The sequence below is a fragment of the Larsenimonas suaedae genome (genome assembly GCF_023712105.1).
Lineage (GTDB): Bacteria > Pseudomonadota > Gammaproteobacteria > Pseudomonadales > Halomonadaceae > Larsenimonas > Larsenimonas suaedae.
The window spans coordinates 457918-515588 of the sequence record NZ_JAMLJI010000002.1 but is presented as its reverse complement, the minus strand read 5'-3'; the positions used below and the strand labels follow the sequence as shown (position 1 = coordinate 515588).

50 protein-coding genes (2 of these 50 only partly in view) are annotated in these 57671 nt (G+C 60.8%); 30 read left to right on the top strand and 20 right to left on the bottom strand.

The window, feature by feature from the left end:
- Window positions 1-789: the 3' portion of a polyamine aminopropyltransferase gene (gene speE, locus NAT49_RS08275; protein WP_251593121.1), read on the top strand. It extends 72 nt beyond the left edge of the window; 789 of the gene's 861 nt are visible here — the last part of the coding sequence; its start codon lies beyond the left edge, outside the window; the stop codon is at window positions 787-789.
- Between the two features lie 67 nt (window positions 790-856).
- Here the strand turns inward: speE and NAT49_RS08270 are convergent, their stop codons facing one another.
- The gene (locus NAT49_RS08270) at window positions 857-3088 is read right to left on the bottom strand and encodes a mechanosensitive ion channel family protein (protein WP_251593120.1); all 2232 of its coding nucleotides are present in this window, start codon (window positions 3086-3088) and stop codon (window positions 857-859) included.
- 196 nt (window positions 3089-3284) lie between these two features.
- On the opposite strand from NAT49_RS08270, the gene NAT49_RS08265 reads away from it, so the two are divergent.
- A complete protein-coding gene (locus NAT49_RS08265) occupies window positions 3285-5267 on the top strand; it encodes an acetoacetate--CoA ligase (RefSeq protein WP_251593119.1) in 1983 nt (660 codons plus the stop codon).
- A 115-nt stretch (window positions 5268-5382) separates the two neighbouring features.
- On the opposite strand, the gene NAT49_RS08260 is transcribed toward NAT49_RS08265, so the two are convergent.
- Window positions 5383-5757 carry a hypothetical protein gene (locus NAT49_RS08260; protein ID WP_251593118.1) on the bottom strand — a complete coding sequence of 125 codons (375 nt, stop codon included), beginning with the start codon at window positions 5755-5757 and terminating at the stop codon, window positions 5383-5385.
- A gap of 382 nt (window positions 5758-6139) precedes the next feature.
- Between NAT49_RS08260 and NAT49_RS08255 the strand changes: the two genes are divergently transcribed.
- The 3 genes from NAT49_RS08255 (at window position 6140) to NAT49_RS08245 (ending at window position 12770) form a co-directional block, all read left to right on the top strand.
- Window positions 6140-8302, top strand: a complete 2163-nt coding sequence (locus tag NAT49_RS08255) for a methyl-accepting chemotaxis protein (protein WP_251593117.1) — start codon at window positions 6140-6142, stop codon at window positions 8300-8302.
- A 150-nt stretch (window positions 8303-8452) separates the two neighbouring features.
- On the top strand, window positions 8453-10351 hold the full coding sequence (locus NAT49_RS08250; protein WP_251593115.1) for a methyl-accepting chemotaxis protein: 1899 nt from the start codon (window positions 8453-8455) through the stop codon (window positions 10349-10351).
- A gap of 268 nt (window positions 10352-10619) precedes the next feature.
- Complete coding sequence (locus NAT49_RS08245) at window positions 10620-12770, top strand: methyl-accepting chemotaxis protein (protein WP_251593113.1); 2151 nt, start codon at window positions 10620-10622, stop codon at window positions 12768-12770.
- Between the two features lie 249 nt (window positions 12771-13019).
- On the opposite strand, the gene NAT49_RS08240 is transcribed toward NAT49_RS08245, so the two are convergent.
- Window positions 13020-13949, bottom strand: a complete 930-nt coding sequence (locus NAT49_RS08240) for a LysR family transcriptional regulator (protein ID WP_251593110.1) — start codon at window positions 13947-13949, stop codon at window positions 13020-13022.
- Window positions 13950-14081: 132 nt separating this feature from the next.
- Between NAT49_RS08240 and NAT49_RS08235 the strand changes: the two genes are divergently transcribed.
- From NAT49_RS08235 to NAT49_RS08225, 3 genes are all read left to right on the top strand, one after another.
- Window positions 14082-14861, top strand: a complete 780-nt coding sequence (locus tag NAT49_RS08235) for a ferredoxin--NADP reductase (RefSeq protein ID WP_251593108.1) — start codon at window positions 14082-14084, stop codon at window positions 14859-14861.
- Window positions 14862-15052: 191 nt separating this feature from the next.
- The gene (locus NAT49_RS08230) at window positions 15053-15655 is read left to right on the top strand and encodes an FMN-dependent NADH-azoreductase (RefSeq protein WP_251593106.1); all 603 of its coding nucleotides are present in this window, start codon (window positions 15053-15055) and stop codon (window positions 15653-15655) included.
- Window positions 15656-15805: 150 nt separating this feature from the next.
- Complete coding sequence (locus NAT49_RS08225; protein ID WP_251593105.1) at window positions 15806-16417, top strand: glutathione S-transferase family protein; 612 nt, start codon at window positions 15806-15808, stop codon at window positions 16415-16417.
- Between the two features lie 55 nt (window positions 16418-16472).
- On the opposite strand, the gene NAT49_RS08220 is transcribed toward NAT49_RS08225, so the two are convergent.
- The 3 genes from NAT49_RS08220 to typA form a co-directional block, all read right to left on the bottom strand.
- Window positions 16473-17684: a dicarboxylate/amino acid:cation symporter gene (locus NAT49_RS08220; RefSeq protein ID WP_251593575.1), complete on the bottom strand. Its 1212-nt coding sequence runs from the start codon at window positions 17682-17684 to the stop codon at window positions 16473-16475.
- Between the two features lie 193 nt (window positions 17685-17877).
- Entirely contained in the window at window positions 17878-19161 is a 1284-nt protein-coding gene (locus NAT49_RS08215) for a diguanylate cyclase domain-containing protein (protein ID WP_251593104.1), read from the bottom strand.
- Between the two features lie 118 nt (window positions 19162-19279).
- Entirely contained in the window at window positions 19280-21094 is a 1815-nt protein-coding gene (gene typA / locus NAT49_RS08210) for a translational GTPase TypA (protein ID WP_251593102.1), read from the bottom strand.
- Between the two features lie 565 nt (window positions 21095-21659).
- Here typA and glnA point away from each other — a divergent pair.
- From glnA to ntrC, 4 genes are all read left to right on the top strand, one after another.
- Window positions 21660-23069: a glutamate--ammonia ligase gene (glnA, locus tag NAT49_RS08205; protein WP_251593100.1), complete on the top strand. Its 1410-nt coding sequence runs from the start codon at window positions 21660-21662 to the stop codon at window positions 23067-23069.
- 108 nt (window positions 23070-23177) lie between these two features.
- Window positions 23178-23753, top strand: a complete 576-nt coding sequence (locus NAT49_RS08200) for a DUF4124 domain-containing protein (RefSeq protein WP_251593099.1) — start codon at window positions 23178-23180, stop codon at window positions 23751-23753.
- 193 nt (window positions 23754-23946) lie between these two features.
- The gene (gene glnL / locus NAT49_RS08195; RefSeq protein ID WP_251593098.1) at window positions 23947-25014 is read left to right on the top strand and encodes a nitrogen regulation protein NR(II); all 1068 of its coding nucleotides are present in this window, start codon (window positions 23947-23949) and stop codon (window positions 25012-25014) included.
- Window positions 25007-26419: a nitrogen regulation protein NR(I) gene (gene ntrC, locus NAT49_RS08190; protein WP_251593097.1), complete on the top strand. Its 1413-nt coding sequence runs from the start codon at window positions 25007-25009 to the stop codon at window positions 26417-26419. The genes glnL and ntrC overlap by 8 nt, the downstream gene beginning before the upstream one ends.
- On the opposite strand, the gene NAT49_RS08185 is transcribed toward ntrC, so the two are convergent.
- A complete protein-coding gene (locus NAT49_RS08185) occupies window positions 26420-27082 on the bottom strand; it encodes an IclR family transcriptional regulator (RefSeq protein WP_251593095.1) in 663 nt (220 codons plus the stop codon).
- 183 nt (window positions 27083-27265) lie between these two features.
- Here NAT49_RS08185 and NAT49_RS08180 point away from each other — a divergent pair, with 183 nt between their 5' ends.
- Window positions 27266-28603, top strand: a complete 1338-nt coding sequence (locus tag NAT49_RS08180) for a deoxyguanosinetriphosphate triphosphohydrolase (RefSeq protein WP_251593094.1) — start codon at window positions 27266-27268, stop codon at window positions 28601-28603.
- A gap of 245 nt (window positions 28604-28848) precedes the next feature.
- On the top strand, window positions 28849-29643 hold the full coding sequence (locus NAT49_RS08175) for an aspartate dehydrogenase (protein ID WP_251593093.1): 795 nt from the start codon (window positions 28849-28851) through the stop codon (window positions 29641-29643).
- A gap of 81 nt (window positions 29644-29724) precedes the next feature.
- Here NAT49_RS08175 and glsB read toward each other — a convergent pair whose 3' ends face one another.
- From glsB to NAT49_RS08150, 5 genes are all read right to left on the bottom strand, one after another.
- The gene (gene glsB, locus NAT49_RS08170; protein ID WP_251593092.1) at window positions 29725-30651 is read right to left on the bottom strand and encodes a glutaminase B; all 927 of its coding nucleotides are present in this window, start codon (window positions 30649-30651) and stop codon (window positions 29725-29727) included.
- 125 nt (window positions 30652-30776) lie between these two features.
- Window positions 30777-31418: a peroxiredoxin gene (locus NAT49_RS08165; protein WP_251593091.1), complete on the bottom strand. Its 642-nt coding sequence runs from the start codon at window positions 31416-31418 to the stop codon at window positions 30777-30779.
- Between the two features lie 192 nt (window positions 31419-31610).
- Window positions 31611-31949 (bottom strand): P-II family nitrogen regulator, encoded by a 339-nt coding sequence (locus tag NAT49_RS08160; protein ID WP_251593090.1) that lies wholly within the window; start codon window positions 31947-31949, stop codon window positions 31611-31613.
- Window positions 31950-32106: 157 nt separating this feature from the next.
- A complete protein-coding gene (locus NAT49_RS08155) occupies window positions 32107-33354 on the bottom strand; it encodes an ammonium transporter (protein WP_251593089.1) in 1248 nt (415 codons plus the stop codon).
- 33 nt (window positions 33355-33387) lie between these two features.
- Window positions 33388-33726 (bottom strand): P-II family nitrogen regulator, encoded by a 339-nt coding sequence (locus NAT49_RS08150; protein ID WP_251593088.1) that lies wholly within the window; start codon window positions 33724-33726, stop codon window positions 33388-33390.
- A gap of 404 nt (window positions 33727-34130) precedes the next feature.
- Here NAT49_RS08150 and NAT49_RS08145 point away from each other — a divergent pair, with 404 nt between their 5' ends.
- From NAT49_RS08145 to NAT49_RS08125, 5 genes are all read left to right on the top strand, one after another.
- Window positions 34131-34484 (top strand): accessory factor UbiK family protein, encoded by a 354-nt coding sequence (locus NAT49_RS08145; RefSeq protein WP_251593086.1) that lies wholly within the window; start codon window positions 34131-34133, stop codon window positions 34482-34484.
- Between the two features lie 159 nt (window positions 34485-34643).
- Window positions 34644-36200, top strand: coding sequence for an alkaline phosphatase D family protein (locus tag NAT49_RS08140; RefSeq protein ID WP_251593085.1), 1557 nt, complete (start codon window positions 34644-34646; stop codon window positions 36198-36200).
- A gap of 88 nt (window positions 36201-36288) precedes the next feature.
- Window positions 36289-36885: a phosphatase PAP2 family protein gene (locus tag NAT49_RS08135; protein WP_251593084.1), complete on the top strand. Its 597-nt coding sequence runs from the start codon at window positions 36289-36291 to the stop codon at window positions 36883-36885.
- 131 nt (window positions 36886-37016) lie between these two features.
- On the top strand, window positions 37017-37778 hold the full coding sequence (locus NAT49_RS08130; protein WP_251593082.1) for a M15 family metallopeptidase: 762 nt from the start codon (window positions 37017-37019) through the stop codon (window positions 37776-37778).
- A 331-nt stretch (window positions 37779-38109) separates the two neighbouring features.
- On the top strand, window positions 38110-39933 hold the full coding sequence (locus tag NAT49_RS08125; RefSeq protein WP_251593081.1) for an EAL domain-containing protein: 1824 nt from the start codon (window positions 38110-38112) through the stop codon (window positions 39931-39933).
- On the opposite strand, the gene NAT49_RS08120 is transcribed toward NAT49_RS08125, so the two are convergent.
- Window positions 39930-40835, bottom strand: a complete 906-nt coding sequence (locus NAT49_RS08120) for a LysR family transcriptional regulator (protein ID WP_251593080.1) — start codon at window positions 40833-40835, stop codon at window positions 39930-39932. The genes NAT49_RS08125 and NAT49_RS08120 overlap by 4 nt on opposite strands.
- 110 nt (window positions 40836-40945) lie before the next feature.
- Here NAT49_RS08120 and NAT49_RS08115 point away from each other — a divergent pair, with 110 nt between their 5' ends.
- The 6 genes from NAT49_RS08115 to treF all read left to right on the top strand — a co-directional run bounded on the left by NAT49_RS08115 (window position 40946) and on the right by treF (window position 48894).
- Entirely contained in the window at window positions 40946-41386 is a 441-nt protein-coding gene (locus NAT49_RS08115; RefSeq protein WP_251593079.1) for a PACE efflux transporter, read from the top strand.
- 65 nt (window positions 41387-41451) lie between these two features.
- Window positions 41452-42957 carry a YifB family Mg chelatase-like AAA ATPase gene (locus NAT49_RS08110; protein WP_251593077.1) on the top strand — a complete coding sequence of 502 codons (1506 nt, stop codon included), beginning with the start codon at window positions 41452-41454 and terminating at the stop codon, window positions 42955-42957.
- A 154-nt stretch (window positions 42958-43111) separates the two neighbouring features.
- A complete protein-coding gene (locus NAT49_RS08105; RefSeq protein ID WP_251593076.1) occupies window positions 43112-44035 on the top strand; it encodes a LysR family transcriptional regulator in 924 nt (307 codons plus the stop codon).
- Window positions 44036-44182: 147 nt separating this feature from the next.
- Window positions 44183-45556, top strand: coding sequence for a sodium-dependent transporter (locus tag NAT49_RS08100; RefSeq protein ID WP_251593075.1), 1374 nt, complete (start codon window positions 44183-44185; stop codon window positions 45554-45556).
- A gap of 27 nt (window positions 45557-45583) precedes the next feature.
- The gene (locus NAT49_RS08095; protein WP_251593073.1) at window positions 45584-46939 is read left to right on the top strand and encodes a pyridoxal phosphate-dependent decarboxylase family protein; all 1356 of its coding nucleotides are present in this window, start codon (window positions 45584-45586) and stop codon (window positions 46937-46939) included.
- 245 nt (window positions 46940-47184) lie between these two features.
- On the top strand, window positions 47185-48894 hold the full coding sequence (treF, locus tag NAT49_RS08090; protein ID WP_251593069.1) for an alpha,alpha-trehalase TreF: 1710 nt from the start codon (window positions 47185-47187) through the stop codon (window positions 48892-48894).
- 29 nt (window positions 48895-48923) lie between these two features.
- On the opposite strand, the gene NAT49_RS08085 is transcribed toward treF, so the two are convergent.
- Window positions 48924-49817 carry a polysaccharide deacetylase family protein gene (locus NAT49_RS08085; RefSeq protein WP_251593068.1) on the bottom strand — a complete coding sequence of 298 codons (894 nt, stop codon included), beginning with the start codon at window positions 49815-49817 and terminating at the stop codon, window positions 48924-48926.
- A 98-nt stretch (window positions 49818-49915) separates the two neighbouring features.
- On the opposite strand from NAT49_RS08085, the gene NAT49_RS08080 reads away from it, so the two are divergent.
- A complete protein-coding gene (locus tag NAT49_RS08080) occupies window positions 49916-50623 on the top strand; it encodes a GNAT family N-acetyltransferase (protein ID WP_251593066.1) in 708 nt (235 codons plus the stop codon).
- Between the two features lie 31 nt (window positions 50624-50654).
- On the opposite strand, the gene NAT49_RS08075 is transcribed toward NAT49_RS08080, so the two are convergent.
- From NAT49_RS08075 to hglS, 5 genes are all read right to left on the bottom strand, one after another.
- Window positions 50655-50987, bottom strand: a complete 333-nt coding sequence (locus tag NAT49_RS08075) for an EthD family reductase (protein WP_251593064.1) — start codon at window positions 50985-50987, stop codon at window positions 50655-50657.
- Window positions 50988-51086: 99 nt separating this feature from the next.
- Window positions 51087-52127 carry an SPFH domain-containing protein gene (locus NAT49_RS08070; protein WP_251593062.1) on the bottom strand — a complete coding sequence of 347 codons (1041 nt, stop codon included), beginning with the start codon at window positions 52125-52127 and terminating at the stop codon, window positions 51087-51089.
- 12 nt (window positions 52128-52139) lie between these two features.
- A complete protein-coding gene (locus NAT49_RS08065; protein WP_251593059.1) occupies window positions 52140-52622 on the bottom strand; it encodes a nodulation efficiency, NfeD-like protein in 483 nt (160 codons plus the stop codon).
- 88 nt (window positions 52623-52710) lie between these two features.
- A complete protein-coding gene (locus NAT49_RS08060) occupies window positions 52711-53640 on the bottom strand; it encodes a DNA/RNA non-specific endonuclease (RefSeq protein WP_251593057.1) in 930 nt (309 codons plus the stop codon).
- Window positions 53641-53847: 207 nt separating this feature from the next.
- Complete coding sequence (gene hglS / locus NAT49_RS08055) at window positions 53848-55212, bottom strand: 2-oxoadipate dioxygenase/decarboxylase HglS (protein WP_285836063.1); 1365 nt, start codon at window positions 55210-55212, stop codon at window positions 53848-53850.
- Between the two features lie 178 nt (window positions 55213-55390).
- Here hglS and NAT49_RS08050 point away from each other — a divergent pair, with 178 nt between their 5' ends.
- The 3 genes from NAT49_RS08050 (at window position 55391) to NAT49_RS08040 (ending at window position 56667) form a co-directional block, all read left to right on the top strand.
- Window positions 55391-55708 carry a hypothetical protein gene (locus tag NAT49_RS08050; RefSeq protein ID WP_251593054.1) on the top strand — a complete coding sequence of 106 codons (318 nt, stop codon included), beginning with the start codon at window positions 55391-55393 and terminating at the stop codon, window positions 55706-55708.
- Between the two features lie 91 nt (window positions 55709-55799).
- A complete protein-coding gene (locus NAT49_RS08045) occupies window positions 55800-56117 on the top strand; it encodes a hypothetical protein (RefSeq protein WP_251593053.1) in 318 nt (105 codons plus the stop codon).
- Window positions 56118-56280: 163 nt separating this feature from the next.
- Window positions 56281-56667 (top strand): hypothetical protein, encoded by a 387-nt coding sequence (locus NAT49_RS08040; RefSeq protein ID WP_251593052.1) that lies wholly within the window; start codon window positions 56281-56283, stop codon window positions 56665-56667.
- Between the two features lie 36 nt (window positions 56668-56703).
- Here the strand turns inward: NAT49_RS08040 and nikR are convergent, their stop codons facing one another.
- Window positions 56704-57177 (bottom strand): nickel-responsive transcriptional regulator NikR, encoded by a 474-nt coding sequence (gene nikR, locus NAT49_RS08035; RefSeq protein ID WP_251593051.1) that lies wholly within the window; start codon window positions 57175-57177, stop codon window positions 56704-56706.
- Window positions 57178-57289: 112 nt separating this feature from the next.
- Here nikR and nikA point away from each other — a divergent pair, with 112 nt between their 5' ends.
- Window positions 57290-57671 carry the 5' portion of a nickel ABC transporter substrate-binding protein gene (nikA, locus tag NAT49_RS08030; RefSeq protein WP_251593050.1) on the top strand. Its footprint extends 1229 nt past the window's final position, so the window shows 382 of its 1611 coding nt (coding positions 1-382); the start codon lies at window positions 57290-57292; its stop codon lies off the right edge, out of view.

Below are 57671 nucleotides of genomic sequence, written 5' to 3'. Positions count from 1 at the left end.
GTGCAGGAAAAGCTTCTGGACATCACGTCGGAGTATCAGCACTTGGAGGTCTATCAGACCGAGACCTATGGTCGTCTGATGGTGCTCGACGGCTGTGTGATGCTGACCGACCGTGACAATTTTCTTTACCACGAGATGATGACGCATCCGGCGCTTCTGACCCACGGCGCGCCGCGCCGCGTCGTGATCATCGGTGGCGGCGACTGCGGCACCCTCAAGGAAGTGCTCAAGCACGAGCGCGTCGAGCACGTGACCCAGATCGACATCGACGAAGAAGTGACCAATGCGGCCAGGCAATTCTTCCCGGCGCTGGTCGAGCGCAACGATGACCCGCGGGCCGAGCTGCTGTTCGAGGATGGCGTCAAGTGGGTCGATGCCTGCGACGAAGAGAGCGTGGATGTGTTGATCATCGATTCCACCGACCCGGTCGGGCCTGCAGAAGGGCTCTTCAAGACCGACTTCCTGAAGCGCTGCCACCGCATTCTGAAGCCGGGTGGCGTAATGGTGCAGCAAAGCGAATCACCGCTTTATCACACCGAGACCATCATCAAGTCGCTGCGCGAGGACATGGGGTCAGCCGGGTTTGAAAGCGTTGCGACGCTGCCGTTTCCGCAGCCGACGTATCCCTCTGGCTGGTGGAGCTGCACGATGGCCGGCAAGGGCTGCGATGTGACGGCGTTCGACCCTACAACAGCGCGCACCGAGCATCTTGAACTTGAGTATTACACGCCAGAGCTTCACAAGGCGGCGCTGACGCTGCCGCCGTTCATGAAACGCCACCTCGGGTGAGCGTTACCGGCGCTCGTCTTGAGCGCCGGACCGCCTCTTTCAAAGGCCTTTGGTTTTTAAGGGGGGCTCAGTTGGGGCCGTCGCCGGGCGACGGCTCCTCCGGTAGCGGCGTTGCGTACTGCATCGCCGAAGCGCCCTTGTTCGGCCCACCGCTTTCCATCTGAACACTCATCCGCGACATCGCCATGTCGACGCCGTCGGCCTCCATCCGGCGTTTCAAGCGCAGGTTGAATTCGCGGGCCACGTTCCACTGCATGACCGGAGACGTTCGAAACTGCGCGCGCAGGATGGCCGCGCCGTTATCGAAGCTTTCGATGCCCTGAAACTCCAGCGGCGACCAGATGTAGAACCGACCGAATGTGTCCTGTCGCAGTTCGTCGGCGACTTCCTGAATCATCTTGATGGCGTCGTCGATCTTGAGCTGATGTGGGATACGAATGCGGAAGAGGGCGATGCCGAACTCGCGGGAAAAGTTCTGGATCGATTTGATCTGACTGAACGGAATCGAGTGAACGATGCCGTCGAGGTCACGAAGGCGCACGGTGCGAATGCTGAGTTTCTCCACCGTTCCCATATGGCCGCCAACGTCGACGAAGTCATCGATGGCAAGCGTATCCTCGATCAGAATGAAGACGCCGGTAATCAAATCCTGCACCAGCGTTTGCGCCCCGAACCCGACCGCCAGACCGATCACACCGGCACCGGCCAGAAGCGGCGTCACGTTCACACCCAGGTTGGCCAGAATCACGATCAGCGTGATCACCGCGATGGTGACGAACACCACGTTTCGGATCAGTGGGGCAATGGTTTGCGCGCGGGTGCTCTGGTGGCGGCCGCGATGGGTTTTCATCGTCGACTTGAGCGCCTGTTGAATCGCGGTATCAAGAATGATCCACACGAACCACGCCAATAGAAGCGTGCTGCCAAGGCTCAGAATCGTGTTGAGCACGTACTGCCAGAGCACGGTGGGGGAGCGGGTTTCGGTCAGGCTGTGCCCCCAGAAGCGCAGCGCGATCTCGAGAAACAGCACCCAACTCAAGAGCTGCGCGAGGATATAGCCAAAGCGCACCAGACGCCGCCAGTACAGCGAATGGCGGCGGCGCTTGAAATCGGGGCGACGGCGCTGCTCATCGCGGCGAAGAAGCCCGTTGCTGATCAGCACCACCACCAGCACCACCGCCGTCAATACCGCCTTGGTGAACGCGTTGCGGGCATCGCCGCTTAGCGTGATGTTCGACACGAACAGGGCGGTTACGAACAGCGTTGCCGGGATGTGCCAGATGCGTCCGAGCGCATACAGAAATTCGACCAGGTGGCTTCGTTTCTTGCGAAGCGGGTAGTCGCTGTTCTGGATCAGGTGGCGAATCGGACGCTTGAATCGAATGATGAAAATGCCGGCGATGATGACCGCGACCAGGCTGCTCAGCTCGGAAACGAAGCCGGCCAGGCCGTCGCCCATGAGTTCTCTGAGCTCGGGGGCATTGGCCGCATCGCTCATGGCGGCGAGCGCGGCAATGAAGAACAGGCGGCCAAGCGCGCGCTTTCTCAGGATGCGTTGAGCGGTCCGCCGGTGGCCGTATCCGAACAGTGAAAAGATGATGTCACAGATCAGCCGGAACAAAAGGCCGGCAAGCCCGATGTAGGCCACCGTCATGCCGAGCGTGATGCCGGGCGTGGTCGGCAGAAACGACGCTGCTCCAAGTGTGACCCCAAAGGCGATGCCCCAGGGCAGTGCCCGGCGCAGAAAGAATCGGGTGATCGCCAGAAGCGACGGTTCTTCCGGCAGTGCCATTGGCCACTCGTAATGGCGAACCAGAAAGCGAATCAGCCATTTGAGGGCCCAGGCAAGCCCCAGCCAGCAGCCAAGCGTGATCAGGAAGTCCCCCAGAATTCGCCCGGCCGTCAGGTCGAACGTGAGCCGCTGGCTCAGGTTCTTCCAGGCCTCGATCGCCTGCGCGCGCCAGCGGTCGAGAAAGCTCAGGTTTTCCCCGTTATCGAGCTGGTCGAGCGAATCGGCAAGGGCGCCCAGCAGGCCGGATGAGCCGCCCTCGCTCGCGCCTTCGCGTGCGGCGTTGGCCTGTTGCAGGCTTTTCAGGCTGTCGAGCAGGGCCTTGCGGTCCTGATCGTTTTCAAGCGTTTTGATCACCTCATCAAGCGACTGATTCAGCGTCTGGGCCGAGGCGGTCTGGTCGCCGCCGCCCTGTCCCGGCAGGGCCGCAAGCGCCGTGGTCGACATCAACGCCATCCAGAGCGTCAATATCAAATACGCCCATCGCGGGCCCGTGCGTGCTCGCCTCATTTAAATTCCTTGGCTTGGTCGGTGGGAGGGGTACTTTGCCATGGCTTGTGGCTGCAACCCAGCCCGCCGTGGGTCAGTGTCTTTTAATAAGCACGTTTTAAACTACAGTGGAGAACGTAGACCGGATGTCGCGTTCGAACGGACGGCGTCCGTCATGTCGATACCGAGGCACGGGCCTCGCTGAGGAGTTCGTTAGATGGCCAACCACGCTCATTCTTCGTCGACGCCGCTATGGCAGCCTTCCGAAGGCCGTATCGCGGCGTCCCAGATGACCGCACTGATGCGCCGGCTCGAGCGCGACCACGACGTTACGCTTAAGGATTACGCGGCGCTTCATGCCTTCAGTGTCGACCAGCTCGAGACGTTCTGGTCGGAGCTTTGGGGCGATTTCAACCTGATCGCCCTTGAGGCGCCAGACAAAACGCTCAGCTTTCCAAAAGGTCAGGACGGGCGCATGGAGCACGCAACGTGGTTCGAGGGGGCCCGGCTCAACTACGCCGCCAACTGCCTCTGGCGTCGGGACGATGCGCCGGCGCTGATCTGCCGTGACGAGCGTGGCCGGCGTGAATCGATCAGTTATTACGCGCTGTATGACGAGGTCGCCAAGCTTGTGTGCGCGCTGGAAGCGGCCGGCGTCACTGCGGGGGATCGGGTGGCGGGTATCGTGCCCAACAGCAAGCATGCCGTAATCGGGCTTCTGGCCTCGGCAAGTCTCGGCGCGATCTGGTCGTCGTGTTCGCCGGATTTCGGCGAGGCCGGCATTCTCGACCGGTTCAGCCAGATCGAGCCCAAGGTGCTGATTGCCTGCGATGGCTACAGCTGGGGCGGCAAGGCAATCGACATCCGCGAGCGGCTTGGCAAGGTGAGCGCGCAGCTCGAAAGCGTGGTGACGACCGTTGTCTTCGGCTTTCTGGAGGACGAACCGGATCTTGAAGCCATCGAAAAGAGCGTGCGTTGGGAGACGTTTCTTGAAAACGACGCCTATGAAATCGATTTCCGGGCGCAGGCGTTCGATCACCCGCTCTACATCCTCTATTCCTCCGGCACCACCGGCGTGCCCAAATGCATCGTGCACGGGGCTGGCGGGTCGCTGTTGCAGCATTTGAAGGAGCATCGTCTTCACGTCGATCTCGACCGCGACGACGTGCTGTTTTTCTACACCACCTGCGGTTGGATGATGTGGAACTGGCTGGTGTCCGGGCTCGCAACCGGATCGACTCTGGTGCTCTATGATGGCATGCCGCTGCACCCCTCGAAGGATGCGCTGTGGCGCATCATCGATGAGGATCAGGTCAGCGTGTTCGGGACCAGTGCGCGCTACATCGCCACCTGTGAAAAGGAAGGTTTGAAGCCGGGCCGTGAGTTCGAGCTTTCGGCGCTGCGCGCCATTCTCTCGACCGGCTCGGCGCTGTCCCACGAGTCGTTCGATTACGTCTATGAAGACATTGGGTCTGATCTGATGCTGGGGTCAATTTCAGGGGGCACCGACATCGTTTCCTGCTTCGCGTTGAGCTGCCCGATCAAGCCCGTCTACCGCGGCGAGCTTCAGTGTCTGGGGTTGGGTATGGATGTGGCTGTGTTCGATGAGGCGGGCGAGCCGGTGGTCGGTGAGAAGGGCGAGCTGGTCTGTCGCAAGCCCTTTCCCTGCATGCCGGTCAAGTTCTGGAATGACCCGGAGGGCACACGGTTTCATGGCGCCTACTTCGAGGAATTCGACAACATCTGGGCGCACGGCGATTTCGCCGAGCTGACGCCCAACGGGGGCGTGATCATTCACGGGCGCTCGGATGCGCTTTTAAAACCCGGCGGCGTGCGCATCGGCACGGCGGAAATCTACCGTCAGGTCGAAAAGGTCGAGGCGGTCAAGGAGGCGTTGTGCATCGGTCAGCAGTGGGATGGCGATATGCGTCTGGTGCTGTTTGTGACCCTGAAGGAAGGGCATGAGCTTGATGAGGCGCTTGCGCAGAGCATCCGCACCACCGTTCGTGAAAACGCAACCCCTCGGCACGTGCCGTCCATCATTCTTGAGGCGCCGGAACTGCCGCGCACGCGCTCCGGCAAGCTGGTGGAGCTTGCCGTCACCGACGTCGTGCACGGGCGCCCGGTCAAGAACAAGGAAGCGCTCGCCAACCCTGACGCACTCGCGTTCTTCGAATCATTGGAGGCGCTGTCCAACTAGCGGCTATCCAAAGAGCGACTATTTAACGAGTGGTTTTCTAGAGAACGGCTATCCAAAGAGCGGCATGACCGCACCCATGTGGCCGATCTGATTCGCCCGTGATTCACGGGCGTTTTCAGGAGGCCGATTTCTTGCGTTTCGAGGGGCGCGCCTCGCCCACACCGTCGTCTTCATGCGTGCCATGCGTACTCGGGGGGCGGCCGGTGCGCGGGTCATTGGGCCGAGTGATCATCGGCGCCCGGCCGGACATCGCGATGACCTGCGCCTTCAGGTAATGCGGCAGCAGCCACAGCTCGGCCATAAGGCGCAAAACGATCATCGCACACAGCATGGCACCGACGCCGGTGCCCCAGCGCAAAAGCTCCTGATGCAGGCCGCCAAGCCACAGCCAATAGGCGCCGTAGCCAAGAATGGCCAGTTGCAACAGGCCGTGCAGGGTCGTGATGACACGACGGGACAAGGGGCGGTCGGGAAAGAGAAAATGTCGCATAGCACTCTGGGTTACCAAAAGGGTCGCGGCGGCGGGAGGCCCCGTTCGCACGGTGTGGGCGCTTATCCTAGCGAATGCGCTAAAGGCTGTCGTTAGATTGCTGTGTCAAAACGTTGCGGTGTGTAGTTGCCGGCAGCATGACCTCGGATTAACTGAATTCTTGCTGAGCCAGGGCGTAGCGCTGTTCGGACCACGCTCTCTAAAACAATCGGTTAAAGGGTTTTTTGTACGCTTTTCTATTAAAGGTGGCTCTGATGTTTCATGGTCCACTAAGTTTTGCCTCGGCTGCGTCGTTATCTAGGAAGAGCGCCTCCGGATAAGCCACATGCTGTTCTGGAGGGGCGATAAGGTGCTTCCTCTAGCCGAATGTGGGCCGAACAATATGAAAAACTTCAAGTCCATCAAACATTTTGTCGTACTGGCCGCAGGGGCGTGCATTCTAGCCGTTGTCGCCGCGCTTCTTGCATACAACTACTTTGCCACGGCTCGAACCGAAGAAGCCGTCGAGAACCGCACATCGTCGCTTCTGAAAAGCGGCATCGATGAGCGTTTGTCCTCGCTGTCCGAGGCCAAGGCCAGTGAGATCAACCGCAAGCTCGAGCAGGCGCTCGGCATCGCCAAGGATCTGGCCAGTGCCAGTGAACTGGTGGCGACACCGGAAAGCGATGGCGCGCATCGAATCGGACGGCCTGAGCTTTCTGCGCTGGTTAAAAAGGCCGTGTCCGACAATCCCTTCCTGCTTGATGCCTTCATCGGCTGGGAGCCGAATGCGTTCGGGCCTGACAGCGCCTACAGCGTGCCAAGCGACAATACCGAAAGCTACGACGGCAGCGGCCGGTTTCGTCCCTGGTCGTATCGCAATGACCAGGGAGTTGTCGAAGTTCTTTCTCTCAATGAAGAGGGCATGAGCAGCGAGAAGATGCTCGACTCAGGCATTCGCCGGGGCGAGTACTATCTGTGTTCCAAGGAATCCGGCGAGACCTGTATCGTCGACCCGGCCTTTTACGACTACGGCGGCAAGCAGGTCATGGTCGCGACCTTCAGTGTACCGATCATCGTCGATGGCACCTTCCGCGGCATCGCAGGCACAGACCTGTCGGTCGATTTCATTCAGGGCCTGCTGACCCAGGCCAACGGAGAGCTTTATGACGGCGCCGGTCGCATGGCGCTGGTTGCCCCGGTTGGCCGCCTTGTAGCCTACACCGGTGATGCCTCAATGCTCGGTAAACCCGCGGTCGACATTCTTCAGGGTTCCAGTATCGAACGTCTCAAGCAGGTTCAGCAGGGTGGCAACACGGTTCAGGTGATGGATCAGGACTCGGGTATGGTCGAGATCTACAAGCCGGTTAAGATCGGTGAGACCGGGGTGACCTGGGCACTGGTCATTCACTTGCCGATTTCGGCGGTCATGGCGGATCTGGCGACACTTCAGCAGGAACTGCACGACCAGCGCGTGACCGATATTCTGGGCATGCTCGCCATCAGTGCGGTCGTCACGGTGCTTGGGCTGATGCTTATCTGGTGGGTCGGTCGCAACATCGCACGTCCGCTTGGTCATCTGGCCGATCGCATGCAGGATATTGCCAGTGGCGATGGGGATCTGACCCAGCGTCTGCCGGTGTCCGGTCGCAACGAACTTGCCGCGGTGGCGGCTCAGTTCAACGCCTTCGTCGAGAAGATCAACGGGGTCATGCTCGATGTGCGTGACAGCAGTGAGAACGTAAAACTGGCGTCTGGCGAGATTTCAACCGGCAGCCTCGATCTATCCCGCCGTACCGAAAACACCGCTGCAAGCCTCGAGGAATCTGCCGCGGCAATGGAAGAGCTGACCAGTACGGTGGCCAATTCCGCCGAGTCCTCACGTCACGCCTCGACCATCTCCTCAAGCGCGGCCAAGTCCGCTGAAGAAGGCGGTGAGGCCATGGTCGAAGTCACGGCGACCATGCGTGAAATCAGCAACTCCGCCAAGGAGATCGAAAGCATCATCGGCGTGATCGATTCCATCGCCTTCCAGACCAATCTGTTGGCGCTGAACGCCTCGGTCGAGGCGGCGCGAGCCGGCGAGCAGGGCCGAGGCTTTGCCGTGGTGGCAGAAGAAGTTCGAAGCCTTGCCAACCGCAGCACCAAGGCCGCTAAAGAGATCAAGACGCTGATCGATGCCTCGGTCGACAAGACCGCCAGCGGCGAAGCATTGGTTCAGCGGGCCGGCGAGCGCATCACCGGAATCGTCGATCAGGTTCGGCGCGTCAATGACCTGATCGGGGAAATCTCGACGGCCGCGGAGGAGCAGAATACCGGTATTTTCCAGGTCAATCAGGCGGTCTCACAGCTTGATCAGATGACCCAGGAAAATGCGGCGCTGGTCGAGGAGTCCGCGGCGGCGTCCGATGCCCTCAGCCAGGAAGCCCGTCGCCTGGCCGACATTATCGGTGTCTTCCGGCTTCGAGAGCGCGGTGAGCACGAGTATGTCGCGACCGGTCACTACGTTACCGAGTCAGATGAAGCGCCATCAGCGCACGCGCGTGAGCGCGAGTACATCGACTGAGCATGAGCCGGTCGAGCAGAAAACGGCGCCTTCGGGCGCCGTTTTTTTAGCCAAGATGAATGTATCGGGGCATGGTCAAGTTCCTCTTTATTGAGACGATAAGTTAGGTAAGTTTTTTAGCACTTTAGGCTTACCTAAAAAGGAAAGTTCATGCTCACTTCGATACGTGCCCGGATTTTAGTGTTCTGCGTTGCCATCATCGTGTTCGCGCTTGCGCTGACCGGTGTTGCAACGTACGCGGTGACCAGTGCCTATAACGACGCCTCCATCAAGGCCAACCTGACCTCGATCGCGGATGGCTACAGCCGTTCGATCGAGGAGTGGGACGCCAGCCGCCGCTCGATTCTGAATGCAGCCGGCAACGATGCGCTGTCCGATCACGAGGTTAAAGGTCTGCAACAGGCCGCGCGCAGTGGCGGCTTCTCAATGGTGTATATCGCCTATGGAGACGATACGTTCGTTTCAAGTAGTGGCTGGACGCCCCCGGCCGATTTCACTCCGACCCAGCGCGCCTGGTATCAGAAAGCGCTCGAACAGGACGGATTGATCGTCACCAAGCCCTACATGGACGCATCAACAGGCTCTCTGGCCATCGCATACGCTTTGCCGATTAAATCCGAGGGGCAAACGGTGGGTGTCATGGGCGCGGATGTAAGCCTCAAGAGCGTGACTCAAAACGTTAATTCCCTGAAGCCAACCCCTGAGAGCTATGCGTTTCTGGTCGACCGTAGCGGCACGCTCGTGGCGCACCCTGATCAAGCCATGGTGCTGAAATCGCTGGGTGAATTGGGGGGCGGGCTTGATATCAGCACCCTGACGCAGGCCGCTCAGTCGCAAAATGTACTGGATGCAACGATCGGGGCTCAGCAGGTCTTGTTGTTCGCGGTGCCTGTTGCGGGCACCGACTGGACGCTTGCGATCGCCCTTGATCGCACTGACGCCATGGCCGGGCTTGCAAGCATCGTCAAGACGACCGTGATTGCCCTGGTGGTGGTCGGTCTGCTGGCATCCTTGCTGCTCTGGGCGATTCTGACCCCCATTTTCCGCCGAATGAACGACGTCCGCGATGCGATGATCGATGTGAGTGAAGGCGAGGGTGATCTGACCAAACGTTTACCGCTTGCCCGACGCAACGATGAGATCAACCAGATTGCCGGTTCGTTCAACGCCTTCGTCGACAAGATCAACGGTGTCATGCTCGATGTGCGCGACAGCAGCGAGAACGTAAAGCTTGCCTCGGGGGAAATCTCGACCGGCAGTCTGGACCTGTCTCGGCGCACTGAAAATACCGCCGCAAGCCTTGAGGAATCCGCCGCAGCGATGGAAGAGCTGACCAGTACGGTGGCCAACTCTGCCGAGTCCTCACGCCACGCCTCGACCATTTCCTCAAGCGCCGCCCAGGCCGCCGAAGAGGGCGGCGACGCCATGGTCGAAGTCACGGCGACCATGCGGGAAATCAGCGATTCCGCCAGGGAGATCGAAAGCATCATCGGCGTGATCGATTCCATCGCCTTCCAGACCAACCTGCTGGCGCTGAACGCCTCGGTCGAAGCGGCGCGGGCCGGCGAACAGGGCCGCGGCTTTGCCGTGGTAGCAGAGGAAGTTCGAAGCCTTGCCAACCGCAGTACCAAGGCCGCCAAGGAAATCAAGACACTGATCGATTCGTCCGTCGACAAGACCGCCAGCGGCGAAGCGCTGGTTCAGAGAGCCGGCGAACGTATTACCGGAATCGTTGATCAGGTTCGCCGCGTCAATGACCTGATCGGGGAAATCTCGACGGCCGCGGAGGAGCAGAACACCGGCATTTCACAGGTGAACCGGTCGGTTTCCCAGCTTGATCAGATGACCCAGGAGAACGCGGCACTGGTCGAGGAGTCGGCGGCGGCGTCTGACGCACTCAGTCAGGAGGCGCAGCGGCTTTCAGAGATCATCGGTGTCTTCCGGCTCAGCGAGCGGGGCCGGTCAACCGATGCCCTCTCCAGACCTACACCGACACCGTCATCTGGAGCCTACCGTGCGTCGCGTCAGCCCGAGTTCGACCACAGCTGACGGTAAGGCCCGAGCCCGGTTCACAAACGTCCTGCCACGGCGCCTGCGGGCGCCGTTTTATAAAAGGCGTTTATGAGAGTCAGCGTTCAAAACTGGACTAAATCACTCAAGCTTATTTTGTGCCTCGCCGTTACTCAGACTACTGGCCCATCGAATGGGTCGAAATGACCGGCCCTCGTTTACCAGGCGTGGCGGCGTTGTTGTAAGCATGCTGGTGCATGAAGGCTGTGCACCTTGGATACTCCCCTACGTTCGAGTCCATTGCGATATGAATTATTTCAAATCGATCAAACACTTTGTGGTCCTCGCGGCGGGCGCCTGTATTCTCGCGGTCGTCGCAGCTCTTCTGATTTACAGCTATTTCTCGACGACGCGCACGGCAGAGGTCGTCGAAACGCAAACGGAAAGCCTGATGCGTGAGTCCATCAATGCGCGCCTTGAATCGGTGGCTTCCGATCAGGCCGGCGAGATCAACCGTCAGCTCGAAAAGGCCCTGAGCGTCTCCCGTGAGCTTGCCAACGCCAATGAGTTGATGGCGCCTGCCTCCGGTGGCCCGGCGCTCGACATCAGCCGCGATGAGCTCTCGGCGATGATCAAGCAGACGGTTGCCAAGAATGAGTTCCTGCTTGATGCCTTTATCGGGTGGGAGCCGAACGCGTTCGGCAGTGACAGCGAGTACGCCGGCCGCGAAACCGGCGGCTATGACGGTTCCGGCCGCTTCATGCCGTGGTGGTATCGAACCGGCACCGGCGCGGTGGAAGTCCTGCCACTCGGTGCGACCATGGACAGCCAGAAGGTCATGGAGTCCGGCATTCGTGAGGGCGAGTACTATCTGTGTCCGAAGGAAAGCGGCAGCACCTGCGTTATTGATCCCGCCATCTATGACTACGACGGCAAGGACGTCATGGTTACGTCGTTCAACGTGCCGATCATGGTCGATGGCGAGTTCAAGGGCGTGGTCGGTACCGACCTCTCGGTCAACTTCATCCAGGGGCTGCTTTCACGCGCCGATCAGAACCTTTATGACGGTGCTGGCGATATGGCACTCATCGCACCGGGAGGTGGCCTGGTGGCCTTTACCGGGGACGCGTCGAAACTTGGTCAGAACGCATCCACTGCGCTGGATCAGCAGGTCATCCAGCGCATCGAGCAGGCCCGCCGCTCCGGGCAGCCGATCAATGTGACCGACAGCGCCGCAGGAACGATCAAACTGATTCACCCCTTCGAGATCGGAAATACCGGTACCCGATGGACGCTGATGCTCAGCCTGCCGGAATCCGCGGTATTTGCGCAGCTCAACGCCATGCAAGGCCAGATCACCGAGCAACGCACCTCCGACGTCGTCGGCATGCTGTTGGTAAGCGCTCTGATCGCGGCCATCGGTCTTGCCTTCATCTGGTGGGTCGGGCGCGGTATTTCACAGCCGCTGGCCGAGCTTGCCGGGCGCATGCAGGGCATTGCCTCGGGCGATGGAGATCTGACCCAGCGTCTGCCGGTGACGAGTCGCAATGAACTCGGACAGGTCTGCGAGCAGTTCAATGCGTTCATTGGCAAGATCGAGCGCGTCATGATCGATGTGCGTAACAGCAGTGAGAACGTCAAGCTGGCTTCCGCCGAGGTGTCGACCGGCAGTCTCGATCTGTCCCGGCGTACGGAGAATACTGCGGCAAGTCTCGAGGAGTCCGCGGCGGCAATGGAGGAGCTTACGGGTACGGTCGCGAATTCCACTGAATCCTCGCGCCACGCATCGGCCCTGTCGCGCGACGCCGCCAAGGCTGCAGAAAGTGGTGGGGATGTAATGGCGGAAGTTGTCGGCACCATGCGTGAGATCAGTAGCTCTTCCAAGGAAATCGAAAGCATCATCGATGTCATCGACGCCATTGCCTTCCAGACCAACCTGCTGGCGCTGAACGCCTCGGTCGAGGCTGCGCGTGCCGGCGAGCAGGGACGGGGCTTTGCCGTGGTGGCCGAGGAGGTTCGAAGCCTTGCCAACCGCAGCACCAAGGCGGCCAAGGAAATCAAGACGTTGATCGATGCCTCGGTCGAGAAAACCACCAACGGTGAGGCGCTGGTCAAGCAGGCCGGTGACAAGATCGGGGACATCGTCGAGCAGGTTCGGCGCGTCAATGGGCTGATCGCCGAGATCACCACGGCGGCGGAAGAGCAGAACACCGGCATCTTCCAGGTCAATCAGGCGGTCTCCCAGCTCGATCAGATGACCCAGGAAAACGCGGCGCTGGTCGAGGAATCTGCCGCCGCAGCCGATTCTCTTAGTCAAGAAGCGACGCGTCTGGCCGAAATAGTAGGTACGTTCCGAGTGAGTGAGGATTCAGCGGCCGTGTATTCACCGGTTGCCGGACAGCCCACGCGGAGCGGCAGTGTGCAAAGAAGCGCAAGGGATCACGAAGAGTTCGTTTGAAACTCGGTGAGTGCAGATAAAGACGCAGAGCAAGACGCAGGGATACACAGCAAGAGCCGGGAGGTGACCGGCCACGCAGGAAGGCGCGCATGAGCGTTTTCCATGAGTCAGCGGTGGCATGCCACCGCAACCGTTGGTGCGGCGTTGGGTGACCTCGCACCATGTCGCCGAGAAGCCCAGCGCCTATGGCATTGGAATCTTCTCCTTGGCGCCGGCCTTTGCCGGCGCTTTTTTTTGCCTTTTATCCTGTCATGACGTTTGCAGGTGATCGAAGGTGATTTCATCGCTGCGGGTGGCATGCATGGTGGTGTCCCGACAGAGCTTCAGGAATTCTCTCAGGCCGGGGGTCAGGTATTTTTGCCGGTGCCAGATGAAATAGAACTGACGACTCAGGTCCAGATCCGGGGTGTGAATCGGTGCCAGCGAGCCGCGCCGAAAGGCATCCTTGAGCGCCAGCCGTGACACGCACCCGATGCCGAGGCGGGCCTCGACCGCGCGCTTGATGCCTTCGGTGTGTTCGAGTTCGAGCTGAATCTCGAAGCGCTGGTGGCGGTGGCGCATCGCCTGCTCGAGGGTTCGGCGGGTGCCCGAGCCGTCTTCGCGCATGATCCAGTCCTCTCGAAGCAGGCGTTCCATCGTTACGCTCTGATGCGCCAGCGGGTGATCGGGGGCGCAAAATACGCTCAGCTCGTCGGCAACCCAGGGCTGCATCACGATTTCCTCATGCTGCAAGTCGCCCTCGATCAACCCAAGGTCCAGCTCGTGATGCACGACCCGTTCGACGATGGTGGAGGTGTTGCGCACGTGCAGTCGCACGCGACTTTGTGGGTGTCGGGCGCGAAACTCTCGAATCAGAAGTGGGGCTAGGTAGTTGCCGATGGTGAGCGTCGCACCGACGTCCAATGAGCCGACGCCGGTCTGGCCCTGGAGCAGTTCCTCGATTTCCTCGGCGCGGTCAAGCAGGGACACCGCCTTGGGCAGCAACTGAAAGCCGATGGCGTTGAGCTTGAGTCGTTTGCCGATGCGGTCGAACAGCTGGCAATCGAATTGACGTTCGAGTTCGCCCAGGGCGGTGCTGGTGGCCGATTGAGACAGCGCGAGCGCCTCGGCGGCCTTGGAGACGTTTTCGACCTGACCGACAGCGATGAAGACTTCCAATTGACGAAGCGTGAAGCGCATGGCTCGACCTATATCTGTGGAATAGATATTTAATATTCGGATAATTCATTTAACGGATAAAGAGCGCTGACATACACTGAGCCCAGAATTTTTGACGGCGCTTGCGCCACCGGTCATTCAAGGAATCGTGTCATGAGCAGCAAGTTTTCTACCGAAGAAGTATTGAGCGTTCATCACTGGAACGACACCCTGTTCAGCTTCAAGACCACGCGTGAGCGTACGCTTCGATTCAAGAACGGTCAGTTCGTCATGATCGGGCTCGAAGTGGACGGCAAGCCGCTGACGCGCGCCTACTCGGTCGCCAGTCCCAACTACGAAGACCATCTTGAATTCTTCTCGATCAAGGTTCAGGACGGCCCGCTGACCTCACGCCTTCAGCATTTGAAAGTCGGTGACTCGATTCTGGTCAGCCGCAAGCCGACCGGCACACTGGTGCTGGATGACCTGCTGCCAGGGCGTAACCTGTACATGCTTTCGACCGGCACCGGCCTTGCTCCGTTCATGGGCCTGATTCAGGACCCGGAAGCGTACGAGCGTTTCGACAACATCGTATTGATTCACGGCGTTCGTCATGTCAACGAGCTGGCCTATCAGGACTTCATCACCAAGGAACTGCCGGAGCATGAGTACCTGGGTGACGAGATCCGCGAGAAACTGATCTATTACCCGACCGTGACGCGGGAAGAGTACGCCACCATGGGGCGCCTGACTGACCACATTCGTACCGGCAAGCTGTTTGAAGACACCGGACTTCCGCCGATGGATCCGAAACAGGACCGTGCGATGATCTGTGGTAGCCCCGCGATGCTCGAAGAGAGTAGCCAGGTGCTTGACGAGCTGGGCTTCAACATTTCGCCGCGCATGGGTGAGCCGGGCGATTACGTGATCGAGCGTGCCTTCGTCGAGAAATAAGACCCCAACTAAATCGTTAAAAAAGCACGGCTTCGGCCGTGTTTTTTTATAGCTGCCGCCCTGTCAGGGCCGCGCAGCAACACTCAACGTTCGATAAAAACGAACAAATAAAGGGAAAATATCCGCTTTTTATTCGATTTAATCGGCGGTAACGTGGCTTCAGATACTCACCCTTTTGACAGGAGCACACCATGCCACGTCTACTCGTCTTGAAATCGAGCATTCTTGCCACGTATTCACAGTCCACGCAGCTTGCTGACTACACCATCGAGCAGTGGCGCGCGCGTCACGGCGATGACAGCGTTACCGTTCGCGATCTGGCCGAGTCCCCGGTGCCAATGCTCGACAATGAACTGATCGGGGCCATTCGCCCAAGCGATGCGCCCATGAGTGCCCGTCAGGAAGAAGTGCATGAGCTTTCAAATGCGCTGATCGACGAACTCAAGGCGCATGACACCATCGTCATCACGGCGCCGATGTACAACTTCTCGATTCCGACACAGCTGAAAGCCTATTTCGACCTCATCGCCCGAGCGGGCGTGACGTTCCGCTACACCGAAAATGGCCCCGAGGGGTTACTCGAGAACAAGCAGGCGCTGGTGATTACCACGCGCGGTGGTATTCACAAGGGCACCGCGGAAGACATGGTCGCGCCGTATGTTGCCACGTTCCTTGGCTTTATCGGCATTACCGACGTCGAAACCGTGTACGCCGAAGGCCTTGCCATGGGCCAGGAATCTGCCGAGCAGGCACAGGCCTCTGCGCGCGAAGAGATCGAACGCTGGTTTGCCTGAGTTCATAGAGCGTCTTGATTCTCTCTTGAAACGCCGCGTCGATCGCGGCGTTTTTTATGCGACAAACACGCGCCTCGTGGCATACCCTAATTTAGGCGTGGCGCCGTCGGTGTCGCGGGGTTCTGTGTTCAGGGCGTTTAGGAGTCGATCATGATTGTATTGTATGGCTATCCCCATTCGCGCTCAGCGCGCGTCGCCTGGGTCTTGGAAGAGCTGGGGCTCGACTACGAGTATCGGATGGTGGATTTGAAGTCAGGCTCGGGCCAGCAGCCGGAACATCTGGCGCGTCACCCGGACGGCAAGGTGCCGGTGCTGTGCGATGGCGATCTCACGTTGTTCGAGTCCGCCGCGATCTGTCGCTACCTGGCCGCACAGTACGGAAAGGGGCGTCTTCTGCCGGAGTGCATTGCCGAGCAGGCCGTCATCGACCAGTGGCTTTCGTTTGTCACCACCGAGCTCGAACAGCCGCTCTGGACACAGGCCAAGCACAGCTTCCTGTTTCCCGAAGCGCAGCGGCGTGAGGAGATCATTCCCGTGGCGCGCTGGGAATTCGACAAGGCAGTACAGGCCTTGCAGCGGCGCTTCGACGGTAAGGGCTATGTGACCGGCACCCTGTCATTGGCCGATCTGTTTCTGGCCCAGACCCTTGCCTGGGCGCGAGGCATGGTGAAGCATGAGCTGCCCGAGTCACTCGATACCTACACAAATGAACTGATCGCCCGCCCGGCGTTCGAGCGCGCCCGAAAGCGAGAAGCCTGCTGATCGAGCCCGCTCCGGCCTCGGGCCGGAGCGGGAGACGCGTGCGTGCGCTGGAGGGTCAGGCCGTGGCCTTTTGATTGTAGGTCTCGAGATCCAGCTCGTTTTCGCTCTTGCCGATCAGCGTGGTGACCATTAGATCGCCCGCTACATTGACGCTGGTGCGGGCCATATCGAGAATACGATCGATGCCGGCCACCACAGCCAGCGCCTCCAGCGGCAGACCGATCTGTGACATCACGATCGAGAGCATGATCAGCCCGGCGCCGGGGACACCCGCGGTGCCGATCGAGGCGAGCGTACCGGTCAGGATGATCATGCCGTAATCGGTCATCGACAGCTCCGTGCCGGTCAGCTGCGCCACGAATACGGCCACAACGCCCTGATAAAGCGCCGTGCCATCCATGTTGATGGTGGCGCCGACGGGCAGCACGAACCCGGCCACCCCTTCGGACACCCCCATGTTCTTCTGGGCGCAGCGGATCGAGACCGGCAGCGTGCCGGAACTCGAGGCGGACGAGTACGCGACCACCAGTGCGTCCAGGCTGCCGCGCAGATACCGCACCGGATTGAGCCCGCCAAGAAGCCTCAAGAGCCCGCTGTAGACCACGAGCACATGCACCACACAGGCCAGATAGACCACGCCGATGACCTTGATCAACGGCAGCAACACGTCCAGCCCATAGCTTCCCGCCACGAACGCCATGAGGCCGAAAACGCCGAAGGGCGCCAGCGCCATGACCAGCTCGGTCAACTTGTACATTGCTTCGGCGAAGCTCTCGAACAGGCGCACCACGGGCTCGCCTTTCTCACCGATCAGGGTCAGCGAGACCCCGAGTGCGATCGCGAACACGATGATTTGCAGGATATTGCCGGAAGACAGCGCATCGATCGGATTCTGGGGGACCAGGTTGACCAGAATATCGACCAGTGACGGCGCCTCCTTGGCCTCGACCGGCGCATCGAAGGAAAGATCGAGCCCGGTGCCTGGCTGAAAGAGCCAGGCTGCAAGCAGGCCGATGGCGATCGCGAATGCGGTGGTGATCAGATACAGCGCGATGGTTTTGCCACCGATGCGGCCCATCTTTTTCGGATCGCGCATGGCCGTGATGCCGACCACCAGGGTCGAAAAGACCAGCGGTACGATCAGCATCTTGATGGCACTGATGAAAATGTCGCCGATGGGTTTCAATACACTTGCCTGTTCACCGAGCAGAACACCGGTGAGCGCGCCTAGAATCAATCCGGCCAATATCTTGGCCCACAGTGGCATACGCCGATAAAGGTTTGGGGGGGTGGAGGAGTCGGACACGTGAGTTACCTTTTTAATTGTCGGGCATAACGAGGTGAGATGGCGGCGTTATAGGTGTTGTGCGCCATCCTAAGTTGCGACGATAACGAGTATCCGAGGGAAAAGGCGAGCCACTAGAGCAATATTGCATCACCGATGCGAGCTTGGACTGGTATCAGGTGCGTCTTGAGTCCGAATAAGCGCACACACAGCCTCGTCCCTGTCGCTTGGCATTGAACAGCGCCTGATCAGCCAGGTTTAGAAGGGTATGCACTCGGCGGCTGTCAGCGGGGCACAGTGCCACACCGATCGAGGAGGTTGTGTGGAAGATCTGGTTTTCAAGGTGCCAGGGGGCCTGAAGGGCATGACAAAGGCGCTCGGCATGCGCGAGTGCGTGGTCGGCATCGGCGATTACCACGACGAATTCGTCGCCGCCGATTCGGGCCACCGTATCCCCGATGTTGAGGTGCTCGGTCAGTCGATTCGCCAGTGCCGTCAGTAGCGCATCGCCAATGTCATGGCCGTGGCGATCATTGATGTTCTTGAAGTGATCGATGTCCAGATACAGCAGGGCAAACGCGCTTTCCTGCTGGACTCTTCGACCGAGGTCGTCGAGCAGTTGGCGTCGATTGGGAATCCCGGTCAGGGCATCCTCGTAGGCAAGCCGATGCAGGCGCTGCTCGTACTGCACCCGCTCCTGAATGTCTCGGCAGGTGAAGACGATCTGGTATTCCTCGATGTCATCGAACCAGGTCATCGACCGCGAAATCTCGAACCAGCGGTAGGTGCCGGATGCGAGCCGCAGGCGGCAGCGGGTCGTGGGAAGCTCCCGATTTTCAGGTGGCAATATCAGGTCGCGTTGAAGTCTCCGAACGTCCTCCGGATGAATGATCGAGCCGATCTGTCGGTCGATGTATTCCGAAAGAGCAAGGCCCAACTGATGCTCGAAGGAGGGCGATAGATAGGTAATCGTGCCATCAAGGCGGCGCGTGCCGACGATGTCACTCATGTTCTCGGCGATCAGCCGGTACTTCTGCTCCTTCAGTGCCAACTCCTGTTCGGCCTCGACGCGGTCGGTGATATTGCGACTGACGATCACGAGCTGGTGTCGAGCACCCTGGGTGGTGAACGAGGGCGTCTTGACCACTTCCCACGTGTTGAGCCGGCCATCGAGTTCGAAGGATTTGTAGATGGTCAGTGCCTTGCCATGGGCCCAGGCCTGCTCGTCAGTCTTCAGGTTGTAGCGAAACGCGTCGATCAGATGCGGGCGAAAGGCAGCGAGCTCCATATCGGTCATGCCAATGTAATCGAGCCCTTCAAGTTCGTAGGTATCGATCACGGCGCGGTTGGCGACCAGCCATCGGCCTTCACCGTCCTTTAGAACAATGAATTCGGTGACAGCGTCGATCAGGTAGCGAAGCTGAGCGGCGGTGCTCGAGGCAGGCGGGTCGTAAACCACAGACGTGTTCTCGTTCGAAGGCGATGTTCTGTTATCGGCCCTAGACGGACGCAGTTGAAGTTTTCGGGGATAAAAAAAGGAGGCCCTTAGGCCTCCCTTTCATGACGATCGTAACGAATCAGCCGCTTTTCTTGGCGCGTTTGCGTTCGTTCTCGGTCAGGTGCTTTTTGCGAAGGCGGATGAAGTTCGGCGTGATCTCGACCAGTTCGTCGTCATCAAGGAACTCGATGGCCTGCTCCAGCGTGAAACGGATGGGCGGCGTCAGCACGATGTTCTCATCGTTGCCGGAAGCGCGCATGTTGTCGAGCTTCTTGGCCTTGGTCGGGTTGACCACCATGTCGTCGGCGCGGTTGTTGATGCCGATCAGCATGCCTTCATAGACTTCGGTGCCGTGCTCGACGATCAGCTTGCCGCGGTCCTGCAGCGCGTACAGCGCGTACGCCAGCGCCTTGCCGGGCACCATGGAGACCAGAACACCGTTGCGGCGCTTGATCTGGGCGTCGGGTTTCAGCGCGCCGTAATGATCGAAGCGGCTGGTCAGGATGCCGGTGCCGGAGGTCAGGGTCAGGAACTGACCGCGGAAGCCGATCAGGCCACGTGCCGGGATGATGAAGTCAAGACGCACACGGCCCTTGCCATCCGGGTTCATGTTGGTCAGCTCGCCCTTGCGGTAGCCGAGCTCTTCCATGACTGCGCCCTGATGCTGCTCTTCGCAGTCGATGATGACTTCTTCGTACGGCTCCTGCTTGGTGCCCTCGATCTCACGAATGATGACCTCGGGGCGGCCAACGGCCAGCTCGTAGCCTTCACGACGCATGGATTCGATCAGAACCGACAGGTGAAGCTCGCCGCGACCGGAGACCTTGAACTTCTCGGGGCTGTCACCCTGCTCGACGCGAAGCGCGACGTTGTGGATCAGCTCCTGATCCAGACGCTCCTTGATGTTGCGGCTGGTGACGAACTTGCCGTCCTTGCCCGCGAACGGCGAATCGTTGACCTGGAAGGTCATGGAGACGGTCGGCTCGTCAACGGTCAGTGCCGGCAGCGCTTCGACGGCGCTCGGGTCGCACAGCGTATCGGAGATCGCGAGGTCTTCGATGCCGGTGATGCAGATGATGTCGCCGGCGGTGGCTTCGTTGGTCTGCATGCGCTCGAGGCCCATGTGGGTCATGACCTGACCGATCTTGCCGCGACGGGTGTTGCCTTCCTTGGTGATGACGCTGATCTGCTGGCCCGGCTTGACGCTGCCGCGCTTGATGCGGCCAAGGCCGATAACGCCGACGTAGCTGTTGTAGTCGAGCGCCGAGATCTGCATCTGGAACGGCGCTTCAAGCTCGACCTTGGGCGGTTCGACGATGTCGACGATGGACTGGAACATCGGGTCCATGTTCTCTTCCAGCGCGTCCGGGTCAGTGCCGGCGATGCCGTTCAGGGCCGAGCAGTAGATGATCGGGAAGTCGAGCTGTTCATCGGACGCGCCGAGGTTGTCGAACAGATCGAAGATCTGGTCGATGACCCAGTCAGGGCGCGCGCCGGGGCGGTCGATCTTGTTGACGACCACGATCGGCTTGAGGCCCTGATCGAAGGCTTTTTGGGTAACGAAGCGAGTCTGCGGCATCGGGCCGTCGACGGCATCGACCAGCAGCAGCACGGAATCGACCATCGACATGACGCGCTCGACCTCGCCACCGAAGTCGGCGTGTCCAGGGGTGTCGACGATGTTGATGTGGTAATCGTGCCACTGGATGGCGGTATTCTTTGCCAGGATCGTGATGCCACGCTCTTTTTCCTGGTCGTTGGAGTCCATGATGCGCTCTTGGTTTTCGGCCTTGCGGTCGAGCGTACCGGACTGTTGCAGCAATTTATCGACCAGCGTGGTCTTGCCATGGTCGACGTGCGCGATAATGGCAATATTGCGAAGTTTTTCGATCACAATGGGGTCCTGTCGGGAAAGGCGACGCCAAACGGCATCACAATGCTTGTGTAGGTTGAGGTGCAAAGCGGCCGAGCGGCGGCTTGTATTGTCGTCTTGCGGCCAGCCTGTCACCTCGAAAAGCCACACCAGCCAAAGACGTCGATGCCGTGCATCGCGGGTGGGCGTATTGTCCCGGCTTAGACGGCTCGCTTCAAGCCAATGGCCGGTTTATTTTCAACCGATCCACGTCGCTGCACCAATATGGAACACATGGTAAGGCGCTTGAGCGCTTATGGTGCACTCTGCGTGCTGTATGTGTGCGTTTTGAACTAGAGTGAGAGGGCGCCTTGAGCGGTGTCAGGTACTTTTCTATTTTTTTGTTTTAAAAAACGACCAGAAAACAAAATCTTATAAAAGTATTTTGAGGTCTTGCCCCAAATTGGCACGCGGCATGCATCTGTGTTGCACAGTCAAAAGGCATCGCTGCACACGAGCTGCACACGCCAATGCGCTGGACACTTTTTAAAAAACGCATATCGCGGATCAACGCCATCACGAGCCAAGCTCACATCGGAGGATCACCATGGCAGATAAGACGCTTGCCCTGATTGAAGAACATGACGTCAAGTGGGTCGACCTACGCTTCACCGATACCAAGGGCAAGGAGCAGCACGTCACCATTCCTGCGCGCAGTGTGGATGACGAGTTTTTCGAAACCGGACAGATGTTCGATGGCTCCTCCATCAACGGCTGGAAGGGCATCAACGAATCCGACATGATTCTGATGCCGGAAGATGGCAGTGGCTACCTGGATCCGTTTACCGAAGACCCCACGCTGGTGCTGCGTTGCGACATCATCGAGCCGGCCACCATGCAGGGCTACGAGCGTGATCCGCGCTCCATCGCCAAGCGTGCCGAGGCGTACCTGAACAGCACCGGTCTCGGCGACACGGCGTTTTTCGGCCCCGAACCCGAGTTCTTCATCTTCGATGAAGTGCATTTCAAGACCGACATGCAGGGCTCGTTCTACAAGATCTCGTCCGAGGAAGGCGCCTGGGCCACTGACGACACCAAGATCGAAGGCGGCAACATGGGTCACCGTCCGCGCGTGAAAGGCGGCTACTTCCCGGTACCCCCGGTCGACAGCTTCCACGACATTCGCGGTGCGATGTGTAACACCCTCGAAGCGGTCGGTCAGAGCGTTGAAGTGCATCACCACGAAGTGGCCAACGCCGGTCAGAACGAAATCGGCGTCAAGTTCAATACGCTCGTCAAGAAGGCCGACGAAGTCCAGACCATGAAGTACGTGATCCACAACGTGGCGCACGCCTATGGCAAGACCGCGACCTTCATGCCCAAACCGATGGCGGGTGATAACGGCAGCGGCATGCACGTTCACCAGTCGTTCTGGAAAGACGGCGAAAACATGTTCGCAGGCGATGAGTACGCGGGTCTCTCCGAAACCGCGCTTTACTACATCGGCGGCATCATCAAGCACGCCAAGGCCCTGAACGCCTTCGCCAACGCCTCGACCAACTCCTACAAGCGTCTGGTGCCTGGTTTCGAAGCACCGGTCATGCTGGCCTACAGCGCGCGTAACCGTTCGGCATCACTGCGTATTCCGTACACGTCCAGCCCGAAAGGCAAGCGTGTCGAGCTGCGCTTCCCGGACCCGACCGCCAACCCGTACCTGACGTTTGCGGCCATGCTGATGGCCGGCATCGATGGCATCAAGAACAAGATCCATCCGGGCGACGCAATGGACAAGAACCTCTATGACCTGCCGGCTGAAGAAGCCAAATCGGTTCCGACGGTGGCGTCCAGCCTTGAAGAAGCGTTGAACGCGCTGAAAGAAGACCACGCGTTCCTGACCGAAGGTGGTGTATTCACCGAAGACACCATCAACGCCTACATCGAGCTCAAGGAAGAAGACGTCACCAAGCTTCGCATGGCGCCGAGCCCGATCGAGTTCGACATGTACTACAGCCTCTGATCGCATCTTGCATCAGGTGGAAAAGCCCCGCTCTTGCGGGGCTTTTTTATTCATGGCCGATTCATGCCTGCCTTAGACTGACTCATGACTCAAGGGAGGATGCTGCAAATGAAACGGTGGTTTTTACTGATGTGTGCGACCGCGCTTGCGTGGCCGGCGCTTGCGGATACGGTGTATCGCGTGGTCGATGAAGACGGCACCGTGCGCTTCAGTGACCGGCCCACGCCGGGGGCAAGCGCGGTTCGGCCCGCGATGCCGGACGTCGTGTCGCCGCCCTCCGGAGGCCTGGCCGCGCCGACCTCTTCGCAGAGCGTGTCCGAGGCGCGACGGGCGTATCGGCGCTTTTACATCGAAAGCCCTGCCGACAAGGCAACGATTCCACCGGGGTATGCCGGCGATATTCAGGTCTCGGTCGGCGTCGAGCCGTCACTCAAGGACGGAGACCGGGTGCGGCTGCTGCTCGATGGCACGCCCAGCCAGTCGGCCATGCGCGCGCGGGTGTTCATGATCGCAGGTGTCGAGCGCGGTGAGCACCGAATTCAGGCTGAGCTGATCGATGAAGGCGGCCGTGTGCTGCGTCAAAGCTCCCCGGTGACGGTCTTCGTCAAGCGCGCGCAGGTGCCGCCCAATAGCCCCGCCGCCAGGGCACCGGTCAGCGGCGTACGTGGGGCCAACACACCCTGACAGCCAGGTGTGCATTGACCCCTTGATTCAATGCACCAAAATGGTGCCAGTCGCCGCGATGGATCAACGCCGATTCGACGTGCCTGGCACGCTCATGGCGCAAAAGGACACGGCCTGGTCGGAACTGGCGCGGTTTTTGCACTATTGAAGTGAACAGTTCAAACGACGTGATGACGCCACAACGGGGACAGGGATGGATCAACGCTTGCTCGAACATTTGACGACCGGGGTCGTCGTGCTGGACGCCGAGCTTCGGGTGCGCTGGATGAATCCGTCGGCCGAATCGATGCTCGGCATCAGCCTGGAGCGTGTGCGCCAGACCGGACTTGAGTGCATTGACCACCAGAACAGCGACGTTCGAACGCGCCTTGCGGCGGCGCTTGCACACCAGCACCCCTACACCCAGCGTGAAGTGCCGCTGGCGCTTGCGAACGGCACGTCGATCACGGTCGATTACACCGCCTCGCCCTTGTCAAAGGATGAGCTACTGCTCGAGTTCGATGCCCGGGACCGACTGATGCGCATCTCGCGTGAAGAGGCGCTGGTTGCCCATCAGGAGATGATCAAGGTGTTGAGCCGGGGGCTGGCGCATGAGGTCAAGAACCCCCTTGGCGGCATCCGCGGCGCCGCGCAGCTTCTGGAGCGTGACCTGCCGGACGAAAGTCTTGCCGAGTTCACCCGCATCATCGTCGAGGAGGCCGACCGCCTAAGGGATCTGGTCGACCGCATGCTTGGGCCGAACATCGTCGCCGAGCATCAGCCGCTCAATATTCACGCGGTGCTCGAGCGGGTACGTACGTTACTCAAGGCAGAGACCACGTCCGTGAGCTTCGTCGGCGACTATGACCCGAGTCTTCCGGAGCTGGTGGGTGATCAGGGGCAGTTGATTCAGGCCATTCTCAATGTGGCCCGAAATGCGGTGCAGGCGCTCGAGGAGCATCAGAGCCCCTCGCCGACCGTAACCCTCAAGACGCGGGCCCGGCGGCAGTTCACGCTGGGCGCCGAGCGCTATCGGCTGGTCTGCGAGGTGTCGATCATCGATAACGGGCCGGGGATTCCCGCGCATCTTCACGATTCCCTGTTCTACCCCATGATTTCAGGCCGGGCCGAAGGCAGCGGGCTGGGGCTTTCGATTGCACAGTCGATCCTGCACCAGCATCACGGCCTGATCGAGTGCGAATCCACACAGGGACACACATTATTTCGGTTGCTGATTCCCATGCAATCGGCAGCTCAGGACAAGGAGGGCGCGCATGAGTGACTACGCACGGGTCTATATCGTCGATGATGACCGATCCATTCGGTGGGTGCTGGAGCGAACGCTTGCACAGCCGGATCTGACCGTCGAGAGCTTCGAGCGCGCCGAAGCCGCGATGGAGGCCATTGATCGGCAGGTGCCGGATGTACTGGTGACCGATATTCGCATGCCGGGGGTCGATGGGCTCGATCTGATGGCGCGCACGCGTGAGCGTTTTCCGGACATGCCGGTGATCGTGATGACCGCACACTCCGATCTGGACAGCGCCGTGGCTTCCTATCAGGGCGGCGCGTTCGAGTACCTGCCGAAGCCGTTTGACGTCGATGAAGCGCTGTCGCTGGTTCGACGGGCGGTCGCCCATGCCCGCGAGCGCAAGGCGCCGGTCGATGCCCCGGAAAACATCACTACCGAAATTATCGGTGAAGCGCCGGCAATGCAGGAGGTCTTCCGAGCGATCGGGCGGCTATCGCAGTCGCACATCACCGTGATGATCAACGGTGAGTCCGGCACCGGCAAGGAGCGCGTCGCTCAGGCGCTTCACCAGCACAGCCCACGCTCCAGAGCGCCGTTTATAGCGCTCAACATGGCCGCGATTCCCAAGGATTTGATGGAGTCGGAGCTTTTTGGCCATGAAAAGGGCGCGTTCACTGGCGCCACCGCTCAGCGTCGCGGCCGGTTCGAACAGGCCGATGGCGGCACGCTCTTTCTCGATGAGATCGGCGACATGCCGGCCGAAACCCAGACACGGCTACTGCGCGTGCTGGCCGATGGCGAGTTCTATCGGGTGGGTGGGCATACGCCGGTGAAGGTTGATGTGCGCATCATCGCAGCCACCCACCAGCACCTTGAGGCACTGGTAGAAGACGGGCGCTTTCGCGAGGACCTTTTTCACCGGCTGAACGTGATTCGCGTACATCTTCCGAGACTTTCTGAGCGGCGCGAAGACATCCCGCGCCTGGCGCATCATTTTATGATCGAAGCCGCGCGCGAACTCGCCACCGAACCGAAGGTATTGACCAAGGACGCCGAAACGCACCTGTGTGACCTGCCGTGGCCGGGCAACGTTCGCCAGCTCGAAAACACCTGCCGCTGGCTGACGGTAATGGCGTCGGGCCGTGAAATCCTGATTGATGACCTGCCGCCGGAGCTCAAGAACGCCCACCATCAGACGGCCAATGCCGACGACTGGCGAGGCGCCTTTAGAAGCTGGGCCGATCAGGCACTGACCTCGGGCCACACGCATTTGCTTGAGCAGGCCGTACCGGATTTCGAGCGCATTCTGATCGAGACGGCGCTGAAGCACACCGGTGGCCGCAAGGGCGAGGCGGCCGAGCTGTTGGGCTGGGGGCGCAATACCCTGACCCGCAAACTCAAGGTGCTGCTGCCGGCGCTGGCCGAAAGCGAGTGATCAGCGCCCGCTCAGGTGGCCGAGCGGGGCGCGAAGATCAAGCGCGACCTCATCCAAAAGCTGCGCGTGCTGCGCGCGCGTGGCGTTATCGAAGCGGGCATTGAGGCCCGTTAGTGCGATTACCCCGTGGCGCGTTTGCTGTTCGTCCCGAATGACCACGGCAAGCGTTGCAAGTGAGGCGCCGTCGGCGCCGACCTGCTCGAGTACGTGCTCGGGCGCACCGTCTGTCAAAAGCGTCGCAATGGCGCCTTCTGTCATTGGGTAGCGGCTGCCTTCCTCGATGACATGGCACAGCGCGTTCGAGCCGAGCTCCCGAAACCGGCACACCTGCATGCCGGCGTCCTGAACGTAGAAAGCGCAGGTTTCGCCGGTGCGGTCGCGAAGCTGAAGAAGGCGTGGTCGAACCAGGCTTTCAAGGTCCGGCAGGCTGTTCGAGGCCAGTGCGCCAAGGCGCACGAAGGCCGGGCCAAGATGGTAAACCCCGGCGGCGTCTCGGGTCAGGTAGCCAAACCGTTCGAGCGAGCCGGAAAGGCGCAGGATGGTGCTTTTATAGAACCCGCTGTGCTGGGCCAGCTCGGTCAATGTGAAGTGCTTTTTCTGCTTGGAGAAGGCGTTGAGCAAGGTCAGCGCTCGTTCGACCGATTCCACCCGCTGTTGACTCATATCGTGACTCCTTAGTGTTCTATAAGGGTGCGTCAGGCGCAACAGTCGGCGCTATTGCGCTTTGGTCGAGGCCGTCTTCTGTTTGAGACCGCCGTCGAGCTTTTGTTCGAGACCGCCGTCGGTGGAGGGTTCCCGGGGGGAGTGCGACAATGATGATCCACGCCATCATTTCAGGACATTGCAATGAGCACCATGAGTTGGTCGACGCTGTTGGCCCCGGCTCGCCTCGATGACAAGCCGTCCGGCTCCGAGCGCGAGATCGGCCGATCGCCGTTTCACAAGGATTACGACCGCATCGTGTTCGCCGGCTCGTTTCGGCGTCTGGGCCGCAAGACGCAGGTGCACCCGCTGACCGAAAACGATCATATCCACACCCGGTTGACCCACTCGCTCGAAGTCGGCTGTGTGGGCCGAAGTCTTGGCATGATGGTGGCCGAGGGGCTTGGGGATCGACTGCCATCCTGGACCACGCCCGCCGACATCGGCGTGATCGTGCAGGCCGCGTGCCTTGGTCACGACATCGGCAATCCGCCGTTCGGTCACGCCGGTGAGTACGCCATCCGCGACTGGTTTCATCGCGCCCGGCTCAGCGAGCCTGAGCTGTTCGAGGGCTTGTCCGAGCGCGAAATGCAGGATCTTTTGACCTATGAGGGCAACGCGCAGGGGTTTCGCATCGTTACCCAGATCGAATACAACCAGTTCCGCGGTGGCATGCGGCTGACGATGCCGACGCTCGGCGCGATGCTCAAGTACCCCTGGAGCGTTGCCCACGCCGGCCGTGGCGGCAAGTTCAGCGCCTATCAGTCCGAACACGAGCAGCTCGCGCGCGTGGCCGAGACGCTTGGGCTGATTCGCACCGCCGATGACGCCTGGTGCCGTCATCCGCTGGCCTATCTGGTCGAGGCCGCCGACGACATCTGTTACGCCCTGCTGGATCTGGAAGACGGGCTCGAGATGGATATTCTTACCTTCGATGAAGTGGCAGGCGTTCTGATCAGTATCGCCGGCCACACCCCGGAGGATTTTCTGGAGCTTCAGCGTCTGGGGGCGTCTCGGCGCCGTCAGGTTGCGGTACTGCGCGGCGCGGCGATGGAGCGCGCCGTCAAGGAAGCCGCCGAGGCGTTCATCGCCCATGAGCATGAGCTGCTCACCGGCACGCTCAAGACCGATCTTCTGGAGCTTTGTCATCCGGATCTTCACTGGGGGGTGCGCCAGGCCAAGGAGATCGCCCGCGAACGTATTTTCAGAAACCCGCGCAAGGCCAAGCTCGAGATCGGTGCCTATACCACGCTTGGCATTCTGCTCGAGGCGTTCATCGGTGCGGCGTGCGAGCTTCATCGCACCGGCACCTCCAGCTTCAAGCATCAGCGCGTTTTATCACTGATCGGTGAGAACACGCCGCGCGCCTCATGGCCCCTGTACGACAGCTATCGGCGGATGCTCGATTTCATCGGCGGCATGACGGATCACTACGCGGTGGATCTGGCACAGGAAATGGGCGGGCGTCTCAGGGGGGAGTGATACCAGAGCGTTCGGGCCGGCTCGGTTTATGCCGAAAGCAGGCCCGAAGGCGATCATCCCGGAACCCGGAACCCGGAACCCGGAACCCGGAACCCGGAACCCGGAATCTTGTTCATGTGCGCACGGATAGCCGGGCCATGGTGGTCGGCCTCTAAGTAGGAAGGCTACTATGAGCGGCGTCGTTGTCTTATCGTTTTTTGGAAATACAGCCTTTTTTCAAACCTTAGCGCGTGAGTGATGCATCTATGAATCGAACAATCGTGATGATCGGGTACGGGGCGATGGGCCATGAAGTGCATCGGCTATTGCCGGAGGCGCTGAGCCTTGAATGGGTGATCGAGGCGCCCGAGCGTCAGAGCGCGGTTCAGGCGCAGTTGGGCGAGCGGGTCAGGGTGGTGTCCTCGGTCGATGAGGTTAAGGGCGAGCCGTCGCTGGTGCTCGAATGCGCCGGCCAGCAGGGGCTTCGTGCCCACGGTGAGGCGGTGCTTCATCGCGGGTGGCGGCTGGCGGTGATTTCAGTCGGTGCGCTGGCCGATCAAGCCCTGTACGACGCGCTTTGTGAGGCCGCTCGGGCCGGTGACACCCAGTTCGAAGTGCTCTCCGGTGCGGTGGCGGGCATGGATGGACTGGCGGCCGCGCGGGAAGGCGGGCTTGACCGGGTGACCTACGAGGCGCGCAAGGCGCCCCGCAGCTGGCAGGGCAGTCACGCCGAAACGCTGGTGGCGCTTGATAAGGTCACGGTGCCGACGGTCTTTTTCGAAGGCACGGCGGGTGAGGCCGCTCGCCTGTTTCCAGCCAATGCCAATGTGGCCGCGACCGTTGCACTCGCAGGCGTTGGCATGGAGGCCACCACGGTCAAGCTGGTGGTCGACCCGCTCACGACGCGCAACACCCACCGCATCAAGGCGGAAGGGCGGTTCGGGCAGTTCGAGATCGAACTCAGCGGCTTTCCGCTTGAGGCCAATCCAAAGACCTCGACGCTTGCGGCGCTGTCGGTCGTTCGCGCCTGCCGTCAGTTACTGACGCCGGCGGTTGTCTAACCCTGCACTTGTCTAATCCTGCAATTGTCTGACCCGGTTTTCTGATCCCAGGGCGGTTACGGGGAGCACGGCGGCCAAGGATCAGGGGCAGACGACCGGGGCGAACACCGACCAGCCAAGGCGCTCGGTCAGCTTTTCAAGCACCTGCATGCCCACCAGCGAATTGCCGCTCGGGTTCAATGCCGGCGACCACACGCAGAGGCTGTAGCGGCCCGGCACGATCGCGACAATACCGCCGCCGACGCCGCTCTTGCCCGGCAGTCCGACCCGGTAGGCGAAGTTTCCGGCCTCATCGTAGAGCCCGCTGGTGGCCATGATGGCGTTGACCTGCTGGGTCTGTCGCGGTGACAGGATGACGTTGCCGCTGTGCAGACAGCGGCCCTGATTGGCCAGAAACGAGAAGGCCCGGGCCAGATCCACACAGCTTGCGGCGAGCGCGCAGTGATGGAAGTAACTCTTGAGCACCGTGTCGACGTCGTTGTGGAAATTGCCGAACGATTGCATCAGATACGCGGCGGCCGCGTTACGTGAGCGGTGCTGATATTCGGAGTCGGCGACCACCATGTCGGCGATGATGTGCGGGTTGTCGGTCAGCTTTCGAACCATGTCGCGCATGGAGAGAACGGGCGCGGCGTAGCGGGATTCGTTGATGTCGGCGATGACCAGGGCGCCTGCATTGATGAAGGGGTTGCGCGGTCGCCCCTGCTCGAATTCGAGCTGCACCAGCGAGTTGAAGGCCTGCCCGGAGGGTTCATGGCCGAGCCGGTCCCAGATGGCTTCGCCCTGGTGGGTAATCGCCTGCACCAGGCTAAACACCTTGGAAATGCTTTGAATCGAGAACGGAACGTCGGCGTCGCCGGCCTGAGACAGCGACCCGTCGGTGCCGATCACGGCGACCCCGAGCTGATGCGGGTCGACGGTGGCCAGCGCCGGGATATAGTCCGCCACCTTGCCCTGGCCGAGCAGGGGGCGAACCTCATCGAGAATCGATTCGAGCAGTGCTTGCATCTGAAAACGCGCCTAGTGTGAAAACGCGGGCAGTGTAGCGCGTTCATGCTCGGCGCGCTCGGACCAAGCGCATCGGCCCTGTAGGCGGCGTATCGGGCGCTTACAGGGCCGGGTGTGCAGATGCGTTAGCGGGACTTGTTGGGCTGCGGAGTAATGCGCAGGTAGGGGCGTTTTTCGTCCCAGCCGTTGGGAAAGAGTTCCTTGGCCTGTTCGTTATCGAGCGAGGGCACGATGATCACGTCGTCGCCATCGCGCCAGTTCACAGGCGTTGCGACCTTGTAGCCGTCGGTGAGCTGAAGACTGTCGATCACGCGAAGAAGCTCGGTGAAATCGCGGCCGGTGCTGGCCGGGTAAGTCAGCGTCAGGCGGACCTTCTTGGCCGGGTCGATCACGAACACCGAGCGAACCGTGCTGGTGGCGTCGGCGTTGGGGTGAATCATGTCGTAAAGCTCGCTGACACTGCGATCACTGTCGGCCAGAAGCGGGAAATTGAGCGCGCAGCCCTGGGTCGCTTCGATGTCGCCGATCCACTGCTTGTGCTCGTCGAGCGCGTCGACCGACAGACCGATCGTCTTGGTGTTGCGCTTGTCGAATTCGGGCTTCAGGCGGGCGACTTCACCGAGTTCGGTGGTGCAGACCGGGGTGAAGTCGGCCGGGTGCGAAAACAGCACGACCCAACTGTCACCGGCCCATTCGTGAAAGCGGATCGAGCCGTCGGTGCTGTCCTGGGTAAAGTCCGGTGCGGTATCACCTAATCTAAGTGCCATGAAAACCTCCTTTGGGATCAAGACCTGCCATGAACGGAGCAGGCGGTCGGCGGCAGACGCCGAGTCGCTGCCTGCCTGTCACGGGTAAGTCTTGTTGCGATCGGGCGATTTCTCAAGGGCGCAACGCAATCGAGGGCCAATAAAAAAGCGCGCCGGAGGGCGCGCTTTCGAAAATGGCGTGAGGCCGTGCGGTCAAACCGCGTCCTTGCCGGTTTCGCCGGTACGGATACGCAGCACCTGCTCGAGCGGGGAGACGAAGATCTTGCCGTCGCCGATCTTGCCGGTGTTGGCAACGTCTGTGATGGCTTCGATGACCTGATCGACCATGCTGTCATCGACGGCGACTTCGAGTTTCACCTTGGGTAGAAAATCGACGACGTACTCGGCCCCGCGATACAGCTCGGTATGCCCTTTCTGTCGACCGAAGCCCTTGACCTCGGTGACGGTGATTCCCTGAACGCCGACCTCGGATAAGGACTCGCGGACATCGTCGAGCTTGAACGGTTTGATGATGGCGGAGACCAATTTCATTGCTTCTCTCCTTGCAGTGTCGGTAAAGGCATCCCTCGTTTGGCATTAAGCATACAACGGGTTTCCAACTCTCACAAAAAGCATTGCCGCTTTGCCAAAAAAGCCCCAGGGGGCCGCAGGAGGGCGGGGCGGCGTCGAGCGCCGCCCCGGGCCTTGATTATTTTTTGCTGCCGATGAATTCCGGGTACGCTTCCATGCCGCATTCGGTGATATCGACCCCTTCGTATTCCTCTTCCTGGCTGACGCGAAGCCCCATCACGGCCTTGATGATGAACCAGACAACAAGGCTTGCGATGAAGGTCCAGCCAAAGATGACGGCAATGCCCAGAAGCTGTGCGCCGAACGTGGCGGCCTCATTGGTCAGCGGCACCGCGAGCAGACCCCAGATGCCGACCACGCCGTGCACCGAAATGGCGCCGACCGGGTCATCGATTCTGAGCTTATCAAGGGCGACGATGGCAAAGACCACGATCAAACCGCCTGTCAGGCCAATCAGGGTTGCGCCGAGTGCCGTGGGCGTCAGCGGCTCGGCCGTGATCGCGACAAGCCCTGCCAGCGCCCCGTTGAGGGCCATGGTCAGATCCGCCTTGCGAAACCAGAGGCGGGCAAGAATCAGCGCGCCGATCACACCGCCGGCTGCGGCTGCGTTGGTGTTGACGAAGACCTGTGCGACCGCATTGGCCTCACCGATGTCGGAAATCTTGAGCTCCGAGCCGCCGTTGAAGCCGAGCCAGCCAAGCCACAGGATGAAGGTGCCAAGGGTTGCAAGCGGCAGGTTCGCACCGGGAATGGCGTTGATCTGCCCGTTCTTGCCGTACTTGCCCTTGCGCGCACCGAGTAGAAGAACGCCTGCAAGCGCGGCGGTCGCGCCACACAGGTGCACAACGCCTGAGCCTGCGAAATCCTGGAAGCCGGCTGCATCGAGGAAGCCGCCGCCCCATTTCCAGTAGCCCTGAATCGGATAGATAAAGCCGGTCAGCACCACCGCGAACAGCAGGAATGCCCAGAGCTTCATGCGTTCGGCAACGGCGCCCGAGACGATCGACATGGCGGTCGCGACGAACACCACCTGGAAGAAGAAGTCCGAGCGGGCGGAGTAATAGACCTCACCCCCGCTTGCGAACACGTCATCGGGGGTGTTTTCCGCCCCGAGCAAAAAGCCGAGGTTCGGCAGGAAGCCGCCTGACTCGCTTGAGTACATCAGGTGGTAGCCCACCAGCAGGTACATGGTGCAGGCAATGGCGAACAAGGCAATGTTCTTGGTCAGAATCTCGGTGGTGTTCTTGGCCCGAACAAGGCCTGCCTCCAGCATCGAGAACCCGGCGGCCATCCACAGCACCAGCGCGCCGGTCATTAGAAAGTAGAACGTATCGAGGGCGTATTTGACTTCGATCAGGTCATTCATTTCACAGTTCCTTGGAAAGCGTGCAATCGGGGGTCATACCGCATCTATACCGCGTTCACCGGTACGGATGCGGATGGCGTCTTCGAGGGGGGTGACAAAGACCTTGCCGTCGCCGATCTTGCCGCTGTTGGCCGCCTGGCAGATGGCGTCGATGATGCTGTCGAGGCGTGCATCATCGACGGCGACTTCTAGTTTTACCTTGGGTAGGAAATCCACCACGTATTCAGCGCCGCGGTAGAGTTCGGTGTGCCCCTTCTGCCGGCCAAAGCCCTTGACCTCGGTCACGGTGATGCCTTGCACCCCGTTGTCGGCAAGCGCTTCTCGAACGTCGTCGAGCTTGAACGGCTTGATGATGGCGGTCACAAGTTTCATCCGATTCTCCTTGATGGGGCACGTGCATAAGCTACGCAGGCACCATGCCAATGCGCGGGTGATCTCTTTTTTATCAGTGGCTTAGGTGGGTGTGGGGCAGTGGGTGTGTGTTTGTGGTGCAGGCGCGCACCAACGGCTGCACCAAATAACGGCCTTTCTTTCGCGCCTTGTGCAGCGTTGCACTGTTTGTGTGCAAGGCGGCTTGTGTGCAAGGCGACGACATGAGCGCCGGGCGTGTCTATAAATGTGCCGAAGGGCGTGTTGACGGGCGTGGCGAAGGGCGGTCAAGAACACGCAGGGTTTTGAACACAGGCGCTATCGTCGACGCTGCGACGGGATTAGGCGTTTCGGTTCCACAGTGCGTATCCTATGCTCAACGAACACGTAATCAGAGGAAGGATACTATGGCCGCCAATCGCGATGTATTCAGTCGATTCGCCCAACAGCTCGGCGAGCGTCTTCAGGACGTCTCCCAGGCGCCGGAAGACATTCAGCGAAGCGTTCAGAGCGCGATGAAGAGCACGTTCGACCGTTTCGATCTGGTCTCGCGTGAAGATTTCGACATCATGATGGATGTGCTTACCCGCACCCGTACCCGCGTCGAGGCGCTTGAAAAGCAGGTCGCCGACATGGAAGCGCAGCTTGCCTCCCTGAACGGCGGTCAGACCACCACGGCCAACGCCGAGCCGTTAAGCGACGACGCAGCCAACGCCGAACCGACCGGAACCAGCGACGACTCGCCGAACACCGGCGTCTGATCCCACCTGGAGTCTCCCTGAAAACCTCGCATCTGCGGGGTTTTTTTACGTCTGAATACCGCGTGGTCGGTCGTGACATCGCCTCGTCATGGGGGCGTATCCAAGACGTCATCTTGTGTTCGGATACTTCACTTACGATTTCTGGTACGGGGAGACGACATGAAGCGACGTGACTTACTGACGACAGGCCTCAAGGGAGGGCTGGGGCTTGCAGGCCTTGGCACGGGGATTATCGGGGCGCCGGCCATTGTGCTTGCCGAGGGGCGCCGTCCGGAGGCGGTGTCCGGCGTCATGAGTGGCGATGTGCTGACGGACCGCGCCATGCTCTGGAGCCGGGCGGACCGCCCCGCGATCATGCAGGTCGATATCTCGAAAACGCCGGATTTCGCCCAGTTTCGGCGGCTGCCACCGGTGGCGGTGCTGCCGGAGACCGGGCTTGTCGGCAAGCTCGACGCCACGGGTCTTGCCGGCTGGGATCATCTTTATTACCGGGTGCGTTTTCAATCGCCAGGGGATCACCGGGCGCTGAGCGCGCCGGTCACGGGGTCGCTGCCGCTTCCGCCAACCTCCGCCCGCAACGTGCGCTTTGTATGGTCAGGCGATGTGGCCGGGCAGGGCTGGGGCATCGATGAATCGCGCGGCGGCATGACGATTTTCGAGACCATGCGAAAGACGCGCCCGGACTTTTTCCTTCATTCCGGCGATACCGTCTACGCCGATGGCCCGATGGAGGAGCGGGTGGCGCTCGAGGACGGCTCGGTCTGGCAGAACGTGGTGACGCCGGCCAAGCAAAAGGTGGCGGAAACGCTCGAGGAGTATCGGGGGCAGCACGCCTATAACCTGCTCGATGCCAACGTACGCGCGCTCTACGCAGACGTCCCGATGCTCGCCCAGTGGGACGACCACGAAACGGTGAATAACTGGTACCCGGGGGAGCTCCTTGACGACGACCGCTACCGGGAGAAAAACGTGTCCCTGCTTTCGGCGCGGGCCAGACAGGCGTTTGTCGAGTTCACGCCGACGCGGCTCTCCAGCTCGGCCCCGGACCGGCTCTATCGACGATTTCCCTACGGCCCCGGGCTCGAGGTATTCATGCTCGACATGCGAAGCTACCGCGGCCCCAACAGCGCCAATGTACAGACGTCCTCGTCCCCGGCCACCGATTTTCTTGGCAAGACCCAGTTCGACTGGTTGAAACAGGCCCTGCTCGACTCAAGCGCGACCTGGAAGATCATTGCCGCCGATATGCCGGTCGGGCTGGTGGTGGCCGACGGCGATCACTTCGAGGCGGTCGCCAACCGCTATGACGGTGCGCCCAAGGGGCGCGAGCTCGAACTTGCCCGGCTTTTGCGCTTCATTCGCGACAACGCCATTCAAAACGTGGTTTGGTTCACCGCCGATGTACACTACACCGCAGCGCACCACTACGCGCCGGAGCGCGCTGCGTTCAAGGCGTTCACGCCGTTTTGGGAGTTTGTCAGCGGGCCGCTGCACGCCGGTACCTTCGGCCCCGGTGAGCTCGACGCCACCTTCGGTCCCAAGGTGGTGTTTCAAAAAGCCCCGCCCGACGGCCAGAAGAACCTGCCACCCTCGCGGGGCTATCAGTTCTTCGGTCAGGTCGACCTTGACGGCGAAAGCGAGGCACTGACCGTGACCCTCAAGGACAGCGCCGGGACCGCACTTCATCAACAGGTGCTGACACCGACCCGGGCCTAGGCTGCGACCGCGAAACGGCGTGATGGAACCAATCCGCTAGAGAGGGGTTCTAAAGGCCGTTTCGCTGTCTCAATGCCCCCGGATGATCATGGAAGCCCTCAACCTTCGCCTGTTCGATAGGCTCAATGCCCCTGCCCACGCCTCGCAGTTCCTGCTCATGACCGCGGATGTGTTCGCGATCTACGTCATTTATCTGGTGCCCTTGCTGCTGGCGCTGGGCTGGCTTCATAAGGATCCCGACCGTCAAAGGGGGGTACTTCAGGCGCTGGTGGCCTGTGTAGTGGCGCTTGGCGTCAATGGTGTGATCGGGCTTTTCTGGGATCATCCCCGGCCGTTCGTTGCGCATCTGGGGCATACGTACCTGGCGCACTCGGCAACGCCGTCGTTTCCAAGTGATCACATGACCATCGTGACCACGGTGGCACTGACGTTTCTGGCCTACCTGAGACTACGGCGCATCGGCGCGGCGCTGGGGCTTTTAAGCCTCGGTATTGCCTGGTCCCGAATCTATCTCGGCGTGCACTATCCGATGGACATGCTGGGCGCGATTGGAGTATCGGTGCTGTGTACGCTGATGGCGCGCCGACTCGAGGCGCTTTACATGCCCGGCCTGCACCGTCTGACGCGGCGTGTCTATCGCCGTCTGTTTTCGGTCTTTATCGCACGGGGCTGGCTTGCCCGGTAGGTCGCCTCGACTTGCGCTGGCGGCTATCCGGCAGCGTATGATGACAATTCGATGCGCTGGGCGAGTGCCCATCGCCCCTTGCCGTGATCACGCAGCGGGTAAGCCCTGACTGCGTCTGACTGGATTTGAACGTGACGCCATCCGACCCGCTCTCGCTTGCAGAACACCCCATTCCCACGCTTTCCGACCCCGACTGGGCCGCCATTGCAAACCTGCCCATTGTCGAGGAGGGCGGACGGCTCCATCCGACCTCGCTTGGGCGCGCCGGAATGGCGACCTGGCCGATCTATCACGCACTCGGCGTGCCCGGGGCAGTGGCCGAATGCTTCGTGCGTGAACCTGTCTACCGTGGGCTTCTGGCCGCGTCGAACATGCTGCCCGAAGGTGTCGGGCTGGTGGTGCTCGATGGCTGGCGCCCGATGGCGGTTCAGCGAGCGCTGTTCGAGCGTCTGCACACCCTGATGGCCGAGCGGTTCCCCGAGTATTCGAACGACCGGCTCTATCAGAAAACCCGCGCGTTCGTTGCGCCGCCAAGCGACGACCCGGCCGCGCCGAGCCCGCATTTGACCGGGGGTGCGGTCGATGTGGCGCTCTGTGATGAGTGCGGTCTCATCCTCGATATGGGCTCGGCGTTCGATGAGGTGTGCTCGGCCTCCTATACCGATCATTTTGAAACCCACCTTGATGCTGAAGATGCGATGCTCTATCGCGCTCGTCGCCGCGTGCTCTTCCACGCGATGGCCTCGGCAGGCTTTGTCAATCTACCAAGCGAATGGTGGCACTACAGTCTTGGTGATCAGCTCTGGGCCTGGCGTACCGGGGCCAGGGCCGCGCAGTTCGGCCCTACCTCTCCATACACGATCGAGCAGCGTTGGGCCGCCTCGCTCGTATAAATGGCCGGGGCCGTGAAGTGAGCGTGTGACCGGCACGGCCTTGCCCTTCCCCATGATGACCCGATGCCTGCGTTGCCCATGGTGCGTATGTGCTATCGGTTTATGCTCATTTTCTCGGTTTATGCCCATTTTCTAAATAGAGCTCATCCTGTCGGCAAAGTTTAATTAAACTGCATCCCCAGCCGGCCGATTTTTGGATATGACTGGAGCGCGTGCGCTCTAAACGCGGTCTTGTCCGGTCAGTCAAAACTCAAACAACGATCAACGATGATGCGACTCGGAGGCGGGGATGCCTTTAGTGTGTACGCAGGGCTACTCGAGCAGCGGGCTCATGGGTCTGGAAAGTCCCGAGCGCCGGTTCGAGCAGTTGAAGGCGCAGCTTGCGATGGTGTTTCAGCCGATCATCGATGTTGAGACCGGGCGTTGCTGCGCGGTCGAGGCCTTGATGCGCGGGGTCGGGGAGGTGGGTTTCGACTCGCCGCTGGCCGTGCTTGCCTGGGCAGAGCGTGTCGGCAAGCTGGCCGAGGTCGATGCCCTGGTCCGCGCACGCACGCTTGTTGCCTTCAAGGCGCTCGAGGCACCAGCGGACGTACGCCTGTTTTTAAACCTCGAAAACCGGCTGTTCGCCACGCCAACGCTGACGCTCGAGGCCCTTCTGGCCGAGCTGGAACACGCTGGCGTGGCTCCGGAGTCACTGGTGCTCGAAATTTCCGAGCGCCATTCGCTTGCCGGCGAGACCGCGCTTGAGGCCGAGCTTGCTCGCTGGCGCGCGGCCGGCATCGGACTTGCACTCGATGACTTCGGCATCGAGCTCTCCAATCTGGACCGGCTGTATACGCTCGGCCCGGAAGTCATCAAGCTCGACAAACAGTTCATTTGTGGGCTCGGAAGTGACCCGCGACAGGTCCTGTTCGTGAAAGGGGTGGTCGCCCTTGCGCGTTCGCTCGGCATCAAGGTCGTGGCCGAAGGCGTGGAAGACGCCGCCGCGCTCGAGGCGTGTCGCGAGGTGGGGTGTCAGTACGTGCAGGGGTATTTCATCGAGGCCCCGACGGCCGTGCCCTGCCTGCTTCGATGCCCGTTCGAGGTGGCCTCAGCGCATGATTTAACAGCCTCTGCCGGTGCCTCGCACGAGCGACAGGTTTTGCCCGAACAACAGTTTCTACTCGAACAGCTAAGCCAGCCGCCGGTACTGACCCTCGACATGGCAATGAGCGATGCCCTGACGCTTTTTCGACAAAACGCGGCCCACAGCCACTTTCCGGTGTTGGATGCCCACGGCGTGCCGCTTGGGGTGGTCACCGAGCGCATGCTCCGGCGCTATGTCTATTCACCGTACGGCTACGCACTGCTTCAAAAGCGCACGGTGAACGACCAGCTGGCCCACCTTCTGAAGCCCTGTGCGAGCGTGACGCTTGGCACCTCGGCGGCCGGAATGATTGAACGCTATTATCAGCCAGGCGCTCTGCGTAGCGAGCATGAAGGGGTCTGCGCACTGGAGCAGGGGCGCTACGCTGGATTCTGGACGCCCGAGGCCATTCTTAGCGCGCTTCAATGGCGCGACATGAAGCAGGCGCGGGATGAAAACCCGCTGACCCGGCTGCCGGGCAATCACACCATCGAGCGCACGCTGCGGGACTATCTAACGCACACGCGCACCGATTGGGCCACGGTCTATTTCGACCTCGACTACTTCAAGCCGTTCAACGACCACTATGGCTTTCGGCGTGGCGATGAAGTGCTGCTTTTGTTCGCACGACTGCTTGAGAGCCATTTCAGTGATGATTCCGCGTTTCTGGGGCATGTGGGCGGCGACGATTTTGTCATGTTCCTGCCGTGTCCGGAGGTCGAAAAGGTATGCATCGAGGTCACTGCGCTGCTGGCGACGTTTTCTGAGGAAGTGCGTGCGCTCTACAGCGCCCCCGACTTGGCCGATGGAGGCTTCATGGGGACTGACCGATCCAATCAGAGCTGCTGGTTTCCGCTTTTGACCACCTCCGCGGCCATGCTTGTGGTGCCGGGCCGAGGCGTTTCGATCAGTGAGCAGCGCCTTCTTGAAACAAGCGTTCTGCTCAAGGGGGCCGCCAAGGTCGCGGACAGTAACCTCTGCTGCGCAAGCGTCTACCCCGAGCCGCAGGCCACGGCCACCCGTGTTTAATGCTCGACCGGGTGCTTCAGCGCCTGAGCCAGTGCGTTTCTAAGCCACTGAGAGACCGGCCCGCGGGCGCTGTCGCGTCGTGAAATCAATTCGATCGCGATGTCTGGCAGTGCGCCGGCGTCGGTGACATCAAGCTGGACAAGGTTCGGGCGAAAGGGCGGGTAATGGGCAATGTGGCGAGGCACCCGCGCCCAGCCAAGCCCCCGCACCGCAAGCTCAGCCATCGCGTAAAAACTGTTCAGGCGCCAATAGCGCGAGGCCTGGGGTGTGTCTGCGCTGTGGGTCTGGCGCTGAGCGATCATCAGCTGGCGGTGCTCGGCCAGATCGCCCGCGCTCGGGGCACTCACTTGCGCCAGCGGGTGTTCTCGCCCGACCACCACCACCTGCGTCAACTGGCCGAGTGAGGCTCGCTCCAGCGCACTGGCGGGCTGAGCGTGAGCGAACTGAATGCCCAGATGAGCACTGCCATCCTCGATCCAGCGCGCCACTTCATCCTGCGCACCGTTCAATACGGTCAAGGCAAGCGCCGGGTAGGTCGAGGCCAGCCGCTCCAGCACCATCATTACCGGGGGCATTTCGACCAGCGCCTCCTCGATCGCGATCGTAAGACTCGCCTCTTCACCCCGGCTCAGCGTTCGCGCGCGGGCCTCGAATCGCTGACACTGCGCCAGCACCTGGCGCGCCTCGTGCACCAGGGTGTGACCTGCGTCGGTCAGCCTCGGCAGCCGCGTGCTGCGGTCAAACAGGGTGCAAGCAAGGTCCGCCTCCAGGTGCGCAATGGCGGTGCTGACCGCCGACTGCGCCCGCCCAAGCGAGCGGGCAGCGGCGGAAAACGAGCCGGTTTCCGCCACCCGAAGCAGCGTGATGAGCTGATCAAGGCTCCATGGCAGATGTTCATTCATGGTGAGACCTATCTGAAAAAGTGATGGAAACCAACTTTCTACTATCGTAGCTGGCCGTAGAATGCATCGCACATGTACAGGGCAAGTCGCCCGGGAATCTGGTGTCTTCGATGCGAACGAAAAAGGAACGTCTTGCTCAGGCGGGGCTGATGGAGTTGGGTGGTATTGTCATTGTCGCGCCGTGTGCAAGCCTTGCGACCGGGCATGATCTTTCTCAGATGGGGGCGCTCGCGCTGATGCTCTCGACGGTCGCGGTACTCTGGAGCACCGTCTGGAATTGGCTGTTCGACCGCTGGGTGCCGACCCGGGAACGAACGCTTGCCCAGCGGCTGGCCCAGACGCTTGGGTTCGAATTCTTTCTGGCCATGATCACGGTCTTCATCGTGGCCTGGTGGATGAACATGGGGCTTTTGGCGGCGCTTTGGCTCGACCTTGGGTTCATCGGGTTCTTCTTGATTTGGGCACTGGCCTTCAACCATCTATTCGACAAGGCGGTGGTACGCTTGCTGCGTCACCGTGAGGGCAGCTACGCCTCGGCGCACGGCGAGTGAAGCTCGGCGCGCCTCGGACGATATAAAGGAAATGCTTATATGAGCCTTTCTGAAGGAGACGCATCATGTCGCTCGCCATCGTTCGAACGCGCGCCAGTGTTGGGCTCGAGGCCCCCGAGGTACTGGTTGAAGTGCATCTTTCCAACGGCCTGCCGGGGCTCGCCATCGTTGGGCTACCCGAAGCGGCGGTCAAGGAAAGCCGCGAGCGGGTTCGAAGCGCGCTGATCAATTCCGGGTTCGAGTTTCCCGCCCGGCGCATCACGCTCAATCTGGCTCCGGCGGATCTGCCGAAGGAGGGCGGCCGGTTCGATCTGCCCATCGCGCTGGGTATTCTGGTCGCCTCCGGCCAGGTGCCGGGAGAGGCGGTGGCCGAGCTTGAGTGCCTGGGCGAGCTGGCGCTCGATGGCAAACTGCGCGGGGTGACCGGCGTCCTGCCGGCGGCGCTTGCGATCAAGACCTGCGGCCGGGCGCTTCTTTTACCTGCGATCAACGCCGATGAGGCGGCGCTTGCCGGGGCGCTGGCCGTTTACCCGTCGACGAGTCTTTCGGAGGTGGTGGCGCACCTGGTCAGGCAGGCCGTGATCGCGCCGCATCAGCGCACCGTGGCGCCTACCGCCCACGTTCCCCAGCCGGATCTCTCCGAGGTGCGTGGCCAGCATCAGGCGCGCCGGGCACTCGAAGTGGCCGCGGCCGGTGCGCACAATCTTTTATTCGCAGGCCCGCCCGGTACCGGCAAGACCATGCTCGCAAGCCGCCTGCCCGGCATCCTGCCTGAACTTGCACCCGATGAATGCCTCGAGGTCGCCGCGATCCGCTCGGTTTGCGGGCTCGACATCCTCGAGCGCTGGGGCCAGCGGCCCTTTCGTACACCGCACCATACTGCCAGCGCCGTCGCGCTGGTTGGCGGCGGCTCCAAGCCCAAGCCCGGCGAAATTTCGCTCGCCCACCACGGCGTGCTGTTTCTGGATGAAGTGCCCGAGTTCGACCGCAAGGTGCTGGAAGTGCTCCGTGAGCCACTGGAATCCGGCGCGATTCATATCGCCCGGGCAAGCCACCAGCGCCACTACCCGGCACGCTTTCAACTCGTGGCGGCGATGAACCCGTGCCCGTGTGGCCATCGGGGCGACCCGCGTCAGGATTGCCACTGCACGCCCCAGCAGGTTCAGCGCTATCAGGCGCGGCTGTCCGGGCCGCTGCTTGACCGCATCGATCTCCAGGTCGAGGTGCCGGCGCTGCCGGCAAGGGAACTCACCAGTGCCACTGCAGGCGAAAGCTCGGCCACCGTCCGCGCCCGAGTGCAGGCTGCGCGTGCGCGCCAACGGGCGCGGGGACATCTCAATGCGCAGTTGCCGCCGCAGCAGCTTGAAGCCGCCTGTGCGCTTGGTGAGAGCGAGCGGCGCTGGCTGACCGATGTGCTCACGCGCCTGAATCTTTCGGCGAGGGCGTATCACCGCGTGCTTCGGGTCGCGCTGACGCTTGCCGATCTGGCCGGGGAAGAGCGGGTTGGGCAGGCGCAGCTGATGGAGGCGATCAGCTACCGCCAGCTCGATCGGATGATGGGGCGAGGGTGAGGGGCATGCTTATGGCGTGTAGGTCTGAAGCGTGCGCTGTGGCACATTACGCGCGAATTCACCGAAATATAGCCGTATCAGCGCACGCGTTCGGGTCGTCGTAAAGCATGTGGCGGTGGCGTTGTGTACGGCCACATGATTGGGAGCCTTGCCGTTGGATCGACTGAATCTGAATCTGTTGAGAACCCTGGCTTACGTGCTTGAGTACCGCAATGTTTCCCAGGCCGCACGCGAGCTTGGGCTGACGCAGTCCACCCTCAGTCGCCAGCTGGCCCAGCTCCGAACACACTTCAATGACCCGCTGCTGGTGCGTCAGGGAAATGCCTATCTTCTGACCGACCGTGCCCAGAAGATCAAGCCGAAGCTGAAGACGTTGCTGGATCAGATAGAGGATCTGAAGCATCTGGAGACGTTTGATCCGACCCACTGCCATCGGCGGTTCACGTTTGCCTCGACCGATTACGTGGCCAACTTCATCTTTCCCACCCTGATCGCTCAGATGCAAACGCTGGCGCCGGGCATCGATCTCCAGTTCAAGACCTGGCAGCCGGAATTTCTTCATGACCTGGGAAGTGCGCCCATCGATTTCGCGGCCACCATGACCCATCAGGTGCCCGATAACCTGTATGGGGATTATCTCGGTGAGGATGATTCGGTCATTCTTTGCCGCTCGGGGCATCCAATGGCTGACGATGCGCTTGGTGACATAGATCGTTTTCTACAGTATCCGTTCGTCAAGATCACCATCGGGGGCGACAAGGACAGTTTTTTTGACATCGAGCTGCACCGGTTGCATAAAAAGCGCCGCATCGCTTTCGAGGTGCCTTTTTATATCTCGGCGTTCGAAGTGGTTTCGAAGACGGATTTTCTTCTGGTTGTCCCTCGCCATATCGCACTCAAGGCGTGCGAATCCCTGCCACTTCGCTGCCACGATATCCCACTCGCCCGCCTGCCTCGTCATCATTATTACCTGCTGTGGCACAGCATTCACCGCCACGACAACGCGCATCGCTGGCTTCGCTCCCGTATCGCCGAGCATATGTACTCATCCATTTATTCCCCCCAGGGCATGGCCTAGCGCGGTCGGTCCAAACGGCTTTTTTTACGGTCAGGTGCCTTGCTTATGCATTTCATGCAAGGCGGTCGTGCGCCTTACTCATTTCTAAACGTATTGCGTCAAAATTAGGCTTGGTTGTCTCACTACGAACAAAAATGGAGCACAACAGTGAGTCAATCCGAAGCAGGTCGCGCTACGCGCGAGCCGCCCATCTGGAAAGGGCGGATCACGTTCGTCATGGCTGCTGCCGGTTCGGCAGTCGGGCTTGGCAATATATGGAAGTTTCCCTACATCGTTGGTGAAAACGGAGGTGGAGCCTTCGTTCTGGTGTATCTGGCCTGCATCTTGTTGTTCGGGGTGCCACTGTTGATGGCCGAGATCGGTCTTGGTCGCGCAACGCGAGCCAATGCGTTCAGTGCATTCAAGCAGCTCTCCGCGCGCTCAAAGGCTTCTAGTCAGTGGAAGTGGGTCGGCGGGCTCGGCATCGTTACCAGCTATCTCATTTTGTCGTTTTATATCGTGGTGGCGGGCTGGTGCCTTTATTACTTCGTCGTCACCGTCAGCGGCGATTTCACACAGAGCGGTCAAACACTGACGCAGGCCGACACCGGCGCCCGGTTCGATGGGGTGTTGGCAAGCCCTGTGTTGTTGATCGTTGCAAGCACGACCTTCCTGCTGACCGTGTTTCTTATCGTGGCGTCCGGCATCAAAAACGGGATCGAAAAATCGGTCAACTGGATGATGCCATCGCTGATGGTCATGCTTGTGCTGCTGGCAATCTATTCGGCGCAAAACGGCATGTTCATGAAAGCGTTCGATTTTTTGTTTTCTCCCGATTTCAGCAAGCTCACCTTGGAAAGTGTACTGATCGCGGTCGGACACTCCTTTTTCACGCTGAGCCTGGCCTCTGGGTCGATGGTGACCTACGGCGCCTATATGAACGACTCTGCCTCTATCGGCAAAACCGCCCTGGCAGTGGCTGGGATCGATACGATGGTGGCCCTGACCGCCGGGTTGGCCATCTTCCCGCTTATCTTTGCTCACGGCCTTGAGCCGACCTCCGGGCCCGGCCTGATGTTCATCTCCCTGCCCTTGATTTTCGAACAAATGCCGTTTGGGCAGATCTTTGGTGCCGCGTTCTTCTTTCTGATGTTCATCGCAGCACTGACCTCGGGCGTGTCCTTGATGGAGCCGACCGTTGCCTGGCTTGAACAGCAGTTTTCGATGAAGCGCCTGAGCGCTGCATTCCTGACAACGGTATCCCTATGCGCCATGAGTCTGCTCAGCGCATTCTCTTTCAATATATGGGACGCCAAGTGGTTGTTTGGCATGAGCTTCTTTGACGGCCTGGATTTCCTCACCGCCAACGTCTTCATGACCATCGTCGCCCTGGCAACGGCCCTGTTCTGCGGGTACTGCCTGAAGCCGGAACAACTTCAGCAGATGTTCGGCCATCAAAGCCGGATCATTCCTGTATTCACCTTCTCCATGCGGTTTGTTGCACCTGCCTTCGTCGGGCTGATGGTGTACGCAGCGTTCTAATTTAACTGGTTAACCGGAGCTTCTTTTATGACCATCGAAACACGTAGCCTGCCGATCCTTGAGCGTGCGGTGAATACTCTTGCTGAGGGCTATAAACACCTGCCCGAGTTCGAGCCTCAGTTTGATGCGGCAGCCATTCAGGAGGTGCTGATCCAGGCCGCAGAACGAATGTGGGATAACTACCCCTACCCGCATCCCATGTATGCCGGTCAAATGCTGAAACCACCGCATCCGGTTGCACGGCTTGCCTACATGATGGCGACCTGGATCAACCCGAACAATCACGCGCTCGATGGCGGAAAGGCCAGCTCGGCGATGGAAAAGGAAGCGGTTGAGGAAATCGCTCGGATGTTTGGCTGGTCAGACCATCTGGGGCATCTGACCGGAGGCGGAACGCTTGCAAACCTGGAGGCGCTTTGGGTGGCCAACCAGCTCCATCCGGGCAAGACCATTGTTGCGTCCCAGCAAGCGCATTACACACACAGCCGCATCTGCGGTGTCCTGCAGATTCCCTTTGAGGCGGTCGCAGTCGATGACAGGGCGCGCATGGATGTCTCGGCACTGGAAGAAAAGCTCAAGGAAGGCAACATCGGAACAGTCGTGGTAACGCTTGGCACCACCGGTGTCGGCTCGGTCGACCCCTTGCCGGCTATTCTTGAGCTCAAGGCACGTTATGGGTTCCGCATTCATATCGACTCTGCCTACGGCGGGTATTACGCGCTGGTCAAAAGCCTTCCCGAGTACGTCGTCAATGCCTACGCCGCGATCAAGGCGGCGGACTCGATCGTCATCGATCCGCACAAGCACGGTCTTCAGCCGTACGGCTGTGGGTGTGTCCTGTTCAAGGATCCGGAGGTAGGCCGCTTCTACAAACATGACTCACCCTATACGTACTTCAGTTCAAGCGAGCTGCATCTTGGGGAAATCAGTCTGGAATGCTCGCGTGCCGGGGCATCGGCAGTCGCGCTATGGTCGACCATGAGGCTGTTTCCGCTCGTCGAGGACGGCGAGTTCGCCAACGGGCTGGCAAGCTGCCGTAACGCCGCCGTTGAGCTTCACCGACGTCTGAGCGCCGATGCGCGTTTCGTGACGCCGCTGGAACCGGATCTTGATATCGTGATCTGGGCGCCCAAGGCCCGTACGACGAGCGCCATGTCCGAGCGTTCCGAGGCAACCTTCAAGGCAGCCGAAGAGCGGCATCTGTACCTTGCAACTTTCAGCTTCCCCTCTCGGCTGATCAAGCTGTGCTATCCGGAAATTGAAGTGGACACCGAATACACCACCTGTGTGCGTTCGGCCTTGATGAAGCCTGAGCATTCAGACTGGCTTGCACGCATCTGGGATGTGCTCGACCAGGTCGAAAATGATCTTTCAATGCGTTAAGCGCTACGAGTACCGCGCTTGAAAACGCCTGTCAGCCCGCGCGGACAGGCGTTTTCCGTAGGCGTGCGCTCACCGGTGATTCATGCGACGAGGGGCACCCGTCATCAGGGCCTTATGCCCCTCGCGACGAAAGACGCAGAGGAGGTATTGCCCGAGGTAGACCATCTTGTAAGGTGTCGCTGATATACGTGCGTGGCAACGCAGTGAGCGCATCACATAACAACGGTCATCTTCGGGGAAGCTTCATGCTCAATCATCGTGGTTTACGCGCGCCGGCCCAGTGGGTTTCGGTGCTTTTGTGCGCTGTCGTGCTGTCCGGGTGCGCGGCGTTTTCAGCCGAGCCGACGCCGAAGCGTGCGGCGCACTCGCCCGAGCAGTGGTGGGGCCCGGTCATGACGGCCGTCGCCGAGGCCGAACTCTACCCCGATGGCAAGACAGTGGTGGATCTGATTCCAAAGCGTGACCCGGAGGTCATCGTTTCCGAGTTCGAGGCAAAAACCGCGACGGGGCCGTTGTCCAGGCCGGCGCTTGTGGCCTTCGTCAAGGCCAATTTCGATGAGCCGCCCGCCAATGAAAGCCACCTCGAGGAGCCGGCCAATACGCCGGTCGCCCAACACATCAGGAATCTATGGCCGGTGCTGACCCGCCGCTCAAGCGAGGTGTCAGCCAACCCCTACAGCAGCCTGGTGGGGCTTCCGCACCCCTACGTGGTGCCGGGGGGGCGCTTCAACGAGATGTTCTACTGGGACAGCTACTTCACCATGGTTGGGCTGGCGCGAAGCGAGCGCTTCGATCTGGTGCGGGACATGGTCGAGAACTTTGCCTGGCTGATCGACCGTTACGGCTTTATCCCCAACGGCACCCGAACCTACTTTCTGACCCGTAGCCAGCCGCCGTTTTTTGCCTCGATGGTGTCGCTTTTGGCGCAAAAAGACGGCAATCAGGTCTATCGCCGTTACCTGCCCGAGCTCATGGCGGAATACCGCTGGTGGATGCGCGGCGCTGAAGAGCTTGCCCCAGGCAGCGCAGGCGCGCACGTGGTCAAGCTTGCGGACGGCACGGTACTGAACCGCTACTCAGGCGGCGAGAACCGACCGCGCGCCGAGTCCTACGCCGGCGACCGGGAGGTGGCGGAAAAAAGTACGCGGCCGGCCAACGAGATCTACGGCAACCTGCGCGCCGCCGCCGAAAGCGGCTGGGACTTCAGCTCCCGCTGGATGGCCGACGGCACGCACCAGACGAGCATCAACACCCGGGCGCTGGCGCCGGTGGATCTGAACGCGCTGATGTTCGATCTTGAAAAGACGCTGGCGCAGGCGTGGGCGGTGAAGGGCGATGCCGAACAGGCGCGTACGTTTGCCGAGCGCGCCGAGCACCGCCGACAGGCGATCAACCGCGTGTTCTGGGATTCACGCGGCTTCTACACCGACTACAACTGGCGCGCGGGGGAGCCTACGTACCGCATCACGGCCGCGATGGTCTTCCCGCTCGCCTTCGGGATTGCAACGCCTGCCCAGGCTGACGCCACCGCGGCCACCGTGCGCAGTGAACTGCTGCGCCCGGGCGGGCTTGTGACCACGCCGCGTAATACCGGCGAGCAGTGGGACGCGCCGAACGGCTGGGCGCCGCTTCAGTGGCTCGCGGTACGCGGGCTCGAGCGCTATGGCCACATCGAGCTTGCCCGCACCATTGCCACCCGCTGGATCGACACCAACGAGCGCGTCTACCGCGAGACCGGCAAGCTGGTCGAGAAATACGACGTGGAATCCGCCGGCGTCGGTGGGGGCGGCGAGTACGAGGTGGTCGATGGCTTTGGCTGGACCAACGGCGTGCTGCTTGATTTCCTCGCAAGCTACGGCCCGAACGCCGAGGCCCGCGCCACCAGCGAACGGGCCAGGGCGGTGCGGGCGTTCAATCAAAAGCTTCAGGAGACAAGCGCTGCCCCGGCGCCGTAGCGCAGCGGCCTCACCCGGCTCCGGGGCGATCAGGGCATATTTGACCAGGCCCGGGCGATTTCGCCCGGTGTGGTCCACCACACGCCGTCCTCGAGGGAATGCCCCGCCAGCTCGCGGAGCACCTCGCGCAATACACGCAGGCGAAACGGCTGCCCGACAATGAACGGATGCAGGGCGATGCCCATTACCAGCGGCTGCTCGGCGGACTGCGCCTTCAGCTCGTGAAACTGGTCACGAATCATGGTCGCGAACTCGTTCATGCTGACGCGATGAGCCGAAATGGTCGGAATGTCGTTGATTTCCTGCGGGTAGGGCACCGAGAGTAGCGGCCCGGCCTCGGTGGTCATGGGGCAGGGGCGGTCGTCGAAGGCCCAGTTCAGGGTGTAGTCAAAGCCCGCTTCCTTCAAAAACCCGGGCGTGCGCTCGCTTTCCGAGATCCATGGCGACAGCCAGCCGGTGGGTGGTGCGCCGTAGCGCTCTTCAAGCCGCGCGCGACAGGCACGAATCAGCGCCTGCTCGTCATCGGGTGTCATTTGTCCCTGACGCTCGGCGTTGGTGTGGCCGTGGGCGATCACTTCATCGCCTCGGGCGTGAAACGCATCCAGAAGTGCCGGGCAGTGATCGAGAATCGAGGTGTTGGCGATCACGCCAGCCGGCAGATTGAGCTGATCGAACAGCTCGAGGCAGCGCCAGGCCCCGACCCGATTGCCGTATTCACGCCAGCTGTAGTTTAAAACGTCCGGCTCACCGTCAGGAGCAGGCGGGGCGATACCGACGCCTCGGCCCTCGCCAAACGCGTAGTGTTCCAGATTGAGGCCGATATACACCGCAAGCCTGGCGCCGTTCGGCCAGGTCTTGGCGTTGTGTTGGGTGATCGGGCGGTAGTCGAACCGGCCGTGGTGGCGAAGTGGGGGAAGCTGCATGACGACTCCGAGGTGATTTCGTCGACCAAGCGTAGACACTCGCGCGCGGTTCGAGCCAGCGACAACCGGCGTCAAGGCCCTGTCAGGCGTTCGATGACGTGAACGGTTCGACGTGCGTCGGCGCGGCCTATCGATGCGCGCGCGAGATCGAGTACGCTTATCGGTTCACCGAGCCGTCAATGAGCGATGAGATGACCCATCAGGACGAGACCCTTCAGATCGAGACGCTGACCGGGGATGCTATTCGCCCCTGGCTTGATGCGTTGGCCGAGCTGCGTCTCGGCGTGTTTTCGACCTTTCCCTACCTCTATCACGCGCCCAAGGCGGAAGAGTTCGAGTATTTGACGCACTACGTCGAAAGCCCCAGTGCGGCGATCTTTCTGGTGCGTGAGGGCGCGCGTGCAGTCGGCATGAGTACGGTCATGCCAATGATCGAGGCCGAGCCCGAGTTCCAGACGCCGTTTCGCGAAGCAGGCTGGACGCTCTCGAGGCTTGCCTACTTCGGCGAGTCGATTCTGTTGCCCGAGTACCGTGGGCGGGGCCTAGGCCACGCGTTTTTCGAGCGGCGCGAAGCCTACGCGCGCGGTTTCCCAGACGTCACCCACACCACCTTCTGCGCGGTGGAGCGCCCGGCCGATCACCCCGAGCGGCCCGAGGCGTATCAGCCCCTGGATGCGTTCTGGCGTCGCCGGGGCTATGAGCATCACCCCGAGCTTGCGGCGCACTTTCGCTGGCGCGACATTGGCGATGAGGTGTTAAGCACCAAGCGGCTGTCGTTCTGGGTCAGGCCGCTCGAATCTGCGTGACGGGGGCGTGCGTCTGTTGGTACGCCGTGGGTCAGTCGGTAAACAGCGGCACAGTGCGGTAAAGCCCCGGCTCGATGTCGGTGAAGTTCGCCACATCGGCCATCAGTGCGCCGGTGCCTGGGGCGTCGAGACAGGCCTGAAGGGCGTCTTCGTCCTTGAATACGGCCTCGGCGATGGCAATCGTTCCGGCTTCGTTCTGACCGAGTGAGGCGGAAAACAGGACCGAGACGCGCGTGAGTCCGGTGGCTTTCCAGGCCTCGCGTACCTTGGGCAGATGATGCTCAAGGTAGTAGTCCTGGTCGAAGCGGGCATCGGCGTGGCCGGAGTAGACGATGTAGAGCGTGGCGGGGGCGGAATCGGACATGAGGGCATCCAGCAAGAGGGTGAAGCGGCACGATACCACGGCCCTATGCCTGGTCGGTATCGCGCCTGAGGCGCCGGAGGTGTTCCGGCGCCTGGGCCGTCAACTGCCGAAGGCAGCGCCGCCCATCGCGGCCCGTCCGACGGCCGAGTTCGTGGCGCTGGCGGCGCGGGCGACGTCTTCCGGTGTGCCCGAAAGCTCACGGAACATGCCCATCGAGCCTAGAAGTGCAGAAGACTCATAGGGCACGAACACCCGCTCGCCGTTCTTGGCCATGTCCGGCAGGGTCTTGATGTAGGTCTGACCCAGTAGATAGCCGACGACGGTGCGCTTGTCGTCGATGTCATTACCCAGCGCTTCCAGCACCAGCTTGATCGACTCCTGCTCGCCCTGCGCCCGCAGGATGGTGGCTTCCTTGTCGCCTTCGGCGTTGAGGATCGCCGATTCACGCTCGCCCTGCGCGCGGGCGATGGCCGCGGACTTCTCGCCCTCGGCCTCGGTCACGGTGGCGCGCCGGCGCCGTTCGGCGGCCATCTGAAGGCGCATGGCGTCTTCCACTTCTTCGGGCATGTGAATGTCCTGGACCTCGACGCGGGTGATGCGCACGCCCCACTTGTTCGAGGGCTCGTCCATTGCCGCCTGAATCTTGTCGTTGACCTCACTTCGGGATTCGAAGATACGGTCCAGCTCCATCTTGCCGACCACCGAGCGCAACGTGGTCTTGGCCAGCACCTCGATCGCCTGGCTGACATTTTCGACTTCATACACTGCCGCACGCGGATCGATGATCTGAAAGTAGAGCGCGCCGTTGATGCGCACCGTCACGTTATCGGTGGTCACCACCGGCTGACCGGGGAAATCCATCACCGTTTCGCGGCGGTCGATGCGGGCTTCGGTGCTCGAAATGGGAATGTAATCCTCGCCGCTTCGGGTGTAGCGAATCATGGTGATTGCGCGGGGTTGATCGATGAAGGGAATGATGAAGTTGATGCCGCTTTCAAGCAGCCGATTGAACGAGCCCAAACGCTCGATCACCATTACCTCGGATTGGCGGACGATCACCAGGCCCTTGGCAACCACGATGATCCCGAGAACCAGGATGATCAGTGCAATCAGAAAGGTCGGGCTTTGCAGTAGCGTCATGAGGTGGTGTTCCTATGTCTCGGTCTTGGAGAGGGTGTCAGTGACGGGGTCGGGCACCACGATGGCGGTGGTGCCCTCGAAATGATCGAAGCGCACGCGCATGCCCATCGGGATCGGGCGCTCGGGGGCGTCCCGGTCACGTACGCGGTAGGTGTCGCCCTTGATCTTGATCGCAGGCGTCTGGTCGAACTCGCGGGGCTCGGTGATGAAGTGATAGCCCTGCTCGACCCCGGTGCCGGTGGTGCCGTAGCCCATGGCCTTGGGGCTGGTGTGGTGGCCGATACGTTTGATCGACACCGGCACCAGGATACCGGCCAGAACGCCCACCCCTGCGAGCTGCCAGATCAATGTCGCTCCGAACAGCGCCAGTAGCGCACCGCCGAGCGCCGCCGCTGCAAGCGCCAGAAACACGAAGGCGCCTGCGCCCAATACCAGCTCCAAAAGTGCCAATATCAGCGCAAGCGCCCCCCATACCCAACTGTCTGTCCACGCCATGCCGGTGTCTCCCGGGTGCTGTACACGTTTCAATGGCAAGGATCATCGCATGAATCGCTAATGGAGGTAACCGCTCAGGTGTCCAGACTTACACGCGAATGTCACCCAGTCGGTCTAGTTGGATGTCGATGCGCGCGCCCGTGATGCGCTCTTCGTTGCTGAGGCCATCGTGGTCGCGAAGGTCGCCGAAATCGAGGCCGGTCAACGCCTCGATGCTGGCCACGCTTTTCTGAAAGGTCTTGTACTGGCCGAAAAAGAGCCCGAGGTTGTCATCGAGTTCCTTGTCCTGCGCGATCAGGTAAGCGGTGGCACGTGGGGCATCGTCCGGGGTGCGAAAGGCGACCACTTTCCAGAACGCCTCGGGGATCTGTACGCCGCGATAAGTGCGATCACTCTCCTTGAACACCGGCCCTGTAAAGATGCTGACCTTGCCCTTGTCCTTCACGGCGTTGTCGAGCAGGTAGTCCTCGAGCCCCAGCCAGGTCTGCTGGTTGAAGGCCGCCATCTGCGGGGTGCAGTTGGTGAAGTGGAAGGTGTCCTCGTTGGCCCGTTCGGCGTCCTCGCCCCAGCAGGCGGCCGAGCGGCGCACCAGATGCCCCCGGTCGAGCGGGTTTCTGGCATAAAGGTCTTCCCCGCACTGTGCCTCAAGCGCGAGCCGGCCATCGAGCGCCCAGTGGTCATTGCCGCGAGCGACGCTGCGGGCTTGTCGACCGTCGAGGTTGAAGGCGGTGAAAAACGCCAGCCGTCGCGCCTCGTTCATCACGATCGAAAAGTGGGTGTAGTCAAGCCGTCCATCGTCGCGGCCCTCGACCGGGGCAACACGCCCCGGGGCGTTTTCGGTCACGCGGGGAAGGTCGATCTTGAACTCGTTTAGAAAGTCCGCGTCATAGCCGGTTCGGCCTTCAAACGCTGCCGCGGGCGTGACGTTTTGCCGGGCGGTGGTGGCGGTCTGGATGCCCTTTGGCGTGGAAGCTGGATCAAGCGGGGTAAGGTCGTGAAGGCGTGGATGCGATGACATGCTCGGTCCTTTCGGTGGTCGGTCGGCCAGTGGATATGCGCGCTTTTCCGAGCATGGCAAAGATTTCAGGGTTTGCACGGTGATGCTTCGTGATCGAGGTGCCCCATGTCGTGAACGTGAGGTCGAGTTGATCTGGCTGTGATTGCAGGCAATAAAAAAGCCAGACAGTGTGTGCCTGGCATTCTGGAGGGGCACTATAGCGCCGGGTCAGGGCGCGCCTTTTTCGAGCGCACTTTGTATGGCCTCGAGCGAGGCGCGCTCACGGTCTTCATAAAGCGCGAATTCGTCTGCCACCGAGGCCCCGAGCGCGGCTTCGAACGCAGCCTGATTGCCGCTTCCCATCGCGCCGTGCGCCTTGGCCTCGCCGAGATTCGATTGGAAAATACCCGCGGCCGAGACCGGCAGGAAGTCTTCATAGACGATCGGCGTGGCCTCGATGAGGCCGCGTTCAATCAGGTCGTCGATATCGTGTATGTCGGTGGTGCCCTGTGCGTCGGGCGTGCCGCTTAAACGGTAGGTGAAGTAGGCAAGCCCCTGGCGTCTGAGCGTTGGTTCGTCGTCCGGGAAGTCGGTGAAGGCGTCGCTCAAGGCCTGCTGATGGGCCTCTTGCGAGAGTCCGGCGGTCGCGGCGCGTGAGGCAGTGAGCAGCCGGTCGTACAGCGCTCGGCCCTTGGGGGTGAGGGCGACGCCGCGCTGTTCGATTTCACCGAAGCGGGCGGTGTGGGTGCCGTGGTGGCGGTCGGCAAAGTCGATGGGTTCCTCGAGCGCCTTGAAGCTGGTCTGGCGCAGCAGAATCGGCACTTTGCGCCGGGGCGGGCCTTCGATGATGGCCTTGGGCGCTATGCCGGCCTCCGGCATCTGGCGCTGTACGGCGTCGATGTCGAGCGTTCTTGGCGTCAGGTGGTTGATGTGAGGCCCCTTGAAGCAGACCACATCGGCGATCAGGCGGTGTTCGTCGTGCAGCGCCTGATAGGTTGCGTACTCGACCGTGGCTTTTGGGTGCCAGCGGAAGGTTTCCAGCGCCTCGGCCACAAAACGGTCGGCGTCCTCATCGGTCAGCCCGCCGTGTTGCTCGGCGCGCTCGATGAGCGTAAGCGCGCCATCGGTAAAGATCTCACGTTTCGCCAGAAGCGCGCTCGCCTGCGCTCGCAATGCCTCATTGTCGATCAGCTCAAGACGCAGGAGCGAGGTGAATACGCGAAAGGGGTTTTTCTTGAGCTCCTGCTCGCTCACGGGTCGAAAGGCGGTGGAATGTACCGGCACGCCGGCTTCCGAGAGATCGTAATACCCCACCGGAAACATCCCCATGACCGCGAACAGTCGACGCATCGTGTGAAGCTCCTCGGCGGTGCCAAGGCGAATGGCGCCGTGACGCTCGAGTCCGAGTCGCGCAAGCTCATCGCCGTTTTCAAGGCGTGCGTGAAGGGCGGGATCATTTTCGAGCACAGAGCGATTAACCGTATCGACCAGCGACAGGAGCGTGGCGTACTGCGGCACCTCGGTTTGATACATCGTCGACATCGCGCTCGAAAAGCGGGTACGAATGACGTTTGGGTCCAGAAAGATCGCCAAGATAAGCCTCCTTGCAATGTCCGATCTCGGGGCGGCGCTGTCTGTTCGCCGTGCAATCTTCAGTGAACGCCTACCGCTGTTCATTTTGCTTAATCGGAACTTAATTATTGGCCTGGTGTCTCAGTAATACGCCGACGCACGGTCTGTCGGCAACCGTTCATTTTGATCAGGAGACACCATGGGGTTACCCAGATTGATGCTTGCCGCCTCGCTTTCGACGGTATTTTTCATCCCGAATGCCTTTGCCGCGCCTCACGCGCCTTCGGCACCGGTGGTCAAGCAGTGCATCGAGGCTGCGCACCAGGGCGCCGAGCAGACACAGGGGCTGCCGTTCGAGCACAGTAATGTAGTGCGCTACCACGAAGGCACGCCGTATCGGCTAAGGGTCAGTCTCAGAGGCGACGGCAATGGCTATTACAACGTCACCTGTCACGTGGATAAGAAGGGCGGTGTGACTTATCAGGGCTTTGAGCTTGGCGGGCAGCCCGTCGAGTAGCGTTTGATGCAGGCGGAGACCGCTCGTTGTGTCTATGATAAGAGCACGTCCGTCACGCAGTGGCGACGATGCCGACACAAGGAGTGGTGTTATGAATATGTTGAAGCTTTCCGGGGCGGCGCTGGCCTCGGTGATGATGGTCTCGCTGGCGCAGGCGGCACCGCCGAAAACGCCGGAAAGCCCGATGGTAAAAGAATGCATTGACCTTGCCGTCAAGGACTCGCCCAAACTCGAAGGCCTGCCCTATGGCCAGGACAACATCGATGACTATACCCAGGGTGAACCGTTCGACCTCGAGGTCACGCTGTACGGTCAGGGCAATGCGCTGTTGAACCTGAAGTGCGACGTCGATGAAAGCGGGAGCGTTAGCTACAAGGGCCACGACCGTAACGGCAGCTGGGCCGGCTAGGTCTAGAGCCGAGTTCGTATGCCTTAAAAGCCTGCCGTGTGCAGGCTTTTTTATGAAGGTATTTATGCAGGCGTGACGGATCGTCGCGTCCCACCATGGTGTAAGGGGGTGGGGCGAAAAACCGGGTTACACTTTAAGAACATCTTATTCAAGGAGGCTCATCATGTCCGAACAGACCGCGCTTTGCGAACTCGGCGAAATCGATCTTCTTGACGACAACATCTCGACCTCGCATGAGGTTCAAAAACGCAACGTGCGTCAGCTCTACCTGCTTTCTGTCGAGGTGCGGGCACTGATGGACGTCGTGTGCAACAACGGCCAATCGAGCCTTCTGGCCGACCGGCTCGAGCATCACGCCGAAAAGCTCGAGTCCCGGTTTCTGGAGCGCGCCGAGAAGCGCCGCTCACTGTCGCTGACCTATCAGTTTTTCAAAAAAGAGTGCGATGGCTTCGATCAGCAGGTGCGTTCACTGGTGTCCGAGCTGCGTGCGCTCGATGATGATCGTGGCGAAATGGCCGACCGCGTTCACGACGACCACACCGCCTACTAGGCATTCACGCTGACCCTGCCAAGCGTTCGCGCTGACCTAGCTGTCCCGCACGCGCCAGTGCGTGTGGGGCTCGACCTGATCGCCGTGGGCATGCTCTTCGATGTCCGGGGCGATCGGCACCATGAACACCCGCCCATGGCGAACGCCGCGTTCGCTGATGACCCGCTCCGTCAATGCATGCACACTGTTGCTTTCACCCTTGAGTACCGCCACCGCCATTGAGTGATGGTGGTCGAGCGGTATTTCCTGCGTGGTGTGAATCAGGGAATGATGCCGGTGAAAGAGCGTCGATAGCCGCTGTGCAAGATCACGGGTGGCATGGTCGAACACCCAGCTAAGCGTTGCGATGCAGTGTTTGGCGGGTTCAGGGCTGTGCGTGCTTGAATCGAGCAGTCCTGTTCGCAGTAGATCGCGCACCGCTTCCGAGCGGCCCTGATAGTTGTGGCTTTTGACCCGGGCATCGATGGCCGACAGCAGGTCCTCGTCAAGTGTGATGGTGACGCGTTGCATGATGGGCTCGCAGGGTATGAGGAATCTTGATAGACATCATATCAGCGCTTCGCTAGGCTCATCACCCCCATGACCTTCCTCCTTGATGACGCTTGAGCAGGCTCTGATCACGATGAACGATTTGCGACGCGGGTGCTGCGCACTCGTGCTGATGGCGCTGACGCTGGTCACGCCGATGAGTCAGGCCGATGAGCCGGTTCTGGATGTAGCCTGGCCGTTCGACGTTGGCCCGCTGGATAGCCAGGGCTATGGCGCCAATCAGATGATGGCGCAGGCCATGGTCTATGAGCCGCTGGTTCGGTTTCACGACGGTAAGATCGAGCCCTGGCTTGCAACCGATTGGGACATTTCCGACGACGGGCGCACCTACGTATTCACTCTTCGCGACGGCGTGCGCTTCAGTGACGGCGCGCCGTTTGACGCCCGGGCGGTGAAGGCCAACGTGGACGCTGTCCTTCAATGCCGTGACCGCCACGACTGGCTCGCGCTGGTGA

Excerpts from the sequence above, each read along its gene's own strand:
- NAT49_RS08185 (WP_251593095.1), bottom strand. The coding sequence starts at position 27,082 with ATGAGTCAACAGCGGGTGGAATCGGTCGAACGAGCGCTGACCTTGCTC.
- NAT49_RS08265 (WP_251593119.1), top strand. The coding sequence starts at position 3,285 with ATGGCCAACCACGCTCATTCTTCGTCGACGCCGCTATGGCAGCCTTCC.
- NAT49_RS08120 (WP_251593080.1), bottom strand. The coding sequence starts at position 40,835 with ATGAATGAACATCTGCCATGGAGCCTTGATCAGCTCATCACGCTGCTT.
- NAT49_RS08235 (WP_251593108.1), top strand. The coding sequence starts at position 14,082 with ATGAGCAGCAAGTTTTCTACCGAAGAAGTATTGAGCGTTCATCACTGG.
- NAT49_RS08230 (WP_251593106.1), top strand. The coding sequence starts at position 15,053 with ATGCCACGTCTACTCGTCTTGAAATCGAGCATTCTTGCCACGTATTCA.
- NAT49_RS08225 (WP_251593105.1), top strand. The coding sequence starts at position 15,806 with ATGATTGTATTGTATGGCTATCCCCATTCGCGCTCAGCGCGCGTCGCC.
- glnL (WP_251593098.1), top strand. The coding sequence starts at position 23,947 with ATGGATCAACGCTTGCTCGAACATTTGACGACCGGGGTCGTCGTGCTG.
- NAT49_RS08065 (WP_251593059.1), bottom strand. The coding sequence starts at position 52,622 with ATGGCGTGGACAGACAGTTGGGTATGGGGGGCGCTTGCGCTGATATTG.
- NAT49_RS08045 (WP_251593053.1), top strand. The coding sequence starts at position 55,800 with ATGAATATGTTGAAGCTTTCCGGGGCGGCGCTGGCCTCGGTGATGATG.
- NAT49_RS08150 (WP_251593088.1), bottom strand. The coding sequence starts at position 33,726 with ATGAAACTTGTGACCGCCATCATCAAGCCGTTCAAGCTCGACGACGTT.
- NAT49_RS08155 (WP_251593089.1), bottom strand. The coding sequence starts at position 33,354 with ATGAATGACCTGATCGAAGTCAAATACGCCCTCGATACGTTCTACTTT.
- NAT49_RS08255 (WP_251593117.1), top strand. The coding sequence starts at position 6,140 with ATGAAAAACTTCAAGTCCATCAAACATTTTGTCGTACTGGCCGCAGGG.
- NAT49_RS08175 (WP_251593093.1), top strand. The coding sequence starts at position 28,849 with ATGAATCGAACAATCGTGATGATCGGGTACGGGGCGATGGGCCATGAA.
- NAT49_RS08050 (WP_251593054.1), top strand. The coding sequence starts at position 55,391 with ATGGGGTTACCCAGATTGATGCTTGCCGCCTCGCTTTCGACGGTATTT.
- NAT49_RS08075 (WP_251593064.1), bottom strand. The coding sequence starts at position 50,987 with ATGTCCGATTCCGCCCCCGCCACGCTCTACATCGTCTACTCCGGCCAC.
- NAT49_RS08245 (WP_251593113.1), top strand. The coding sequence starts at position 10,620 with ATGAATTATTTCAAATCGATCAAACACTTTGTGGTCCTCGCGGCGGGC.
- NAT49_RS08135 (WP_251593084.1), top strand. The coding sequence starts at position 36,289 with ATGGAAGCCCTCAACCTTCGCCTGTTCGATAGGCTCAATGCCCCTGCC.
- NAT49_RS08110 (WP_251593077.1), top strand. The coding sequence starts at position 41,452 with ATGTCGCTCGCCATCGTTCGAACGCGCGCCAGTGTTGGGCTCGAGGCC.
- ntrC (WP_251593097.1), top strand. The coding sequence starts at position 25,007 with ATGAGTGACTACGCACGGGTCTATATCGTCGATGATGACCGATCCATT.
- NAT49_RS08200 (WP_251593099.1), top strand. The coding sequence starts at position 23,178 with ATGAAACGGTGGTTTTTACTGATGTGTGCGACCGCGCTTGCGTGGCCG.
- NAT49_RS08095 (WP_251593073.1), top strand. The coding sequence starts at position 45,584 with ATGACCATCGAAACACGTAGCCTGCCGATCCTTGAGCGTGCGGTGAAT.
- nikR (WP_251593051.1), bottom strand. The coding sequence starts at position 57,177 with ATGCAACGCGTCACCATCACACTTGACGAGGACCTGCTGTCGGCCATC.
- NAT49_RS08145 (WP_251593086.1), top strand. The coding sequence starts at position 34,131 with ATGGCCGCCAATCGCGATGTATTCAGTCGATTCGCCCAACAGCTCGGC.
- NAT49_RS08060 (WP_251593057.1), bottom strand. The coding sequence starts at position 53,640 with ATGTCATCGCATCCACGCCTTCACGACCTTACCCCGCTTGATCCAGCT.
- NAT49_RS08115 (WP_251593079.1), top strand. The coding sequence starts at position 40,946 with ATGCGAACGAAAAAGGAACGTCTTGCTCAGGCGGGGCTGATGGAGTTG.
- NAT49_RS08125 (WP_251593081.1), top strand. The coding sequence starts at position 38,110 with ATGGGTCTGGAAAGTCCCGAGCGCCGGTTCGAGCAGTTGAAGGCGCAG.
- NAT49_RS08270 (WP_251593120.1), bottom strand. The coding sequence starts at position 3,088 with ATGAGGCGAGCACGCACGGGCCCGCGATGGGCGTATTTGATATTGACG.
- NAT49_RS08085 (WP_251593068.1), bottom strand. The coding sequence starts at position 49,817 with ATGCAGCTTCCCCCACTTCGCCACCACGGCCGGTTCGACTACCGCCCG.
- NAT49_RS08180 (WP_251593094.1), top strand. The coding sequence starts at position 27,266 with ATGAGCACCATGAGTTGGTCGACGCTGTTGGCCCCGGCTCGCCTCGAT.
- NAT49_RS08040 (WP_251593052.1), top strand. The coding sequence starts at position 56,281 with ATGTCCGAACAGACCGCGCTTTGCGAACTCGGCGAAATCGATCTTCTT.
- glnA (WP_251593100.1), top strand. The coding sequence starts at position 21,660 with ATGGCAGATAAGACGCTTGCCCTGATTGAAGAACATGACGTCAAGTGG.
- glsB (WP_251593092.1), bottom strand. The coding sequence starts at position 30,651 with ATGCAAGCACTGCTCGAATCGATTCTCGATGAGGTTCGCCCCCTGCTC.
- NAT49_RS08160 (WP_251593090.1), bottom strand. The coding sequence starts at position 31,949 with ATGAAATTGGTCTCCGCCATCATCAAACCGTTCAAGCTCGACGATGTC.
- treF (WP_251593069.1), top strand. The coding sequence starts at position 47,185 with ATGCTCAATCATCGTGGTTTACGCGCGCCGGCCCAGTGGGTTTCGGTG.
- NAT49_RS08220 (WP_251593575.1), bottom strand. The coding sequence starts at position 17,684 with ATGCCACTGTGGGCCAAGATATTGGCCGGATTGATTCTAGGCGCGCTC.
- NAT49_RS08140 (WP_251593085.1), top strand. The coding sequence starts at position 34,644 with ATGAAGCGACGTGACTTACTGACGACAGGCCTCAAGGGAGGGCTGGGG.
- NAT49_RS08260 (WP_251593118.1), bottom strand. The coding sequence starts at position 5,757 with ATGCGACATTTTCTCTTTCCCGACCGCCCCTTGTCCCGTCGTGTCATC.
- NAT49_RS08070 (WP_251593062.1), bottom strand. The coding sequence starts at position 52,127 with ATGACGCTACTGCAAAGCCCGACCTTTCTGATTGCACTGATCATCCTG.
- NAT49_RS08165 (WP_251593091.1), bottom strand. The coding sequence starts at position 31,418 with ATGGCACTTAGATTAGGTGATACCGCACCGGACTTTACCCAGGACAGC.
- NAT49_RS08250 (WP_251593115.1), top strand. The coding sequence starts at position 8,453 with ATGCTCACTTCGATACGTGCCCGGATTTTAGTGTTCTGCGTTGCCATC.
- NAT49_RS08240 (WP_251593110.1), bottom strand. The coding sequence starts at position 13,949 with ATGCGCTTCACGCTTCGTCAATTGGAAGTCTTCATCGCTGTCGGTCAG.